General features: G+C 72.9%; 38 protein-coding genes (1 of these 38 only partly in view). 23 read left to right on the forward strand and 15 right to left on the reverse strand.

Annotation, left to right across the window (positions count from 1 at the left end; all coding sequences use genetic code 11):
- From ACQP17_RS28270 to ACQP17_RS28285, 4 genes are all read left to right on the forward strand, one after another.
- A protein-coding gene (locus ACQP17_RS28270) for an FAD binding domain-containing protein (RefSeq protein ID WP_433858791.1) crosses the window boundary here: on the forward strand, positions 1-447 show its end. It extends 549 nt beyond the left edge of the window; the window shows 447 of its 996 coding nt (coding positions 550-996); its start codon lies beyond the left edge, outside the window; it ends in the stop codon at positions 445-447.
- Positions 448-509: 62 nt separating this feature from the next.
- On the forward strand, positions 510-2,648 hold the full coding sequence (locus ACQP17_RS28275; RefSeq protein ID WP_433858792.1) for a xanthine dehydrogenase family protein molybdopterin-binding subunit: 2,139 nt from the start codon (positions 510-512) through the stop codon (positions 2,646-2,648).
- A 155-nt stretch (positions 2,649-2,803) separates the two neighbouring features.
- Positions 2,804-3,343, forward strand: coding sequence for an ATP-binding protein (locus ACQP17_RS28280; protein ID WP_433858793.1), 540 nt, complete (start codon positions 2,804-2,806; stop codon positions 3,341-3,343).
- A 460-nt stretch (positions 3,344-3,803) separates the two neighbouring features.
- Complete coding sequence (locus ACQP17_RS28285; protein WP_433858794.1) at positions 3,804-5,861, forward strand: phosphocholine-specific phospholipase C; 2,058 nt, start codon at positions 3,804-3,806, stop codon at positions 5,859-5,861.
- Positions 5,862-5,969: 108 nt separating this feature from the next.
- On the opposite strand, the gene ACQP17_RS28290 is transcribed toward ACQP17_RS28285, so the two are convergent.
- Positions 5,970-7,688, reverse strand: coding sequence for an IPT/TIG domain-containing protein (locus tag ACQP17_RS28290; RefSeq protein WP_433858795.1), 1,719 nt, complete (start codon positions 7,686-7,688; stop codon positions 5,970-5,972).
- 303 nt (positions 7,689-7,991) lie between these two features.
- On the opposite strand from ACQP17_RS28290, the gene ACQP17_RS28295 reads away from it, so the two are divergent.
- The gene (locus ACQP17_RS28295) at positions 7,992-9,044 is read left to right on the forward strand and encodes an aldo/keto reductase (protein WP_433858796.1); all 1,053 of its coding nucleotides are present in this window, start codon (positions 7,992-7,994) and stop codon (positions 9,042-9,044) included.
- Between the two features lie 96 nt (positions 9,045-9,140).
- Here the strand turns inward: ACQP17_RS28295 and ACQP17_RS28300 are convergent, their stop codons facing one another.
- Together ACQP17_RS28300 and ACQP17_RS28305 are read right to left on the reverse strand one after the other, a co-directional pair.
- On the reverse strand, positions 9,141-10,322 hold the full coding sequence (locus ACQP17_RS28300) for an Ig-like domain-containing protein (RefSeq protein ID WP_433858797.1): 1,182 nt from the start codon (positions 10,320-10,322) through the stop codon (positions 9,141-9,143).
- Positions 10,323-10,593: 271 nt separating this feature from the next.
- Positions 10,594-11,820 carry a DUF6777 domain-containing protein gene (locus tag ACQP17_RS28305; RefSeq protein ID WP_433858798.1) on the reverse strand — a complete coding sequence of 409 codons (1,227 nt, stop codon included), beginning with the start codon at positions 11,818-11,820 and terminating at the stop codon, positions 10,594-10,596.
- 346 nt (positions 11,821-12,166) lie between these two features.
- Here ACQP17_RS28305 and ACQP17_RS28310 point away from each other — a divergent pair, with 346 nt between their 5' ends.
- Positions 12,167-13,492: a streptophobe family protein gene (locus tag ACQP17_RS28310; RefSeq protein WP_433858799.1), complete on the forward strand. Its 1,326-nt coding sequence runs from the start codon at positions 12,167-12,169 to the stop codon at positions 13,490-13,492.
- 4 nt (positions 13,493-13,496) lie between these two features.
- On the opposite strand, the gene ACQP17_RS28315 is transcribed toward ACQP17_RS28310, so the two are convergent.
- Genes ACQP17_RS28315 through ACQP17_RS28325 form a run of 3 tightly spaced genes read right to left on the reverse strand, consistent with a single transcriptional unit; the run spans position 13,497 to position 17,748 of the window.
- On the reverse strand, positions 13,497-14,558 hold the full coding sequence (locus ACQP17_RS28315) for a serine/threonine-protein kinase (RefSeq protein WP_433858800.1): 1,062 nt from the start codon (positions 14,556-14,558) through the stop codon (positions 13,497-13,499).
- Between the two features lie 6 nt (positions 14,559-14,564).
- Positions 14,565-15,389 (reverse strand): hypothetical protein, encoded by an 825-nt coding sequence (locus ACQP17_RS28320; RefSeq protein ID WP_433858801.1) that lies wholly within the window; start codon positions 15,387-15,389, stop codon positions 14,565-14,567.
- Positions 15,390-15,405: 16 nt separating this feature from the next.
- Entirely contained in the window at positions 15,406-17,748 is a 2,343-nt protein-coding gene (locus tag ACQP17_RS28325) for an FHA domain-containing protein (protein ID WP_433858802.1), read from the reverse strand.
- Between the two features lie 387 nt (positions 17,749-18,135).
- On the opposite strand from ACQP17_RS28325, the gene ACQP17_RS28330 reads away from it, so the two are divergent.
- On the forward strand, positions 18,136-19,731 hold the full coding sequence (locus ACQP17_RS28330; protein WP_433858803.1) for a nucleobase:cation symporter-2 family protein: 1,596 nt from the start codon (positions 18,136-18,138) through the stop codon (positions 19,729-19,731).
- 98 nt (positions 19,732-19,829) lie between these two features.
- On the opposite strand, the gene ACQP17_RS28335 is transcribed toward ACQP17_RS28330, so the two are convergent.
- The 3 genes from ACQP17_RS28335 to ACQP17_RS28345 all read right to left on the reverse strand — a co-directional run bounded on the left by ACQP17_RS28335 (position 19,830) and on the right by ACQP17_RS28345 (position 23,854).
- A complete protein-coding gene (locus ACQP17_RS28335; RefSeq protein ID WP_433858804.1) occupies positions 19,830-20,555 on the reverse strand; it encodes a transcriptional regulator in 726 nt (241 codons plus the stop codon).
- Positions 20,556-20,980: 425 nt separating this feature from the next.
- Positions 20,981-21,781, reverse strand: a complete 801-nt coding sequence (locus ACQP17_RS28340) for a maleylpyruvate isomerase family mycothiol-dependent enzyme (protein ID WP_433858805.1) — start codon at positions 21,779-21,781, stop codon at positions 20,981-20,983.
- Positions 21,782-21,883: 102 nt separating this feature from the next.
- Positions 21,884-23,854, reverse strand: coding sequence for an amino acid transporter (locus ACQP17_RS28345; protein ID WP_433858806.1), 1,971 nt, complete (start codon positions 23,852-23,854; stop codon positions 21,884-21,886).
- 291 nt (positions 23,855-24,145) lie between these two features.
- Between ACQP17_RS28345 and ACQP17_RS28350 the strand changes: the two genes are divergently transcribed.
- Positions 24,146-24,595, forward strand: coding sequence for a DUF4118 domain-containing protein (locus ACQP17_RS28350; protein ID WP_433858807.1), 450 nt, complete (start codon positions 24,146-24,148; stop codon positions 24,593-24,595).
- Between the two features lie 37 nt (positions 24,596-24,632).
- On the opposite strand, the gene ACQP17_RS28355 is transcribed toward ACQP17_RS28350, so the two are convergent.
- The gene (locus ACQP17_RS28355) at positions 24,633-27,467 is read right to left on the reverse strand and encodes a SpoIIE family protein phosphatase (RefSeq protein WP_433858808.1); all 2,835 of its coding nucleotides are present in this window, start codon (positions 27,465-27,467) and stop codon (positions 24,633-24,635) included.
- A gap of 383 nt (positions 27,468-27,850) precedes the next feature.
- Here ACQP17_RS28355 and rsgA point away from each other — a divergent pair, with 383 nt between their 5' ends.
- The gene (gene rsgA, locus ACQP17_RS28360; RefSeq protein WP_433858809.1) at positions 27,851-29,014 is read left to right on the forward strand and encodes a ribosome small subunit-dependent GTPase A; all 1,164 of its coding nucleotides are present in this window, start codon (positions 27,851-27,853) and stop codon (positions 29,012-29,014) included.
- 180 nt (positions 29,015-29,194) lie between these two features.
- On the opposite strand, the gene ACQP17_RS28365 is transcribed toward rsgA, so the two are convergent.
- Positions 29,195-29,677 carry a DUF456 domain-containing protein gene (locus ACQP17_RS28365; protein ID WP_433858810.1) on the reverse strand — a complete coding sequence of 161 codons (483 nt, stop codon included), beginning with the start codon at positions 29,675-29,677 and terminating at the stop codon, positions 29,195-29,197.
- 407 nt (positions 29,678-30,084) lie between these two features.
- Between ACQP17_RS28365 and ACQP17_RS28370 the strand changes: the two genes are divergently transcribed.
- Positions 30,085-31,566 carry a protein phosphatase 2C domain-containing protein gene (locus ACQP17_RS28370; RefSeq protein ID WP_433858811.1) on the forward strand — a complete coding sequence of 494 codons (1,482 nt, stop codon included), beginning with the start codon at positions 30,085-30,087 and terminating at the stop codon, positions 31,564-31,566.
- A 127-nt stretch (positions 31,567-31,693) separates the two neighbouring features.
- A complete protein-coding gene (locus ACQP17_RS28375; RefSeq protein ID WP_433858812.1) occupies positions 31,694-33,442 on the forward strand; it encodes a pyruvate dehydrogenase in 1,749 nt (582 codons plus the stop codon).
- A 521-nt stretch (positions 33,443-33,963) separates the two neighbouring features.
- Here the strand turns inward: ACQP17_RS28375 and ACQP17_RS28380 are convergent.
- Positions 33,964-37,188 carry an alpha-mannosidase gene (locus ACQP17_RS28380; RefSeq protein ID WP_433858813.1) on the reverse strand — a complete coding sequence of 1,075 codons (3,225 nt, stop codon included), beginning with the start codon at positions 37,186-37,188 and terminating at the stop codon, positions 33,964-33,966.
- A gap of 361 nt (positions 37,189-37,549) precedes the next feature.
- Between ACQP17_RS28380 and ACQP17_RS28385 the strand changes: the two genes are divergently transcribed.
- Positions 37,550-37,930 carry an ATP-binding protein gene (locus ACQP17_RS28385; protein WP_433860027.1) on the forward strand — a complete coding sequence of 127 codons (381 nt, stop codon included), beginning with the start codon at positions 37,550-37,552 and terminating at the stop codon, positions 37,928-37,930.
- A gap of 53 nt (positions 37,931-37,983) precedes the next feature.
- Here ACQP17_RS28385 and ACQP17_RS28390 read toward each other — a convergent pair whose 3' ends face one another.
- Both ACQP17_RS28390 and ACQP17_RS28395 read right to left on the reverse strand, forming a co-directional pair.
- Positions 37,984-39,057 carry a DUF2637 domain-containing protein gene (locus ACQP17_RS28390; RefSeq protein ID WP_433858814.1) on the reverse strand — a complete coding sequence of 358 codons (1,074 nt, stop codon included), beginning with the start codon at positions 39,055-39,057 and terminating at the stop codon, positions 37,984-37,986.
- 303 nt (positions 39,058-39,360) lie between these two features.
- A complete protein-coding gene (locus tag ACQP17_RS28395) occupies positions 39,361-42,141 on the reverse strand; it encodes an AAA family ATPase (RefSeq protein ID WP_433858815.1) in 2,781 nt (926 codons plus the stop codon).
- A 979-nt stretch (positions 42,142-43,120) separates the two neighbouring features.
- Here ACQP17_RS28395 and ACQP17_RS28400 point away from each other — a divergent pair.
- Positions 43,121-44,089 carry a GlxA family transcriptional regulator gene (locus ACQP17_RS28400; RefSeq protein WP_433858816.1) on the forward strand — a complete coding sequence of 323 codons (969 nt, stop codon included), beginning with the start codon at positions 43,121-43,123 and terminating at the stop codon, positions 44,087-44,089.
- A gap of 512 nt (positions 44,090-44,601) precedes the next feature.
- Entirely contained in the window at positions 44,602-47,517 is a 2,916-nt protein-coding gene (locus ACQP17_RS28405; RefSeq protein WP_433858817.1) for a BTAD domain-containing putative transcriptional regulator, read from the forward strand.
- A 22-nt stretch (positions 47,518-47,539) separates the two neighbouring features.
- Here the strand turns inward: ACQP17_RS28405 and ACQP17_RS28410 are convergent, their stop codons facing one another.
- Entirely contained in the window at positions 47,540-47,686 is a 147-nt protein-coding gene (locus ACQP17_RS28410; protein WP_433858818.1) for a hypothetical protein, read from the reverse strand.
- Positions 47,687-48,106: 420 nt separating this feature from the next.
- Here ACQP17_RS28410 and ACQP17_RS28415 point away from each other — a divergent pair, with 420 nt between their 5' ends.
- From ACQP17_RS28415 to ACQP17_RS28455, 9 genes are all read left to right on the forward strand, one after another.
- Positions 48,107-48,889, forward strand: a complete 783-nt coding sequence (locus tag ACQP17_RS28415) for a class I SAM-dependent methyltransferase (RefSeq protein ID WP_433858819.1) — start codon at positions 48,107-48,109, stop codon at positions 48,887-48,889.
- 13 nt (positions 48,890-48,902) lie between these two features.
- Entirely contained in the window at positions 48,903-49,616 is a 714-nt protein-coding gene (locus ACQP17_RS28420) for a 7-carboxy-7-deazaguanine synthase QueE (RefSeq protein WP_433858820.1), read from the forward strand.
- A gap of 31 nt (positions 49,617-49,647) precedes the next feature.
- Positions 49,648-50,010 carry a 6-pyruvoyl trahydropterin synthase family protein gene (locus tag ACQP17_RS28425; protein ID WP_433858821.1) on the forward strand — a complete coding sequence of 121 codons (363 nt, stop codon included), beginning with the start codon at positions 49,648-49,650 and terminating at the stop codon, positions 50,008-50,010.
- A 36-nt stretch (positions 50,011-50,046) separates the two neighbouring features.
- Entirely contained in the window at positions 50,047-50,637 is a 591-nt protein-coding gene (gene folE / locus ACQP17_RS28430) for a GTP cyclohydrolase I (RefSeq protein WP_433858822.1), read from the forward strand.
- Positions 50,638-50,979: 342 nt separating this feature from the next.
- A complete protein-coding gene (locus ACQP17_RS28435; RefSeq protein WP_433858823.1) occupies positions 50,980-51,960 on the forward strand; it encodes an aspartyl/asparaginyl beta-hydroxylase domain-containing protein in 981 nt (326 codons plus the stop codon).
- Positions 51,961-52,065: 105 nt separating this feature from the next.
- Positions 52,066-52,755 carry a 7-cyano-7-deazaguanine synthase gene (locus ACQP17_RS28440; protein WP_433858824.1) on the forward strand — a complete coding sequence of 230 codons (690 nt, stop codon included), beginning with the start codon at positions 52,066-52,068 and terminating at the stop codon, positions 52,753-52,755.
- The gene (locus ACQP17_RS28445) at positions 52,752-53,777 is read left to right on the forward strand and encodes an isopenicillin N synthase family dioxygenase (RefSeq protein ID WP_433858825.1); all 1,026 of its coding nucleotides are present in this window, start codon (positions 52,752-52,754) and stop codon (positions 53,775-53,777) included. Before ACQP17_RS28440 ends, ACQP17_RS28445 begins: the two co-directional genes overlap by 4 nt.
- A gap of 111 nt (positions 53,778-53,888) precedes the next feature.
- A complete protein-coding gene (locus ACQP17_RS28450; RefSeq protein WP_433858826.1) occupies positions 53,889-55,721 on the forward strand; it encodes a BTAD domain-containing putative transcriptional regulator in 1,833 nt (610 codons plus the stop codon).
- A 226-nt stretch (positions 55,722-55,947) separates the two neighbouring features.
- Complete coding sequence (locus ACQP17_RS28455) at positions 55,948-57,216, forward strand: ATP-grasp domain-containing protein (protein WP_433858827.1); 1,269 nt, start codon at positions 55,948-55,950, stop codon at positions 57,214-57,216.
- The last annotated feature ends 455 nt before the right edge of the window (positions 57,217-57,671 follow it).

The raw sequence follows: 57,671 nt of genomic DNA on the forward strand, positions 1-57,671 counted from the left end.
GAGCGCACGGTGGCGCTCACCGACTTCCACCGGCTGCCCGGCGACCGGCCGGAGCAGGACACCGTCATCCGCCCCGGCGAACTCCTCACCGCCGTCCGGCTCCCGCCCGCCGCCCCCGGCGCCCGCTCGCGCTACCGCAAGGTCCGCGACCGCGCCTCCTTCGCGTTCGCCCTGGTGTCCGTGGCCGCGGTGCTGGAGGTGCGCGACGGCGTCGTGGGGCGGGCGGCGGTGGCGTTCGGCGGGCTCGCACACCGGCCCTGGCGCGCCCGCGCGGCCGAGGAGGTGCTGCACGGCGCACCCGCCACCGAGGACACCTTCGCCCGCGCCGCCGACGCCGAACTCGCCGCCGCCCGCCCGCTGCGCGACAACGCCTTCAAGGTCGAACTCGCCCGCAACCTGGCCGTCAGCGTGCTCAGCGGCCTGGCGGACCCGGCCGGCGACCGCTGACCCCACGACGGGCCGAGCCCCCGCCGCCCCGACCCACCGTCCCCGATCCAAGGACGCGAGCCATGAGCCCCGACCCGTTCCCGCTCGGACCACCCCCCTACCCCCTGGGCGCCCCGCTCGTCCGCCGCGAGGGCCGGGAGAAGGTCACCGGCACCGCCCGCTACGCGGCCGAACACACCCCGCCGGACTGCGCCTACGCCTGGCCGGTGGCCGCCACCGTCGCCCGGGGCCGGGTGACGTCCGTGGACGCGACCGGGGCGCTCGCGCTGCCGGGGGTGTGCGCGGTGCTCACCCACGAGAACGCACCCCGCCTCGCGGCCGTCGACGACCCGACGCTGGCGCTGCTCCAGGACGACCGGGTGCCGCACCGCGGCTGGTACGTCGCGCTCGTCGTCGCCGACAGCCTCGAAACCGCCCGCGCCGCCGCCGCGGCCGTCCGCGTCAGCTACGCGGCCGAGGACGCCGATGTGCTGCTCACGGCCGGCCACCCCCGCCTCTACGCGCCGGAGACGGTCAACGGCGGCTACCCCGGCACCCGCGAACGCGGCGACTTCGACGCGGCGTTCGCCGCCGCACCGGTCACCCTCGACGCCACCTACACCGTGCCCCCGCTGCACAACCACCCCATGGAGCCGCATGCCGCCACCGCCCACTGGAGCGGCGGCCGGCTGACCGTCCACGACTCCAGCCAGGGCTCCAGCAAGGTCTGCGAGGACCTCGCCGCGCTGTTCTCGCTGGACCCGGGCGACGTCACCGTCGTCTCGGAACACGTCGGCGGCGGCTTCGGCTCCAAGGGCACGCCCCGCCCCCAGGTGGTCCTGGCCGCGATGGCCACCCGGCACACCGGACGCCCGGTCAAACTCGCCCTGCCGCGCCGGGAGATGCCCGCGGCCGTCGGCCACCGCGCGCCCACCGTCCAGCGGGTGCGGCTCGGCGCCGGCGACGACGGGGTGCTCACCGCCCTCGCGCACGAGATCGCCACCCACACCTCCACCGTCAACGAGTTCGTCGAGCAGGCCGCGGTCCCGGCGCGCATGATGTACACCTCGCCGAACAGCCGGACCGTGCACCGCGTCGTCCCGCTCGACGTCCCCACCCCCTCCTGGATGCGCGCACCGGGCGAGGCCCCCGGGATGTTCGCCCTGGAGTCCGCCGTCGACGAACTCGCCGTGCTGCTGGACATCGACCCCGTCGAACTGCGGATGCGCAACGAGCCGGACACCGAGCCGGACAGCGACCGCGCCTTCAGCAGCCGGCACCTCCTCGGCTGTCTGCACGAGGGCGCCGAACGCTTCGGCTGGCAGCCCAGGGACCCCCGCCCGGGCGTCCGGCGCGAGGGCGATCTGCTGCTCGGCACCGGCGTCGCGGCCGCCACCTACCCCGTCTACGTCGCCCCCTCCAGCGCCGAGGCGCAGGCCACCGCCGACGGCGGCTTCCGGATCCGGGTCAACGCCACGGACATCGGCACCGGCGCCCGCACCGTCCTCGCACAGATCGCCGCCGCCGCGCTGACCGTGCCGCAGGAGCGGGTCCGCATCGAGATCGGCAGCAGCGACCTGCCGCCCGCGATGCTGGCCGGCGGCTCCATGGGCACCGCCTCGTGGGGCTGGGCCGTCCACAAGGCCTGCATGGCGCTGCGGGAGCAACTGCGCGACCACGACGGACCGTTGCCCGCCGAGGGGCTGACCGCCGCCGCGGACACCCGGCAGGAGACCGCCGAACGCTCCCCCTACGCCCGGCACGCCTTCGGGGCCACCTTCGCCGAGGTGCAGGCCGACACCGTCTCCGGCGAGGTCCGGGTGCGCCGGATGCTGGGCGTCTACGCGGCCGGCCGGATCCTCAACTCCCGTACGGCGCGCTCCCAGTTCATCGGCGGGATGACCATGGGGCTGGGGATGGCGCTCATGGAGGGCAGCCGGCTCGACCCCGCCTTCGGCGACTTCGCCGAGCGCGATCTGGCCTCCTACCACGTGCCGGCCTGCGCCGACGTCCCGCGGATCGAGGCGCACTGGCTCGACGAGGAGGACCCCCACCTCAACCCCATGGGCAGCAAGGGCATCGGCGAGATCGGCATCGTCGGCACCGCGGCGGCGGTCGCCAACGCCTTCCGGCACGCCACCGGCATCCGGCTGCGGGATCTGCCGCTGACCGTGGACAAGGTCCTGCCCCGGTTGCGGGCCGCCCGGGAACGTGCTCGGTGAACGGGGCGGTGTGCGGCCCGGGATCTGTTGCGGAACCCGCCCCGCCGGGTCACCATGACAAATGACCCATACGTGATTATTGCTCACTCTTCGTGTTCGGGGTTCGTTGGTCCAACGAGGTGAAGGGCGTGAGCCTCGCGGTGAGGAGCCACGACATGACACATCCCGGCGACCGGCACTACACGGTCGAACTGCATGCTTCGGCGGAGCGTGTGCCGCAGATCCGGCGGATTCTCGCCGCGCATCTGCGCTACTGGGATCTTGAGCTGCATATCCCGCCCGTGTGCCGGGGAGTGGCGGAACTCCTGACCAACGTCCATCGCCATATCGGGCCGGACGCCCGCTGCGTCGTCGAACTCCGCTGGTCCGGCCGGCACCTCACGACCTCCGTCGCCGACGACGGACCCCGGCTGCCGAAGCTGCTCAGCGCGGCCGGCGGCGGACTCTCCACGGTCGCGGCACTGAGCGACAGTTGGGGCACCTGCGGCACCCCGGACGGCAAGGTCATCTGGTTCACCCGCCGTGTCGAGGCGGCCGGCAAGTCCCGGCTGACGGCCCGCACCCCGCTGCGCAGCGTGCCCGACCGCAAGGGCCGCCCCGAGACGGTGCCCACCGTCCCCGCCGAGCCGCTCGCCGAGCCCGCGCCCGGGGCGATCGCCGCCGCCCCGGAGCCGGCATCGGTCGCCGTCGCCTGACACCCCGACGCCCCGCCCGGGGCACGCCCCCCAAGACCGGCGGCCCGCCTCCTCCCGTCCGTGCGTGCGGGAGGAGGCGGGCCGTCCTCATCCCGCACACGGCGCCTGCCCGGTGAGCACCCCGGGCCGCGCCGGGTCCCCGTGACGACCGCCGGGGGCCGGACTCCGCCAGGAGCGGCGGTGCCGACCCGCAGACCGCCGAGCGCCTCCTCGCTCTCCCGCTGACCGCCGCCGCCCCCTCCCTGCCCGTGGCCGGTTCGTGCCGCCTCCCCGCCCGGCCGGTCGGCGTGTTCGTCATGCGTACCGCGATATGTCACACCGGTGACACCCCCCCTTCCCCGATGCTCGTTCCTCTTGGAACACTCTGCTCACGTCGTATGTCCCACCGATCCCTTCCGACCGCACGGCACCACCCCCCACCACCGCGCACCACCGCACTCACCACGAGGTTCCCCATCTCATGTCTGAACTGAATCGGCGGCGATTCCTCCAGATCGCCGGCGCGACCGCGGGCGTCTCGGCCCTGTCGAGCAGCATCGCCCGTGCCGCGGCCATCCCCGCCGCGCGCCGCTCCGGATCCCTGCAGGACGTCGAGCACATCGTCGTTCTGATGCAGGAGAACCGGTCCTTCGACCACTACTTCGGCTCGCTCAAGGGCGTCCGCGGCTTCGGCGACCCCCGGCCGCTGCAGCTGGAGAACGGCAAGTCCGTCTGGCACCAGTCCGACGGTTCCAAGGACGTCCTGCCCTACCACCCGGACGCCGACAACCTCGGCATGCAGTTCATCGAGGGGCTCAACCACGACTGGGCGGGCGGCCACAAGGCCTGGAACAACGGCAAGTACGACAGCTGGGTACCCGCCAAGGGCACCGGCACCATGGCGCACCTGACCCGCAAGGACATCCCGTTCCACTACGCGCTCGCGGACGCCTTCACCATCTGCGACTCGTACCACTGCTCGATCATCGGGGCCACCGACCCTAACCGCTATTACATGTTCTCCGGCCATGTCGGCAACGACGGCTCGGGCGGCGGCCCGGTCCTGGGCAACGAGGAGGCGGGGTACGGCTGGACCACGTACCCGGAGCGCCTGGAGAAGGCCGGGATCTCCTGGAAGGTCTACCAGGACATCGGTGACGGCCTGGACGCCGACGGCAAGTGGGGCTGGATCGAGGACGCCTACCGCGGCACCTACGGTGACAACTCCCTGCTCTTCTTCAACCAGTACCGCAACGCCAAGCCCGGCGACCCGCTCTACGACAAGGCCCGCACCGGCACCAACGTCAAGCAGGGCGACGGCTACTTCGACCACCTCAAGGCCGATGTGAAGGCCGGCAAGCTGCCCCAGATCTCCTGGATCGCCGCCCCCGAGGCCTTCTCCGAGCACCCCAACTGGCCCGCCAACTACGGTGCCTGGTACGTCTCCCAGGTGCTGGACGCGCTCACCTCCAACCCCGAGGTGTGGAGCAAGACCGCGCTGTTCATCACCTACGACGAGAACGACGGCTACTTCGACCACGTCCTGCCGCCGTTCCCGCCGGCCTCCGACGACCAGGGCCGCTCCACCGTGGACAGCTCGCTCGACTCCTTCGGCGGCAACGCGACCTACTCCGCCGGCCCCTACGGGCTCGGCCAGCGCGTCCCGATGCTCGTCGTCTCGCCCTGGAGCACCGGCGGCTACGTCTGCTCCGAGGTCTTGGACCACACCTCCATCATCCGGTTCATGGAGCGCCGCTTCGGAGTCCACGAGCCCAACATCTCGCCCTGGCGCCGTGCCATCAGCGGCGACCTGACCTCCGCCTTCGACTTCGGCCTGGAGAACGCCAAGCCGGCCGCGCTCCCGGACACCGACGGCTTCCGGCCGCCGGACAAGGACCGGCACGACAGCTATGTGCCGAAGCCGCCCGCCAACCCCGTCCTGCCCAAGCAGGAGCCGGGCTCCCGGCGGTCCCGCCCGCTGCCGTACGCGCCGCTGGTCGACGGCTCCGCCACGCCCTCCACCGGGCGCTTCACCCTCGCCTTCAAGAGCGGTGACAAGGCCGGCGCCTGCTTCACGGTCACCGCGGGCAACCGCACCGACGGTCCCTGGACGTACACCACGGAGGCCGGCAAGCAGATCGCCGACACCTGGAACACCGCGTACTCCAAGGGCACGTACGACCTGTCGGTGCACGGCCCGAACGGCTTCCTGCGCACCTTCCGGGGCGACGGCAAGAAGACCGGCCCCGAGGTGACCGCCCGCCACGACGCGACCGCGGGCCGGCTCGTCCTGAGCTTCACCAACCACGGCCGGACCGACTGCCACCTCACCGTCACGAACGCCTACGGCGGGGCGAGCGAGACCTACCCCGTCCGCGCGGGGGCCACCGTCAAGAAGCCGCTCGACCTGCGTGCCAGCAAGCGCTGGTACGACCTGTCGGTCACCTCCGACACGGACAAGACCTTCCTGCGCCGGTTCGCCGGCCATGTGGAGAACGGTCAGCCGGGCGTGAGCGACCCGGCGATCATCACCGGCTGAGCCGAGCGGGCCGCCCGGCCCGCCGCCGCAGCCGGGCAACGGGGCATCCGCCGTGGACGGAGGGTGCCCCGTTGCCATTGCCGTTTCCGTTTCCGCTCCCCGTCCGGGTCAGGTGTAGGTGTAGGGCCGGGGAGCGATGGCGCTGCCGCCGGCGGAGGTGACGGTCACCGGTACCGCTCCCGGAGCGTGCGCCGGGGCGACGGCCTGGAGCAGGGAGTCCGTCACGGCGGTGAAGGCAGCCGGGGTGGCGTCGAAGAGCACCTCGGTCGTCCGTGCCAGCCCGGAGCCGAGGAGGGCGACGACCGTGCCGCCGGCCCGGGATCCGGCCGTCGGGGTGAGGGCGTTGAGCGCGGGCGGGCCGACGTAGGTGTAGGTGCCGCCCTCGGCGACCCCGCCGATCGTGGTGACCGTGACCGGCACCCCGCCGGCCGGCCCGGGCGGGGCGGTCATGGTGAGCACGCTGTCGGAGAGGACCACCGGCGTGACCGCGGCGCCGCCGAAGCCGACCGTGCACGCGGTGGCCAGGGACGTGCCGGTCAGTGTCACGGTGGTACCGCCCGCGACGGGCCCCGAGGCGGGGGAGAGCCCGCTCACGCGGGGCGGCGGGAGGTAGTAGAAGGGCATCGGGGCGCTGGTGCCGCCCGGCGTGGTCACGGTGACGTCCACGACGCCGTGCCCCGCCGGGGTGACCAGGGTGATCTCGTGGTCGCTGACGACGACCACCTCGGTGGCGGGCCGGGGGCCGAAGTGCACGGCGGTGGCCCCGGTCAGATGGGTGCCGAGGAGGGTGACGCGGGTCCCGCCGCCGGTCGGCCCCTGGTAGGGGTGCAGGCCGGTCAGTCCGGCGAGGACGGTGACCGTGCTGTCGCCGTTGTTGGCCACGTAGACGCTCTGCTGGTCCGGGGTGATCGCCACCCCGTACGGCACGTTCAGCCCGGCGTGGTCGGCGATCACGCGGTAGCTGCCGGTGTCGACGACCCGCACCGTGCTGTCGCCGTTGCAGGAGACGTAGGCGAGCAGCCCGTCCCCGGTCAGCGCCACCGCGAACGGCAGCCAGAAACCCGGGATCGAGGCGAGGACCGTGCCGGTCGCGGTGTCCAGCACGTCGACGGTGTTGCCGCCGTAGTTCGGGACGAACAGCCGCCGCCCGTCCGGGGTGACGGCCGACGACCGGGGGAACCGGAACCCGGTCAGTTCGCGGACGACGGTGCCGGCGGCGGTGTCGATCACACTGATCGTGTTCGCGGCCTCCTCGCCCACGTAGGCCCGGTCGCCGTCCGGTGTGATCAGGATGGTGCGCGGCCCGATGCCGACCGGGATCTCGGCGGTGACCGTGTTGCCGGCGGTGTCGATGACCCGGACGGCGTTGCGCGACTGGCAGGCCACGAACAGCCGCGCGCCGTCGGGGGTGACGGCCAGTTCCACGGGGTTGCCCATGTCCTCCACCGTGCCGATGACGGCGTTGGCCGCCGTGTCGATCGTGCTGACGGTGCCGGCGCCGAGACTGGCCACGTAGAGCCGCCGCCCGTCCGGGGAGACCGCGGCGCCCCAGGGCCCGGGGGCCACCGGGATGGTGGCGGTCACGGCCTTGGTGACCGTGCTGAGCACCGAGACGGCGCTCGACCCGTAGTCGGTGACGTAGGCCCGGCCGCCGTCCGGGCTGATCACCACGGACACCGGGCCGTTCCCCACCGGCACGGTGACCACCGGCGGCGGTGCGGCGGACCTCGGGACCCCGGCGGGCGCCGGGGCACGCAGCCTCGGCGGCGGCGCGTGACCGGCGGCGAGGGGCGGCGGGGGTCCGGTTCCCGGCTGCAGTGCAGGCATCTGCTCTTCCTTCCCGACGACGGGTGCCGGGGTGTCCCGTGCTCCCGGAGGAAGGCCCGTACCGCGCTTGCCCGGATCCTCCGTCGCAGAGGGAGGGCAACCCGCCGGCTCGAACCCGACCAGTAACCCAACGCGCTTCGCCGCCGCACAACAGCCGCCGGCCGAATTCACCCGGACGGAGCAGACGGACCGTCGAGTCCGGCGCCCCGGGGCCGCCGGACGGCCGCGCCTTGCGCTGGAGTGCGCTCCAGCTCCTAGCGTGGGCGCACCACCGACCAACTGTCGCTGAACGAAGGGGACATCGTGCGCTACACACTGTTCGGCAGGACCGGCCTGCGGGTGAGCGAGCTGAGCCTGGGGACCATGACGTTCGGCGCCGGGGGCTGGGGCACCGACAAGGACACCAGCGGCCGGATCCTGGACGCCTACGCGGACGCGGGCGGCAACTTCATCGACACCGCCAACGTCTACGCCGACGGCGCCTCCGAACGGATCCTGGGGGAACTGCTCGACGGCCGCCGGGACAGCTTCGTGCTGGCCAGCAAGTACACCTGCGCGACCCGCAAGGGCGACGTGAACTCCGCGGGCAACCACCGCAAGAGCCTGGTCCGTTCGGTGGAGGCGAGCCTGGAGCGGCTGCGCACCGACCACCTCGACGTGCTGTGGGTGCACGCCCGGGACCAGTTCACGCCCGTGGACGAGGTCATGCGGGCGCTCGATGACATGGTGCGGTCGGGCAAGGTGCTCCACCTCGGCGTCTCCGACTGGGCGGCCTGGGAGATCGCGCAGGCCAACACCCTCGCCGAGCTGCGCGGCTGGACCGCGTTCGCCGGCTCGCAGCTGCGCTACAACCTGCTGGAGCGGACGCCGGAGCGCGAACTGCTGCCGCAGGCCCACGCCTTCGATCTGGCCGTCCTGGCCTGGGCGCCGCTCGCGGCCGGCAAGCTCACCGGCAAGTACCGCCGCGGGGAGCAGGGCCGCCTGGCCGGTTCGGCGCAGGACACGGCCGACCGGCGGACGGAGGAGACCGTCACCGCGGTACTTCAGATCGCCGAGCAGGGCGGCTGGAGTCCGGCGCAGGTGGCGCTGGCGTGGCTGCGCGGCCGGCCCGGCAGCGTCATCCCGATCATCGCCGCCACCAGGGAGAGCCAGCTGTGCGACAACCTCGCCGCGGCCGGGGTCACCCTCGACGCCGACGCGCTGGCGCGGCTGGAGGAGACCAGCGCGGTCCCCCTCGGCTTCCCGCACGACTTCCTGCGCGAGCCGCAGATCGTCGAGAACGTCTACGGCGACCGCTGGCAGCGGATCGACGACCGCCGCCCCACCCTCCGCCGCACGACCGGCGGAATCGGCTGATCGCCCCCGGGCGGGAGTGGTGCGAAGACGCGGACGCCGCCGCCCGGAGAACCGGGCGGCGGCGTCCGCGGTCCGCGCCGTGCGCAGCCGCCGGGGTCAGCCGTGCAGCGCGCTGCGCTGCTGCCACTGCTGCCAGCTCTCCTGCCAGACCTCCAGGCCGTTGCCGACATCGGTCTTCTCGGTGTTGCTGGTGCCCTTGACCTCGACCGTGGAGCCGATCGGCAGGAAGTCGTAGATCTTCTTGGCGTCCGAGGTGGTCATGCCGAAGCAGCCGTGGCTGTTGTTCTCCACGCCGAGCGACTTGTTCCACGGGGCGGAGTGCAGGAAGGTCCCGGACGCGGTGAGGTGGGTGACCCACTTGGAGTCCAGCATCCACTTGTCGCCGTAGCCGATGGTGGCCGAGTCCATCGTCTCGGCCGCGTTCTTGCTGCGGACGGTGTGCACCCCGCCGCGGGTCGGGGCCTGGGGGGAGCCCGCGGAGCCGCGGATGGTGCCGACGCTCTTGCCGTTCTCGTACATCGTCAGGGTGTGGGACGGGACGTCGATGACGGCCTTGTGGTCGGCGCCGATGCGGAAGCCGAAGTTGTAGTCCCGGGCGAACCAGCCGCCGTCCGCACCGGAGTCGATCCCGGACAGCGCGCCCTTCACGGAGACCTTGGTGCCGGTCGGCCAGTAGTCCTTGGGACGCCAGTCGATCCGGTCCTTGCCGGAGTAGTCCTTGACCCAGCCCCAGGCACCCTCGACCTTCGGCTGGGTGGTGACCGTCAGCGCCTTCTCGATCTCGGCGCGCCGGTCCTTGGCTATGGGGTGGTCGAAGAGGATCGACACCGGCATCCCGGTGCCCACGGTCTGGCCGCCGCCCGGGGTGTTGGTGAGCTTGTTGACCTTGTCGGGCTGCTCGGTGGTGAATTCCGAGGTGGCCGCGGCTTCCTTGCCCTCGGTCGACTTCGTCTTGGTGCGCACGGTGTAGGTGGTCTTCGGCGCCACCTTGCCGTCCGAGGTCCATGACGTGCCGTCACCGGCGAGGCGGCCGCCGACCGTGCCGCCCTTGTCGGTCTTGACCTCGACCGAGGTGAGCTTCCCGCCGTCGGCCCGCACGGATATGCGTGAGCCGAGCTTGGCCGCCTTGGTGCCGGCGGCCGGGGTGACGGTCACCTTGGCGGCCGGCTCGTCGGCCTTCGTCGTGCCCGAACCCGGCCCGCATGCGGTCAACAGGGCGGCGCCCGCGGCCAGGGCGGGTATCAACCGGGCGAAGTGGCGGCGTGGTCCGGCGTGCACGGGGGTCCCTCCAGAGCAGACAGCTGACAGTGGCGGAGCCCGGCCCTGCGCGGGGTCACCGCCCGGGGCTGTCAAAAGGACCCGCCGCCTATCCAGAGGGTGTGTCCACCGAGGTGGTTGTCCGGTGCACCGGATCATTAGGACACAGTTCGATATCGGGGGATCGGGGAAGACGCCGGTGGCCGGCCACGGGGAGTGGCCGGCCACCGGCACGCGGCGGACGCGGCCGCCCGCGGAAGGTCGCGGGCGGCCGCGTCAGCCGTCGTCAGGGTCAACTCGACGGGGGTGTCCCGCCGCCGCTCCCGCCGCCGGGCGACCCGCCACCGCCCGTGGTCCCCCCGCCGGTCGTGCTGCCGCCGGTCGTCTCTCCGCCGGTCGTGCCGCCACCGTTCGTCTCTCCGCCGGTCGTGCCGCCGTCCGGGCTGCCGCCGCCGGTCGAGGCGGACTCGCCGCCGGTGGTGCTGCCGCCCCCGGTGCTCCCCGGCGGCTGTCCCGGCGAGGCCGAGCCGCCCCCGGGGGAGCCGGTGGTGCCGGAGGACGTCTCACCGGACGACGGTGACTGGTTCGGCGGCGGCTGGGAGTTGGAGGGGCCGCTGGGGGTCTGGGACGGCGGGGAGGTCGGGCTGTCGGTGGTGCCGGTGGTGCCCTGGGGGCGCTTGAACCAGGTGCCCGTCTGCGGGTTGCGCAGCGTGAAGTCCTTGATCTTGGACTTGGCGGGCGTGACCACGACCACGTTCGAGGACCGGTATCCGGGCCACGTCGTGCCGACCGTCTTCACGTCCCCCTTGAGGGCCGTCGGCTTCGTCAGCGGGTTCCCGCACTTGCAGCGCACCCGCGGTACCCCGTACGCGTCGACCATGACCGCGGTGCCGGCCTGCAGCACCGACTGGAACTCGGTGGTCTTGCCGTCCCGGTAGCCGTGGTTGGTGACCCGGGTGTCATAGCTCAGCTGCACGGGGGTCAGCGACCGCAGATAGCGCGGGACATCGCCCGGGGCCACGCCCACGACGCCGGCGAACGCCTTGTTCTTGGCGGGGGCGCCGGTGAGGTAGGTGATCTGCTTCTCGACGTCGCAGGCCGAGCTGTTCCGGGTGCCGCCGTAGAGGCCGGGTGTCGCCCCCGAGAATTCGCTGTTCGAGCCCTGGGACTGCTTGGGCGTGGCGGACGGGGACGGGGACGAGTCGTTCGCCGAGGACTTGGTCACCGGGTCGCGGCCGGTCGAGGCGGCCGGTTCGGCGAAGACCTCGCTGGTGCCGGAGCCGCTCGGCCGGGTGAGCACCAGCGTGATGATCACGGCCGCGACCACGGCGGCCGCGATGATCGCGACCCGCGGGGCGGACCGCCACCAGGGCTTGCCCTCCTCCCCGCCGCCGTCCCCGCCGCCTCCGCCCCCGCCGTGTCCGCCGGGGCCGTCCGGGCCGCTCGGTCCGCCGGGGCGGGTGGCGGTGGCCGGGGTCGTGGGCTCCTCCGGCTGCCGCGGTTCCGGCTGCGGGGTCACCTGTGTCGGCTCGTGCGAGGGGCCGGAGAGCGGGCCCGACGGCGGTCCTGTCGGGTGGCTGTCAGGCGGGGGAGGAGTCACGGGTGCCCTTCCGACGCGTGTGGGCCATCCGGCTATGCGAATTTTGCCCGTGTTTGTCGATGTCAAGGACATTGTGTGCCCGGGTTCGGTACGGTCCGCAAGCGGGGCAGTACACAGGGTGCTTACCGTGGGGGCAGCCGTCCGTGCGGGCGGGGCACCGGGCCGCGGGCTCCCGGCGGAGCGTCACGGGTCCCCCGTGCCACCGCGGCCGCGGCGCTCACCAGGCGGATCGCCGGCAGGCGGTCCCGTACCGGCAGGAGAGAGCGTGAGCCAGCTGCGAGGTCCCACGTCGGACGGCCCGCCGCCCGGCCCGGTACCCGTCCACGGCGCGCCTCCCGCCCTCCGGGCCTGGGCGCACGCGCTGGGGACGGCCGTGGCCGGCTTCCTGACCATGCTCGTGGTCGCCACGCTCGGCCTGTGGGCGGCCGGCGCCGCCGACCTTCCCGGCGGGGCGTTCCCCTCCGTGATCGCCGCGACCGTGGTGATCGCCGCCGGCGGCTCGGTCGGCCTGTCGGGCAACGCCGGATCCCTCGCCCGGGCGCACGCGAACCTCGACGCCGTACCGCTGTCGGTCACCCTCGCCGGGGCGCTGGTGACCGCCGCCGTCTTCCTGCTGCCGTTGCGCCACCGGGCGGTGGCCGGCACTGCGGAGCTGCTCGCCACGATCGCCCGGACCGCGGTGTGCTGGCTGGTGATCCTGCTGCTGTTCGCGCTCGCGGCCTCGCACGACTTCCGGATCACGGTCGGCAACGGCATCGCCGATCAGCTCGGCGCCGATCTGGGCGCCACCCCCGTCGTCGGCTTCCGCGCCGATCTGCCCGCGACGCTCGGCGTGGGGCTGCTGTGGGTGCTGGCGCTGCTGGTGTTGACGTTCCTGATCTCGCGCCGGGCCCCGCTCTCCGCGCAGCTGCTGCACTTCCAGGACTCCGTCCGCCCGCCCGCGTTCGCGATGCTGCTGACCCTGCTCGCCTACGCCGTGATCGGACTGGTCGTCGGCATCGTCGAGCTGTTCACCCGGGGCGACCCGGCCCAGACCTTCGCGGTGATCTTCCTCGGGCTGCCCAATCTGATGTGGATGGCGCTGGGCATCGGCACCGGCGGCGGCTGGGTGGGGCATGTCGACAAGGCCGTCGGGCTGCCCGTGCCGACCGCGCTCGACCAGGTGCTGCGCACCCGCGGGCAGCGGACCCTGGACCTCGGCGCGCTCGCCGCGCACGACGGCCGGGCCTGGCTGCTGGTGGCGGTGGCGGCCGTGGTGCTGCTCGGCGCCGCCTTCGTCTCGGCGGTCCGCTCCCCGGCCCGGCGGCCGGCCTGGCGGCACGCCGTCGAGCTGGCCGTGGCGCTGGCACTCACCCTGCTCACCGTCGGCCTGCTCACCCGCATCTCCGCCCGCTTCGGGCTCTCCCTGATCGGCGTCGGCGACCTCGGCGGCGGCCTGGGCAACGCGGTCACCCTGGATCCGCAACTCCTGCGGCTGGTGGGAGTGGGCCTGCTGTGGGGGCTGGTCACCGGCTTCCTCGGCAGCCTGCTGGCGCGGCGCGTACGGCACCCGGGCGAGGTGACGGGCCCGCAGCCGCCGCGCGAGCCCTGACCGCTCAGGCCGCCGGCGGGGACTCCGCACGGCCCGGGAACACCGGGGTGGCCCAGCGCGGGGGCGGCGGAGGCGCCGGGCTGCGCCGGCCGCCCGGGTCGGCCCCGGCGTCCACCTGCGTCGGCGGATGCGCGTGGGCCGCGCCCGCCGCCGGCCCGGGCCCGGCGGTCCGGCCGGCGGCCCGCAGCGCCGCCACGAAGCCCCGGCAGGTCTCGTAGCGGTCATCGGGCGCCTTGGCCAGGGACTGGGCGAACACCGTGTCGACGGACTCCGGCAGATCCGGCCGCTGCCGCGTCAGCGCCGGCGGCGGATCGTACTGGTGGGCCCACAGCAGCGCCATGTCGTCGTCGCGCCGGAACGGCGGCGCCCCCGTCAGCATCTCGAACAGCACGCAGGCCAGGCTGTAGACATCGCAGCGGCCGTCCACCGGGCGGCCGGAGATCTGCTCCGGCGCCACGTAGTCCAGGGTGCCGACGAACTGGCCGACGCTGGTGAACCCGGTCAGCGACAGGGACTTCTTCGTCAGCCCGAAGTCGGTGAGGTAGGCGTGCTCGGGGCGGTCGCTGTCGGTGCCCTCGGCGATCAGGATGTTGCCCGGCTTGACGTCGCGGTGCACCAGGTCGTGCGCATGGGCGGCGTCCAGCGCCGAGGCCACCTGCAGACCGATCCGGCAGGCCGTCTCCAGCGGCAGCGGGCCGTCGCGGTCCAGCAGCGCCCGCAGGTCCCGCCCCTCGACGTAGCGCATCGCGATGTAGAGCACGCCCTCGGTCTCCCCGGCCTCGAAGACCGGGACGATGTGCGGGTGGTCGATCGCCGCTGCGACCCGCGACTCATGGGCGAAGCGCTGCCGGAAGGTGTCGTTCCGGGCGAGTTCGGGCGCCAGCAGCTTGACCGCCACGGTGCGGCCCAGCCGCAGGTCCTCCGCCCGGTAGACCACGGCCATCCCGCCCCGGCCGATCTCGTCCCTGAGCAGGTACCCGGCGAGCTGCCGCCCGCGCAGCGCGGGCGAGTCGGGGGCCGTGGCGCGCTCCGGTCCCCGGTCGGCCGACTCCCGTCCGTCGCTCACCGCGGGTCACCCGCGTCCGGCGGCCGGCGGCGGGCTCCCGGGGTCCATCGCCCGGGTCCGTTCGGGGTCCGGCGGCGGCTGGCCGTCCGGCGGCGACGGCGGATCCGGCTCGGGGGGCGCGACCTGCGTCGGGGCGGGTCCGGGGCCGGCCGGCGCGGCGGTTCCGGGGTCTTCCGGCGCGGGCGTGGCGGGCCCGGACACGGTGCCGGCCGGCGGCCCGTCCGCCGCCGGCTCCGCCGGGGCGTTCCGCGCGCCCGTCGCGGCCTCCGGCCCGTCCGCCGCCGCGTCCGGCCCGTCCCGCGCCCCGGAGCCCGGCTCCGACGGCGACTGCCGCCCCGGCCGTGAGGAGGGCTTCGACGCCACCGCGTACGTCTGCAACGACACCCCGTCGCAGTAGCACCAGCGCTCGTGCCGGGCGTCGTACAGCCAGACCGCGTCGCCGTCCACGACCACGCCCAGCCGGTTGCCCCGGGTGCGCCGGGCGAAGGACTCGCCGTCCAGCTGCCCGGCGGCCAGCTCCTCCACCAGGTGCCGGTAGCGGGTCAGTTCGCCCTCGACGGCGCCCAGCAGCGGCCGCGGGTCCGCGGTCCGGGCGGCGGGCTGTGCGGCGGCCGGCGGCTCGCGCGGGACGGACAGCAGCAGCCGGCCGTCCACCCAGGTCGACCAGCCGTTGGAGCACAGCGCCAGCGCCCAGTCGCCCCGTCGGTCGATGACCTGGACGGGGAGCAGCGGGTCGAGCGGCGAGGCCGGGCGGGTGGTGTCCGGGGCCGACCAGGTCGCCATCCCCTCCGGTGGGACGACATGGCTGGGGAGGAAATCGGGCGAGGTCATCGGCGGCTCCCGGGCACTACTCGCGCATGATCTCGGGCTCGTGCCGCCGCAGCAGCCGGAGCACCACGAAGCCGAGGATCAGCGAGAGCACGACCATCATGCCCATGTTCAACAGCCAGATCCCCACGGCGTGCTGGAACAGTGGGTCGGCGGTCCCCTGCGGTACGAGACGGTGCAGATCGATGGTGCCCGCCATGGCGCCGAGCGCCCACCGGGACGGCACCAGCCAGGCCAGCTGCTCCAGCACCGGCACGCCGGTCAGCTTCAGCAGCGCACCGCAGAACACGACCTGGATGATCGCGAGGAGGACCAGCAGCGGCATGGTGACCTCTTCCTTGCGCACCAGGGCGGACACGAAGAGGCCGAGCATCATGGCGGTGAAGGCCAACAGGGCCACCGCCAGGGTGATTTCGAGCAGTGGCGGCAGCAACACGCCCTTGCCGCCGGGTGCGTGCAGCTGGACGCCGAACAGCGCCACCAGGGTCAGTACCACGGCCTGCACGACCGTGATCACTCCCAGTACCAGCACCTTGGACATCAGATACGCCGAGCGGGACAGGCCGACGGCTCTCTCCCGCTGGTAGATCGTCCGCTCCTTGACCAGCTCCCGTACCGCGTTGGCGGCGCCGGTCAGCACCGCGCCGACGCACAGGATCAGCAGCGCGTTGATCGCGGCGGATCCCTTGGCGAGCGAGGACCCGGCCAGGGCGTGCGCCATCGCCCCCATGACGAACGGCAGCGCCACCATGATGACCAGGAAGGTCCGGTCGGCGGTCAGCGCCGCCGCATAGCGCCGCACCAGCGTGTTCAGCTGCTTGCCCCAGCTCTGCGCCGTGGGCGCGGCCACCTTGCCGCGCGGCGCCTCGGGGGCGCGCGGCGGCTGGTGGGACTCCATGGCGATGTGGCGGCGGTGCTCCGGCGAGGCGCGGAACTCGCCCGCCCAGTCCCGGTCCTTGTCGTTCTCGAAGGCCTCGAACGCCTCCGGCCACTGCGCGTACCCGAAGTAGGGCAGCGCCTCCTCCGGCGGCCCGTAGTAGGCGATCGTGCCGCCCGGCGCCAGGATGAGCAGCCGGTCACAGACGTCGAGGCTCAGCACGCTGTGGGTGACGACGATGACCGTGCGGCCGTCGTCCGCCAGGCCGCGCAGCATGTGCATGACGGAGCGGTCCATGCCGGGGTCGAGCCCGGAGGTCGGTTCGTCGAGGAAGAGCAGCGAGGGCTTCGTCAGCAGTTCCAGCGCCACGCTCACCCGCTTGCGCTGGCCGCCCGAGAGGCTGTGGATCGGCTGGTTCACCCGCTGGTCGAGGCCCAGTTCACGGATCACCTCGTCGACCCGCGCCTGCCGCTCGGCCTTCGCGGTGTCCTCGGGGAAGCGCAGCTCGGCGGCGTAGCCCAGCGCCCGGCGCACGGTCAGCTGCAGATGCAGGATGTCGTCCTGCGGGACCAGTCCGATGCGCTGCCGCAGCTCGGCGTAGTCGCGGTAGAGGTCACGGCCGTCGTAGAGCACCGTGCCCTCGTCCGCGGGGCGCAGTCCGGTCAGCGCGTTGAGCAGCGTCGACTTGCCCGCGCCGCTCGGTCCGACCACGGCGAGCAGCGACTTCTCGCCCACCGGGAAGGACACCTGGTCCAGCAGTGTCTTGCGGCCCTTGTCGACGCGGACGGCCAGGTCCTGGACGTCCAGCGACACCTCACCGGTGTCGATGAACTCCTGGAGCTCGTCGCCCACCAGCGCGAACGCGGCGTGCCCGATGCCGACGATGTCGCCGGGGATCATCGGGGCGCGGTCCACCGGCTGGCCGTTGAGGTAGGTGCCGTTGTGGCTGTCCAGGTCGACGATCTCGAAGCCGTCCGGGCCCGCGCGCAGCTCCGCGTGCCGGCGGGAGACCGTGAGGTCGTCGACGACCAGGTCGCTGTCGGGGGCGCGGCCGATCCGGGTGGTGCGGGCGGCCGGCAGCGGCAGCACCGCGCTGGGGCGGCGGAAGGTGCTGGTGCCCGCGGGGTGGGAGACGGCGGAGGGCCGCTCGACCGGGGCCGGCCGGGGTACCACGGAGAGCACCGCGCACGGCCCGTCCGCGGGGTTGCCGAACCGGATCACGCTGCCCGGTCCGACACCGGTCTCCTGCACCCGCCGCCCGTCGGCGTACGTGCCGTTGGTGCTGCCCTCGTCCTCCACGGTCCAGTGCCCGGCCGTGGCGCGGAGCACCGCGTGATGCCAGGAGACCCGGGCGTCGCTCAGTACGACCTCGCCCTCGGGGTCCCGTCCGACGTGGTAGACGCGGCGGGGATCCATCACCTGGGTGCTGCCGCCGGACTCGACCACGAGTTCCGGCGCGGTGGACGAATCCTGCCGCTCGGCCATGGCAGCAATTTTACGGCGGAGGACCGTGCTCCGCCTGTTCGCGAGGCTCCGCCGCGGCCCGCAAAGACCCTGCCCAAAGCGGCATTTCGCGGCATGGTCGCGTTTATCCGAGCGAATACGACCGGTTACTCGCGAGAAAGGGCACAGGTCAACTAGGGTGAGCGCTCCGATTGCCCGCACCCGCAAATTCCATGGAAATACCGGAATTTGTTGCGTCGATCGAAGGAAGTCCTGTCGAACCGGGACGACAAGTACAGCGCAGGGCTGCGTGGCGCCGGCAACACCGCAGAGCGTCGGCTTTGTAGGACCCGGCCGGCCCGTCCGCCCCGTGTGGTACGGCGGCGCCGGTCCCTTCTTATTCACCTACCTCCCGAAGGCAAGGCAGAGATGGCACGAGTCGCCCGACAAGACCCCGAGCAGTTCTCCCGTGAAGGCACCCACCCGGTCGACGAGGTGCTCCCGGCGGGAAAGCTCACGCTCTACGGATTCCAGCACGTTCTGGCCTTTTACGCGGGCGCGGTGATCGTCCCGATCGTCGTCGGGAACGCCTTGGGCCTCTCGCACGAAGAGCTGGTCTATCTGATCAATGCGGACCTGCTGACCTGCGGTATCGCCACGATCATCCAGGCCCTGGGCGTCTGGAAGATCGGCGCCAGGCTGCCGCTGGTCCAGGGCGTCACCTTCACCGCCGTCTCGCCGATGATCGCGATCGGCCTGGGCGCCGGCGGCGGCACCGCGGGGCTGCTCGTCGTCTACGGCGCGGTGATCACGGCGGGCATAGCGACCTTCCTCTTCGCGCCGTTCTTCAGCAAGCTGGTGAAGTTCTTCCCGCCGGTCGTCATCGGCACGATCCTCACCATCATCGGCCTCACCCTGATCCCGCAGGGCCTCCAGGACGCGGCCGGCGGGGCGAAGCTGATCGGACACCCCGGGTACGGCGACCTCAAGAACCTCGGATACGCGCTGGGCACCCTGCTGTTCATCCTGGCCGTGGTCCGCCTGGGCAAGCCCTACCTGAGCAGCCTCGCCGTCCTGCTCGGCCTGGTCGCCGGCACGGGCGTCGCCTGGTGCCTGGGTGACGCGGACTTCGGCGCGGTGAAGAACGCCGACTGGTTCGGCGTCAGCACGCCGTTCCACTACGGCATGCCGAAGTTCGAACTCTTCCCGATCATCGCCATGGTCGTCGTCATGCTGATCACCATGGTGGAGACCACCGGAGACGTCTACGCCATCGGGGAGATCACCCGTAAGCGGGTCGACAACGCCACCGTCGCCAGCGCCCTGCGCGCGGACGGTGTCGCCACCGTGCTCGGCGGCGTGCTCAACTCCTTTCCGTACGTGGCATTCGCCGAGAACATCGGCCTGGTGCGGATGTCGAAGGTGATGAGCCGGTTCGTGGTGGTCGCGGCCGGCTGCTTCATGATCGTGATGGGTCTGCTGCCCAAGGCGGGCAGTGTGGTGGCCGCGATTCCGCATCCGGTGCTCGGCGGCGCCGCGATCGCGATGTTCGGCATGGTCGCCACGGTCGGTGTCCAGATCCTGGGCAAGGTGGATCTGCGGGAGGAGCGCAACGCGCTGATCCTGGCCGTCAGTTTCGCCGCCGCGCTGCTGCCCAACGCGGTCGAGCCGTTCTTCCAGCGGATGCCGGAGGACCTCCGTGCGGTCCTCGACAGCGGGATCACCCTGGGCAGCCTGACGGCCGTACTCCTGAACCTCTTCTTCAACGTCTTCACCCGCCGCCGGACGATGGAGATCGACTGGGACGAGATCGAGGCCGACGAGCCGGACGAGGCCCCCGGGCCCATGGACGCCCACGCGCCCGCCGCCCCGTACACCCCGGCCGCCCCGTACGGCACCCCGGGCCGGCACACCGCCGGGCCCGGCGTCCCCGGCCCGCACGCCCGGCATGACGTCCCCGGCCCGCACGCCCCGCAGCATCCGCAGCAGCCGCAGGGCCCCCAGTGGGGGCCGTCCGGGCACTGAGTCCGCCAACGGCGTCGGGCGGGGCGGGACTTGTCACCCAGGTCCCGCCCCGCCCGTTCCCGTTCGCGTCCGCCGCTGCGTGCCCCCGCCGCGGCCCGTCAGTGCGTGGGCACGGTGTGGAACGGCGGTGCCTCGCCGGCGTCCCCGATCAGCTCCCAGAAGTGGTCGACCAGCCGGCGCAGATACGCCGAACGCTCGGCGGCGACCTGCTTGAGGCGGGAGTCGTCGTTCCGCGCCATCACGTGCCCCATGTAGCGCTCGGAGAACTCCGCGAACTCCGCGTGCATCGTGCGCAGCGCGTCGCTCACCCGGGTCTTGTTCAGCGTGGTGATCGTGGCGACCGGGCCGACATGCGACTTCCAGCGCCCGTCGACGGCCGTCCGCAGATGCCCGGCCAGCTCCTCGTTGCGCCCCATCACGCCGATCAGCTTGCGCAGCGACAGCCCGAGCGCGTCCACCAGCGCCTTGGTCTGCCGGTAGTCGCCCGTCCACTGCTGCGCGGCCTCGGCCGCCCGGTAGTGGGCCGGATCCATGCCGATCACCTGCGACAGCCGCTCCACGCTCAGCTGGCGGGCCATCCGGTGCTCGGCCAGGGTCCGCGGCTCGACACCCATCAGCACCGTCGGCGGGCACCACAGGACGTCGGCCAGGGCGAACAGCTGCGGCTCGGTCGGGAACTGGGCGCCGTACTCCCACGCCTCGACCAGCTCGGGGCGCACCGGCGCTCCGCACGCCGTCATGGCCTGGGCCACCTGAGCCGTGCTCAGGCCCACCCGGGCCCGCGCGGATCTGGCCTCGGCGGGGGAGAAGGGAGTGCTGTACACGTGCGGGACACCTCGCTGCACCCGGCGGACGAAGGGCGCTTGGGGGGATTGAAGCTGGAGGAACATCCAGGCGCGGGCAGATTAACAGATGGTCCATACGTACGAATCTTCAGTGCGCCCTTCGGATTGAAGGCGTGCGGGGCCCTGGAGACCGAGGTGCGGGGGATGTGCGCTATCTGTCCGATGTCACGCCTCAACTCGCTTACCGGGTATAGCCGATGGCTCGTCATTTACCGGGCGGTAGCGATTCTTGGGACCGGGTGGTCGACAGGGCGTGACGGGAGTGTGATGCGGGCGCCCCCGGCCCCGGGGCGCCGCCGCTCAACGGGCGGGCCGCGCCGGCCGTCTGCGGGTGGGGCGGGGTGGGGGAAGACATGACGCGGCGCCGCCCCCGGCGATGACCGGGGGCGGCGCCGCGGCCGGGTTCAGAAGGCGGAGTGCGCGAACCAGCGCGCCGGCAGCTCCGCGTCGCCGGAGACGGCGACGGTGTCCGCCTCGCGGCCGAGGCGGCCGTACAGCAGGAGCAGCAGGTCCGTGGCGGGCGCCTCGACACCGGCGTCGGCGGGGCCGGCTGCGGCCTGCGGGATGAGACCAAAACCGTCGGGCGCCAGCCGGACCAGCCAGTCGCCGGCGGTGTCGGTGCACCGGAAGCGGAGCGTCTCGCCGTTGCCGCGCAGCTGCGCCACCCCGGGGGCGAAGGAGGCCGCGTGCGGCAGATTGACCAGGAACTCTTCCACGCCGTCGGCCGCGAGCACGGGGTCGACCACCGGGCGCAGACCGAGGGCCTGTTCGGCGTCGGTGCGGTGCACCAGCGTCTCGAACAGCATCCGCCGCATCCAGAAGCGGGCGTGCTGGTCGACGCCCCAGGCCCACATCGCGGCGTCCGGGTCGATCCCGTCGAAGGCGTCGGCCGCCTCCGCCGCGCTCGCCGCCAGCCAGTCCGCCCAGCCGCGGGCGTCCGTGCCGTCCTCGGGGAGTCGCCAGTTCACCTCGCGGCTGCGCGGCGGCTCCTGGACGCGCCGGCGCAGCAGGCCCGAGAACATCCGCTGCACGTTCCCGGTGTGCCCGATCAGGTTCACCAGCGTCCAGCCGGGGCAGCCCGGCACCGGGAGCGTCAGGTCGGCGCCGTCCAGTGCCGCCACGAACCGCGCCGTCTCCGTCGCGACGGCGGCGCGGTGCGCGGCAGGGGTGACGGCCGTCCGGCCCGGGGTGTCCGAGGTGTTCATGGGTGCCGCTCTTCCGTTCCGTGCGGCCCGGCGACCTCACCGGCCGGGCCTGTGCGCGCAGCCTGTCACAACCGGCCGAGGGGGCCGGGCGGCCGTCCGGGGTCAGCCGACGTGGACCCGCGGGCGCCGGGCCGGGTCGGGCTCGGCGCGCCGCAGGACTTCCCGGGTGACCGGGGCGACCTCGCCGTCACCGAAGACCAGGAAGCGCAGCAGATGGCTGAACGGATGGCCCTCGGTCCAGTTGAAGTAGGCGTGCGGGACCTGGCCGGAGTGCGCCCGCAGCTGCATCAGGACGGCGGCGATGGTGTTGGCCACGCCGGCGCCCTCGACGCGCAGGATCTGCGCCCCGTAGCGCTCCTCGCCCCGCACGTGCAGATCGGTGGTGAAGTCCGAGGAGTCGCGGACGGTGACCTCCAGGAACAGCACCGGCCGGCCGTCGGGGATATGGGTCTCCTCGCGCTGGCTGTACTCCTTCTCGCGGTACTCCGCCGCGTCCCGCTCGTCGGGCTCATTGGCGATGACCCGCAGCGGCCCGGCGGCCATCGCGGCGCCGATCAGCCGCTCGGCCGTCTCGTCGAAGTCGACGTGCACGGCGCGCAGTTCGAAGGCGCGGTGGACACGTGAGGCGAACGAGGTCAGCAGGATGCCGAGGATGAACAGCAGCGCGATCTTCAGGCCGTCGGGCCGCTCGATGACGTTGGTGACCAGGGTGTAGCCGAAGACCAGGGCGATCGCGCCGAAGCCGAGGGTGGCCGCGGGCAGGCGGCGGTGGCGCGCGGCGACGGTGGAGGCGAAGGACGCCGACAGCATCAGCACCAGCACGCCGGTGGCGTAGGCGCCGCTCTGCGCGTCGACGTCGGCGTCGAAGAAGAAGGTGATGCCGAAGGCCGTCGCCAGGAAGATCAGCACCAGCGGGCGCACCGCGCGGGCCCACTCCGGTGCCATGCCGTAGCGCGGCAGATAGCGCGGTACGAGGTTGAGCAGTCCGGCCATCGCGGAGGCGCCGGCGAACCAGAGGATGGCGATGGTGGAGAGGTCGTAGACGGTGCCGAAGGCCTCGCCGAGGTTGTGGTGCGCCAGGTAGGCCAGCGCGCGCCCGTTGGCCGAGCCGCCGGGCGCGAACTCCCGCTGCGGGATGAGCAGCGTGGTCGCCAGGCTCGACAGCAGCAGGAAGCCGCTCATGACCAGCGCCGCGGTGGTCAGCAGCCGGCGGGTGCCGCGGATCCGGCCGGCCGGGCGCGCGGGGGTGTCGGCGGCGTCGCCCTGGATCTGCGGCATGACGGCGACACCGGTCTCGAAGCCGGACATGCCCAGCGCCAGCTTGGGGAAGACCAGCAGCGCCACCCCGACGATCGCCACCGGCGAGGAGTGCGCGGCGGTCATGGCGCCCCACCAGTTGTCGATCACCACGGGGTGCGAGAGCACCTGCCAGGCGGAGGTGGCCAGGACGACGACGTTCAGCGCCAGATAGGTCCCGACCAGGCCGACGGCTATGCCGATCGCCTCACGGAAGCCCTTGAGGAACACCGCGCCCAGGGCGGCCAGCAGCGCCAGGGTGATCCACAGGTTCTCGCCGTGCAGCAGCGGAGGGGCGAACGGGTTCTCCACGACGTGCGCCGAGGCGTCCGCGGCCGACAGCGTCATCGTGATGATGAAGTCGGTGGCGGCGAACCCCAGCAGCACCAGCACCAGCAGCTTGCCCGCCCACCACGGCAGCAGCCGCTCCAGCATGGCGATCGAACCCTCTCCGTTCGGGCTCTCCTTGGCGACCCTGCGGTACACCGGCAGCGCGCCGAACAGGGTCAGCGCGATCAGGACGAGGGTGGCGAACGGCGAGAGCAGCCCGGCCGCCAGCGCGGCGATGCCCGGCTGGTAGCCCAGCGTCGAGAAGTAGTCGACACCCGTCAGGCACATGACCCGCCACCACGAGTGCCCCTTGTGCTCGTCCGGCGGGGTGCCGTGCGGGCCGGGGTGGCGGGCGGCCTGGCTGCTCAGTCCGTCCAGGAGCCAGGCGCGCCACCGCCGGGCGGGGGTGGCGGGAGGCGTGGGGTCCGCCTGGACAGTGGTGGTCATCTGCGTACGTCCTGCCGGTCATCGGTCATCGGTTCGGGCAACGAGCAGCGAGTATGCATCACCGTCCGGGGCGTGCCGCGGGCCGCCCCGCACCGGACGGCATCGGCCACGCCCCGCCCGGCGCCGGCGGCGCGTCAGCGGGGCGTCAGGAAGCGTCCGCCACCCGTACGCACGGCGTTAAGGACCGGTCGCCGGAGCCCGCGCGCGACGCACGCTGGCGGCAAGGGCCCACCGCGGAGCCGACGGAACCGCCCCGGTCCGCCGCGGGGGCCGCAGCAGGAGGTGTTCGCCGTGGCCGTTCTCCACCGGCCGGTGCCCGCGCACCGCCCCCGCTTCCACCCGCCGCTGCCGCGGGCGACGGCGTCCCGCACCCGCCCGGCCCGCCGGATGCCGCCCCGCGGCACCCTCGCCCGCGATCTCGCCCTGCCGCTCGGCGCGGTGGGCGCGGCGCTGCTGGTGACCGCCCTCACGCTGACCGGGCCCGGCGCCCGCGCCCCGCTCGCGGCGGCCGTCTTCGCCCTGCTGACGGTGGCCGTCGCCGCGCTCGCCCGGCCGGTCGTGGTCCCCGGCGTGGCGCTGGTGTCGTGGCTGTTCTACGACGGCTTCGTGCTGAACGGGCACGCCGAGCTGGCCTTCGGGGCGCCGGACCGGACGGGTCTGGTGGTGCTCGGCTGCGCCGCCGCCGCGGGCGCGTGCGGCGCCGCGGCCCTGCGCGCCCTCCGGCGCCGCACGGCCGGGTGACCGGCGGTCGCGCGGACGCGGTGTCCGCCCGGGGACGTCACAGCTCGGGCACGTCGCCCCACTGGTCGAGGATGTCGTCGGCCGACTCCGGGCCGGTGGCCGGCCGGCCACCGTCGAGGGACTGCTCGGTCCAGATGACCTTGCCGCCGGGGGTGTAGCGGGTGCCCCAGCGCTGGGCGAACTGGGCGACGAGGAACAGCCCCCGGCCGCCCTCGTCCGTGGTGGCGGCCCGGCGCAGATGCGGCGAGGCACTGGTGCCGTCGGAGACCTCGCAGATCAGGCTGCGGTCGAGCAGCAGACGGACCCGGATCGGCTGGGCGCCGTAACGGATCGCGTTGGTGAGCAGCTCGCTGAGGATCAGCTCGGTGGTGAAACGGATCGCGGTCAGGCCCCAGGACTCCAGCATCTCCAGACAGGCCGACCGCACGGGCGCGACCGCGGCCGGGTCGGAGGGCACCTCCCAGTCGGCGACGCTGCCGGGGCCCAGCAGCCGGGTACGGGCCACCAGCAGCGCGATGTCGTCGCTGGGGTGGTCGGGCAGCATCGCGTCGAGGACCCCCGTACAGGTCTCCTCCGGAGTGCGCTCCGCCCCGGCCGCCAGGGCCGTACGCAGCAGCTCCAGTCCGGCGCCGATGGCGCGGTCCCGGTTCTCGACCAGCCCGTTGGTGTACAGCACCAGCCGGGAGCCCTCACGCAGGATCAGCTCCGCGGTCTCCACCGGCACGCTGCCGCCCAGGCCCAGCGGCGGGGAGACCGGCACCTCGGGGAAGGTGACGGCGCCGTCCGGGCCGATCACGGCGGGTGCGGGGTGGCCGGCCGTGGCCAGCGTGGTCCGGCCGCCCACCGGGTCGTAGATGGCGTACAGACAGGTCGCGCCGGTGATGCCGGGGCGCTCCGCCCCGTCCGGCCCGCCGTCGGAGTCCGCGGGCACACCGCCCGGCCACACCCCCTCGTCGCCCGCGCCGGCCGCCCGCGCCTCGTCGGTGTCGATATGGCTGACCAGTTCGTCCAGATGACTCAGCAGCTCGTCGGGCGGCAGGTCGAGGGCCGAGAAGTTGTGGACCGCGGTACGCAGCCGGCCCATGGTGGCGGCGGCGTGCAGCCCGTGCCCGACGACATCGCCGACCACCAGCGCCACCCGGGCGCCGGGCAGCGGGATGACGTCGAACCAGTCGCCGCCGACCCCGGCGTGCGCCGGCAGATAGCGGTGGGCCACCTCCAGGGCGGACTGCTCGGGCAGGGTCTGCGGCAGCAGGCTGCGCTGGAGGGTGACGGCCGTGGTGTGCTCGCGGGTGTAGCGGCGGGCGTTGTCGATGGCGACCGCGGCCCGCGCGGTCAGCTCCTCGGCGAACGCCATGTCCTCCGCCTCGAAGCGGCCGGAGAGGTCGGACCGCCAGAAGTTGGCCACCCCGAGGATCACCCCGCGCGCCTGCAGCGGCACGGCGATCAGCGACCGGATCCCCTGCTCCAGCACCCGCCGGGCGCCCGCCACGTCCTGCCGCCGCCACTCGTACGTCGTGCGCAGATCGCGCAGCAGGACCGGCCGCCCGCTCGTCAGCACCTCGGCCATCGGGGCGCCGGGCACCGCCGAAATGGCGTCGCCCACCCGGTAGATCGCCGACTCCTCGGGGACGCCGCAGACCGCCATCCGCCGCAGCGCGGGATCCGCCCCGGCCGCCGGTTCGTCGCCGTGCAGCACGGGCTCCAGCAGTTCGACGGTGACCACGTCGGCGAACCGGGGGACCGCGACGGCCGCCAGCTCCTCGGCGGTGCGCCCCACGTCCAGCGTGGTGCCGATCCGCAGCCCCGCGTCGTAGATCAGCTTCAGCCGCTCCTGGGCCACCCCCGCCCGGCCGGCCAGGGCCCGCAGCTCGGTGCTGTCCCGCAGCGTCACCACGGTCCCGGCCGGGCCGCTGCGGGGCGCGGCGGGACGGACGTTCACCGCCAGCAGCCGGTCGCCGGCCAGATGCACCTCGTCGCTGGCGCTCCGGCCGGAGACCAGCAGGGCGGTCAGCCGCGCCGACAGCTCCAGGTCGGCGACCGGGCGCCGCTCCGCGTCCGCGGGCAGCTCCAGCAGCCGCCGCGCCTCGTCGTTGGCCAGCAGCAGCACCCCGTCATGACTGATGATCAGTACGCCCTCGCGGACGGCGTGCAGCACCGCGTCGTGGTGGTCGTACATCTCCCGCATCTCGGCCGGGTGCAGCCCGTGCGTCTGCCGCCGCAGCCGCTGGCTCACCCATGCCGCCCCGCCGGTGACCAGCACTAGCGCCCCCGCGGCGGAGCCGAGCAGCAGCGGCAGCTGGTGCGCCGTCCACTCGTCCTCCTGGTGCACGCGGATCCCGACGGAGACCAGCCCGGCGACCGGACCGCCCGGCGCGCGGACCGGCACCGTGGTGCTCACCGCGGTCCCGAGGGCCGTGCTGAACGTCGCGGTGTGCGTCCGGCCGTCGGGCGGCGGCCGGACGGGGACGTGCTTGCCGATCAGGCGGGGATCGGGGTGCGTCCAGCGGAGGCCGTCGGGCCGCAGCGCGATGATGAAGTCCACGCCGGAGGCCTTGCGGGCCGCCTCCGCAGCGGGCTGCAGGGCCGCCGTCGGGTCGGCGGACCGCATGGCGGCGAGGGTTCCCGGCGCCCGGGCGAAGGTCTCCGCGCCGACGATCGAACGCTGCCGCGCCTCCTGCGCGCCCGCGCGCTCCGACTGGAGGAAGAGGGCCACCAGCGCCGCGATGACCAGCAGCACGGTGAGCGCGAGCTGCAGCAGGAACACCTGGCCCGCGACGCTGTGGGTGGTCAGCAGGGCACGGACGTGTCCTCCCCGGGAGCGTGACGACCCCGGGGACTCGTCACCTTCTCGCCGGAAGATTTCCCTCATGACCCATATTTAGCATTGTGTACAGCTATGGGGTGTTCGGCTCTCTCGACGCCGGACCGCGGCGAACCGCCACGCAGGAGCCGCCGCACGAGGGTGCGTCATCCCTCGTGTGGTGCCGGTCCGCCCCGTGCGGAAAAAACCGGTGGCGCCCCCGGCGGCCACCGCGCTAGCGTCTGCGGCGTTCGGGACGGCGGTCGGGAGCCGCTGTCGCAAGCCGTGCGAGCAACCGGGAGGTGAGGACATTGACGACTGCCGCTGCGGTGGGCACTGCCCGCATTCAGGAGTTCCTCAACCTCACCCCGTGGTCTCCGGCTGACTCGATGTCTGCTCTTCTCCGCGCCTGACGCGCGGCGCCGGGACCCACCCTCCGAAGGGTCATCCCGTTGTTCTCTCCCGCTCTCTCCACCGCGCACCCGCTGACCGCCTACGGCTGGGACCCGGGCTTCGCGGAGCGTTTCACCCCCTTTGCCGAGCAGGGGCTGTGCCCCGGCCGGATCGTCCGCGTGGACCGCGGGCGGGTGGACGCCGTCGTACCGGACGGTGACGGCGTCCGGACCGTACTCGCCGACACCGCGCCGGTGGCGACCGGCGACCCGATGCGCGTGCCGTGCACGGGGGACTGGGCCGCGCTGGACCTCGGGCCCGGCAAGGCCCATGTCGACGGCGTCGTACGGGCGTTGCTGCCGCGTCGTACGGCATTCGTGCGGTCCACGTCCTCGAAGCGGGCCGAGGGTCAGGTGCTGGCCACCAACCTCGACCACGTCGTCATCTGCGTGTCCCTCGCGGAACCGCTGGACCTCGGGCGGATCGAGCGGTTCCTGGCGCTGGCGATGTCCGGCGCGGCCGACGAGGAGCCGTTGGCCGCCCCCTCCCCGGCGGGCGGTGCGCGGCCCGTGGTCGTACTGACCAAGGCGGACCTGGCCGGGACGCCGGAGGGCGTCGCGCATCTCGTCACGGATACCGAATCCGTGGCCCCCGGCGTGCCGGTGCTGGCGGTCAGCGCGACGACCGGCGACGGGCTCGACGTGCTCCGCGCCGTGCTCGCCGGCGGCACCTCCGTCCTGCTGGGCCGGTCCGGCGCGGGCAAGTCCACCCTGGTCAACGCCCTGGTCGGGGAGGAGGTGCAGCGGGTGCAGGAGATCCGCGACCGCGACGGCAAGGGGCGGCACACCACGACCACCCGCGATCTGCGGCCGCTGCCCGGCGGCGGGGTCCTCATCGACACCCCCGGGCTGCGCGGCGTCGGGATGTGGGACGCGGAGACCGGTCTTGCCCGGACCTTCGCGGACGTGGAGGAGCTGGCCGCGCAGTGCCGCTTCCACGACTGCGCGCACCGCTGTGAACCGGGCTGCGCCGTGCAAGAGGCCGTCGAGAGCGGCGAGTTGTCCGTCCGGCGGCTGGAGAGCTACGGCAAGCTGCAGCGCGAGAACCAGCACATCGTGGCGAAGACCGACGCCCGGCTGCGCGCCGAGATCCGCCGCGAATGGCGGCAGAAGCAGGCGCTGGGCCGCCACATGGCGGAACGGAAGCGGGGGCCGCGGGGCTGAGACGGCGGGCGGGGGAAGGGCCAGGCCCTTCCCCCGCCCGGTGGCCTTCCGCCGGGGGTGCTGCCGTCGGGTGAACAGCCCGGGGGCGGCGGCCGGGGCACCCGGGGCGATGACGCACCCGGCGCGAGGGCGCCGCCCGCCGTACGCCGCAGTCGTGCGGCGCGCCCCCCCGGGGACGCCTCAGCCGGCCGCCACCACGCCGATCCAGGCGCCGGCCACCAGCAGGCACGCGAACAGCTCGATCAGCACGCTCAGGCCGGTGGCGCGCATGGCCGTACGGGTCGAGGCCCAGGCCTGGCCATGGCCGCCCAGCCGGACCCGTTCCAGCAGGTAGAGGCCGCCGACGGCGCCCAGCGGGCAGCCGAGGACCGGGACCAGGAAGAACCCCACGATGCCGGCCACCCCGGCCAGGAACAGGGTCCGGTACGGCGCGCCCGCGGCCCGCGGAGCCCGGGGCGGCAGCAGCCACTTGACCACCTGGTTGACGAGCAGCAGGGCGGTGGCGCCGATGAGCACCGCCCAGGCCGGGCCGGACTTCTCGGACAGCGCCCACCACATCGCACCCGCCCAGACGATCAGCGGCCCGGGGATGCCGGGCACCAGCACCCCGAGCAGCCCGAGCAGCATGACCAGGCCGACCGCCACCAGCTGCCACACGTTCATGCGCCGGCCCCGCCCCGCCCGCCGTCACGGGACACGGCACGCCGCCCGGCCCGCTCGCCGCCCGCGCTCACCCGCCGGCCTCACTCCCGGCGGGCGCGGGCCCCGTGACGGCCCGTCCGCTGCACGCTCTCATGGGCCCAGCGTGCCGGACCCGGCCCGGAAGCGCTTGCCGGCGCCTCCCCCTTCCGGGTGGCCGGCCGGGGCCCTTCCGGGTGGCCGACCGGGGCCGCGCGCCCGCGTCGTCCGTCACGTGCCGCGCGCCCGCCGGACGTCGCCGGCCCGCGGCGTGGCACCGCCGGATCCCCCCCCGGCTGACCCGATCAAGCCCGCGCCGCCCCGTGCCCCCCACGGGGGAACGCTCTTTCGCGCCCTGTCTGGGCCGTGGCCGTCCGGGGACAATACGGTCCATGAAGCAGCAGGGGACCGGGCGCGGCCACGAGGACGACTGGTGGCGGCGGTTGTACGGCGACGGCGGCGGCAGCGGAGGCGGGGGCGCGGCGGGTGACACCGGGGCGTCCGACGCCCCGGACACCCTCGACGACCGGGTCGCGTCGGCGTTACGGGCGCTGGCGGCGCCGGGCCGGACGGACCGGGCACCCCGGCAGCGGCCCGGAAGGGCGGAGCCCCCGGCGCAACCGCCGCGGAGAAGGGATACGGTGCCGCCCCAGGAGCCGTCCCCGTGGGCGGAGCAGACCGGCCAAGAGCCGCCGGGCCGGGCGGAACCGTCCACCGGGGACACGCCGGGACGGTCGGAACCGGCGGTCGGCGACACGCCGGGCCGGGCGGCGCCGGCTCCCCGGGACACGCCGGAGCGGCCCGATCCGGCCGCCGGGAAGCCACCCGGCCGGTCCGCGTCACCACCCCCGCCCGCCTTCCCCACCCCACCGGCCCCGATCCCGCTCCAGGCCACCGGCCCCGGCTCGCGCCCGGCGGCCCCGCGCCGGCCCGTTCCGCCCCCGCGCGGGGCACCCGCCGACCCGCCGCCCTCCTCGCCGCCCCCGTACGACCCCGAGCCCGGCCCCCTCCCCGCCGCCGACCCCGCCGCCCTCGACGAACTGGTGCCCGACACCGCGCTGGACGGCTCCCGTTACGGCGCGCTGACCCTGCGCGCCGCCTCCCGCCGCGGCGATCTGGCCCGCCACCGCGGCGACGCCCGCCGCGACGCGCTGCTCACCGTCCGCTTCGGGTCCGGCCGGCACGCGCTGCTGCTGGTCGCCGTCGCCACCGGTCCGCCGTCCGGCGAGGGCGCCGCGCGCGCCGCCCGTGACGCCTGCGCCTGGATCGGTCGCGCGGTCGGCCGCAGCTGCACCCGACTGGCCGAGGACATCCGCACCGACCAGCGCGACGCCCTCCGCTCCGGCCTGCAGCGGCTCACCGACCGCAGCTACGGCACGCTGCGCGCCCAGGCACAGGAGCGGGGCCTGCCGCCGGAGCGGTACACCGCCGCGCTGCGCTGCCTGCTGCTGCCCGCCGACCCGGAGTGCCGCACCCGGGTGTTCTTCGGGGTCGGCCCGGGCGGCCTGCTCCGGCTGCGGGACGGCGCCTGGCAGGACCTGGAGCCCACCGCGCCGGACCCTCTGCCGCGGCACGCCCCGGCGGACCCCGGCGACCCGACTCCGCCCACCCCCGGCGGGAGTGCGGACGGCACCCGGGCACCGGCCGAGCCCTTCCTCTTCCGGACCGCCTTCGCCCGTCCGGGGGACATGCTGCTGCTGTGCAGCGCCGGACTCGCGGAACCGCTCCAGCAGGACCGCGTGTTCGCCGCCCGGCTCGCCGCCGAGTGGTCCGCCCCCGGGCCGCCGGGACTCACGGACTTCCTCGCCGCCGCCCAACTGCGGGTCGAGGGCCACCCGAAGGACCGTACGGCCGTCGCGGTGTGGGAGTCGTAGCAGGGGGCAGACGGGCTATCCGGCACGGACCGGAGGCCGGCTCCCAGCGGAGGCGCCCCGGGACGGCACATGGGTTCATGGGAAGCGGACCCAGCAGCCACCCACCCGTCGAAGGAGCGGCAGCGACATGGCGAAGCAGACCGTGGCCGAGCAGTTCGTGGACATCCTGGCGCGGGCGGGGGTGCAGCGGCTCTACGGCGTCGTCGGCGACAGCCTGAACCCGGTGGTGGACGCCATCCGCCGCAACTCCGCGATCGACTGGATCCAGGTCCGCCACGAGGAGGTCGCGGCCTTCGCGGCCGGGGCGGAAGCGCAGCTCACAGGCTCCCTCGCGGCCTGCGCCGGCTCCTGCGGCCCCGGCAATCTGCACCTCATCAACGGCCTCTACGACGCCCACCGCTCGATGGCCCCGGTCCTCGCGCTGGCCTCTCACATCCCCTCCAGCGAGATCGGCACCACCTTCTTCCAGGAGACCCACCCCGACCGCCTGTTCACCGAGTGCAGCCACTACAGCGAGCTGATCTCCCATACGCGGCAGATGCCCCGGGTGCTGCAGACCGCGATCCAGCACGCCATCGGGCAGCGCGGCGTGTCGGTGGTCTCCCTCCCCGGCGACATCGCCGCCGAACCGGCCCCCGAGCGGGCCGTCGAACACGCCCTGGTCACCTCCCGCCCGACCGTGCGCCCCGGGGACGCCGAGATCGACACCCTCGCCCGCATGATCGACGAGGCCCGGAGGGTCACCCTGTTCTGCGGCAGCGGCACCGCGGGCGCCCACGCCGAGGTCATGCAGTTCGCCGAACGCGTGAAGTCCCCCATCGGTCATGCACTGCGCGGCAAGGAATGGATCCAGTACGACAACCCCTACGACGTGGGCATGAGCGGGCTGCTCGGCTACGGCGCGGCCTACGAGGCCACCCACGAGTGCGACCTGTTGATCCTGCTCGGCACGGACTTCCCCTACAACGCCTTCCTGCCCGACGAGGACGACGTCAAGATCGTGCAGGTCGACGTCCGGCCCGAACACCTGGGCCGCCGCTCCAAGCTCGACCTGGCCGTCTGGGGCGATGTCCGCGAGACGCTGCGCTGTCTGACTCCCAAGGTCCGCCCCAAGACGGACCGCACGTTCCTCGACCGGATGCTCAAGAAGCACGCCGACGCGCTGGAAGGCGTGGTCAAGGCCTACACCCGCAAGGTCGAGAAGCACACCCCCATCCACCCGGAGTACGTCGCTTCCATCCTGGACGAGGAGGCCGCCGACGACGCGGTCTTCACCGTCGACACCGGCATGTGCAACGTCTGGGCCGCCCGCTATCTCAGCCCCAACGGCCGCCGCCGGGTGATCGGTTCGTTCAGCCACGGCTCGATGGCCAACGCACTGCCGCAGGCGATCGGCGCCCAGTTCATCGACCGCGGCCGGCAGGTCGTCTCCATGTCGGGCGACGGCGGTTTCTCCATGCTGATGGGCGACTTCCTCACCCTTGTCCAGTACGACCTGCCGGTGAAGGTCGTGCTGTTCAACAACTCCGCGCTGGGCATGGTGGAGCTGGAGATGCTGGTCTCCGGCCTCCCCTCCTACGGCACCACCAACCACAACCCGGACTTCGCGGCCATCGCCCGCGCGGCCGGCGCCCACGGCATCCGGGTGGAGAAGCCCAAGCAGGTACGCGGCGCACTGCGCGAGGCCTTCCGCCACAAGGGCCCGGCCCTGGTCGACATCGTCACCGACCCCAACGCCCTGTCCATCCCCCCGAAGATCAGCGCCGAGATGGTCTCCGGCTTCGCCCTCTCCGCCGGCAAGATCGTCCTCGACGGCGGCGTCGGCCGCATGCTCCAGATGGCCCGCTCCAACCTGCGCAACATTCCGCGGGGTTAGTCACCGGGGTACTCGCCGCCGGTTACAGCTCCACCGGCCGACCGCTCTCCCACAGCGCGGTCACATGACTCGCGAAGCGGTCGTGGAGTCCGTCCTCCGGGGAGCAGCTCGTCACCGTGGCCGCGCAGTGTCAGCACTCCCCGTCGGACACCGGCCCCATCAAGCCCATGCCGACACCCCGCCCTCCGAGCCGGGACAAGCCGTAGCCGACAGCCCGCGCCGGCATCTGCGACACTCGGGGCGTCGACAGGAGGGTCCATGACTGAGTGGACCAACCCCCGTTACGCCGCACTGGTGAAGGCGTGGCGCGACGCTCAGGACGAAGAGTCGCAGGAGCGTGCAGGCTCCAAAGTCCGAGGCTTCGTTCTCCCTGACGTCGTCGACGAGCCCGGGAGCTAGACCGGCGGCATCAGCCCCGTTCGCGGCCCGCGGACGGGGCTTCTGCACGCTTGTGGGTCCGAGACCGCCCTGCCGGAAACCCTGTAACGCCGCTCCGACCCGGAGGAAGCTACCGGGCGCGCTCACCCCGCCGGCGGATGCTGCGGGCGCAGTCGCAGCGTCAGGATCTGGAACGGGCGGAGTTCGAGTGCCAGGTCGGCGGTCGGGCCCTCCTCCTCGCGGTGCAGGGGGCGCTCCAGGAGGTCGGTGACGGTGGCCCGTTCGAGGGGGAAGCCGGGGGAGAGGGTGCCGCTGGCGCGGCCTCCGCGGGACTCGTAGAGGCGCACGATCACATCGCCGCTGCGGTCCTCGGCGAGTTTGACCGACTCCACGGTCAGGGCCGGGTGGTCGATGCGGATCAGCGGGGCGACGGGCGGGGTGGCGGCGGTGCGCAGGGGGAGGTTGAGGGCGAGGCCCTCGGCGACGGCCTCGCCGGTGCCGGCACCCGGCAGCAGGGCGTAGGTGAAGCGGTGGGTGCCCTGGTCGGTCTCGGGGTCGGGGCTGTGCGGGGCGCGCAGCAGGGTCAGCCGCACCGTCGTGCCCAGGCCGTCGGCGTGCGGGGTGCGGGTGACGTCATGGCCGTACGTCGAGTCGTTGAGCAGCGCGACGCCGTAGCCGGGCTCGGCGACCCGCAGCCAGCGGTGCGCGCAGATCTCGAAACGGGCCGCGTCCCAGCTGGTGTTGGTGTGGGTGGGGCGGTGTACGTGGCCGAACTGCACCTCGGCGGTGGATTGTTCGGCGTGGACGTCGAGCGGGAAGGCGGCCTTGAGGACCTTCTCCGACTCGTGCCAGTCGATGGCGGTGTGGATGTCCAGACGGTGCGAGCCGGCCCGCAGCGTCAGCTCCTGCACGATCCGGGACGCGCCGAACGCCCTGGTCACCCGGGCCGTCGCGGACAGCGGCCCGGCCGCGGCGAGTTCGACGGACTCGGCGTCGGTCAGATCGGTGTGCCGGTTGCGGTAGTGCCGGTCGAGGTCCCAGGCGTCGTAGCGGTTGGGGTGGTCGGGGTGCAGCTGGAGCAGGTTGCCACGGGCGCCCGGCGCCAGGACCTCCCGCCCGGCCTGCAGATCGCGCACGGACACCAGCAGCCCGTCGGAGTCGAGCCGCACCCGCAGCAGCCCGTTGTCGAGGGTGAGGCCGCCGTCGGCACCGGTCTCGGCGCGCACGGGTGGGGGCGGCGGGGTGAGGGATTCCGGGCTGGGCCGGGTGGGAGAATTGGTGCCGGGCCGGGTGGGGGAGTTGGTGCCGGGCGGGCGGACGACGGCTGAGCCCAGTGCGGGGACATGGACCGCGACGGCGGACGGCCCGCCCGCGTCCGGGGCCGTTGCAGGCAGTGCGACGATCTCGTGCCGGTCGTAGGGCGAGGCGTTGAACACCGTCGGCGGACCGGCGCTTCCCGCGCCCGCACCGCCCAGCGCGCCGAGCGCCGCCTCGATGATTCCGGTGAGTTCGGCCTCGACCGCCGCGTAGGTCGCGCGGGCCTCGCGATGCACCCAGGCGATGGACGAGCCCGGCAGGATGTCGTGGAACTGGTGCAGCAGGACGGTCTTCCACAGCCGGTCGAGAGCCTCGTACGGGTAGCGGTAGGCGGCTTCCCCGTCCGGCCGCGTGGCGCCCCCGTCCGCCGGTACGGCACCCTCACCCGCCCGCACCGCTGCCGTCGCGGCCCACAACTCGGCCTCGCGCAGCAGGTGTTCGCTGCGCCGGTTGCCCTGCTTGGTCTTCGCCTGTGAGGTGTACGTACCGCGGTGGAACTGGAGGTACAGCTCGCCCGACCAGACCGGCGCCGCCGCCCCGTACTCCTCCTGCGCGGCCTCGAAGAACCGCGCCGGCGGCTCGACCTCCACCCGCGGTGAGCCCTCCAGCGAGCGCAGTCGCCGGGCCCGCTCCAGCATCTCCCGGGTCGGCCCGCCGCCCCCGTCGCCCCAGCCGAACGGCACCAGCGAGCGGGTGGCCCGGCCCTTGTCGGCGAAGTTCCGCTCCGCGTGGGCGAGTTCGGCGGCGTGCAGACGGGAGTTGTAGGTGTCGACCGGCGGGAAGTGCGTGAAGACGCGGGTGCCGTCGATGCCCTCCCACCAGAACGTGTGGTGCGGCATCCGGTCGGTCTGGTTCCACGACAGCTTCTGCGTCAGGAACCACTTCACCCCGGCCAGCCGCGCCAGCTGCGGGAACGCGGCGGTGTAGCCGAACGAGTCCGGCAGCCAGATCTCCTCGGTCTCCACGCCCAGCTCCTGAAGGAAGAACCGCTTGCCGTGCACGAGCTGCCGGGCCAGCGCCTCACCGCCGGGCATGTTGGCGTCGGACTCCACCCACATCGACCCGACCGGCGCCCAGTTGCCCTGCCGCACGGCCTTCTTGATGCGCTCCCAGAGCCGCGGCTGATGCTCCTTGACCCAGGCGTACTGCTGCGCCTGGGAGCAGGCGAACACCAGCTCCGGGTACTCCTCGGCGAGCTGGGTGACGTTGGCGAAGGTGCGGGAGGCCTTGCGCACCGCCTCGCGCAGCGGCCACAGCCAGGCGGAGTCGATGTGCGCGTGGCCGGCGGCCGAGACGCGGTGGGCGCTGGCCGCGGCCGGCCGGCCGAGCACCTCCGTCAGCGCGGCCCGGCCCGCGGCCGCCGTGCCCCCGACGTCGTGCAGGTCCAGCGCGTCCAGCAGGTCCTCCAGGGCCCGCAGGATCTCGTGCCGGCGCGGACGGTCGACGGGCAGCTCGTGCATCAGCTCGGACAGCACCTCGATGTCGAGGACCAGCTGCCAGACGGTCTCGTCGAGCACCGCGAGATCCGCCCCGGCGAAGCGGTACAGCGGCGCACGGGGCGCGGTGCGGACATCGCCGAGGTCGGTGGGGGTGAAGTCCCGCAGCACCGCCGGGTTCGCCGCGGCCTCCAGCAGCAGCCGCACCTCCTCACCACCGCCGACCGGGTTGCCGACGGGAACGTGCCGGTTGTACGGATGGATGCCCTTGAGCGGTACGCCGTCGCCGTCGTGGACCATCCCCTCGGCCTGGAATCCGGGCCCGTCACCGCTGAAGCCCGGATCGATCACGGCCTCCACCCGCCGCCCCGCCCATTCGTCCGGCACCCGGCCCGTCAGCCGGAACCAGCTGGTGGACCACGGCGGTCCCCACGGTTCACCGGCCGTGAACGGTTCGTACGCCGCCGCCAGCGCCTCGCTCACGGGAACGGGCTCACCCGGCGCGTGCCAGACCGAGAGCCGCAGCGGCACCCGCGCCGCGTACTGCGCGGGCCGGATGAACTGCCTCAGCGCCCGTTCCAGGCGCCCCTCCACCAGCAGTCGGTCGTCGTGCACAGCGGCTCCTCACGCTCGGTGTCCCCGTGCGCCGGGGGTGCGCCCCCGGCGGACGGCCGGGAAACGCCCCGGCACGAGCCGGTCCGGCCGGGGTGCCGCGACGGGCTCCCGGTCAGGCATACCCACGCGGAGCCGGGGGGCTCACCCGGCGCGCGGGGCGTGCACCGGTGACCCCGCGGGCGGAAGCATGGCGGCTGATCCGATGGGCATGCTGACCGTGAGGCTGTTCGAGGCAGAGCGCCGAGGTTCGTTGGGGGCGGGGGAGAGCATGCGTCAGCCTGTGCGGCGCGAGGAACGGGACAGAGGAGAGCAGGACGTCGAGGGGAGCCGGGGCGGGGGACATGCCGGGCGGGCGCCGGGCATGCTGGAGCGCAAAGTGCGCCATGCGGACCTGAAGGCGGTCGGCGAGGTCCGCCGGGAGCTGCGCCAGCTGCTGAGCCGTTGGACGGTGCCGGGCGGTGGCGAACTCATGGAGGTCGCCACCCTGCTCACCAGCGAACTGGTCACCAACGCCCTGGTACACGCCGAGGGCGGGGCCGTCGTCACGGCCCGGATCGACGACCGGCTGCGGGTGGAGGTCCGGGACTTCGTCCCCGGCCGCCCCGAGCCCCGCGCACCGACCACCGACGGGACCTCCGGCCGCGGGCTGATGCTGGTGCGTTCCTTAGCCGACGCCTGGGGGATCCGCGCCGAGAGCCTCGGCAAGAGCGTGTGGTTCGAGCTGGGCGGCCGACCGGCCTGACCCGGATCGGACGGTTACGGGCCGGTCGGCCGGTCGGCGCGGTCCGCCACCGGTCAGCCGAATTGGCGTTCGATCTCGGCGAGCTTCTCCTCCAGGGAGTCCAGACGCGGAATCGTCTGGGTGTCGTCCTCGGCGGTGAGATCGACCGTCCGGGCACCGTCAGCGGCTCCGACGCTCCCGGCCTCGGCGCCGGACACGGCCTTCAGCGCCGGACGGGACTGCGCCGACGGCTCCCCGGCGAGCGGCGGCTCGCCGGCTATGGCCGGGTCCGCGCCGGCCACCTCCGCGGTGGCCGAAGCGCCCTGTGTCACCGCCAGCTGCCGGCCACCACGGCCCCAGCTGCGGTGCTGACGGTTGATGGCCTTGATCCTCGCCCGGTCGAGCTTGCCCTGCTCACGCCTGCGCAGACGATTCTGCTCGCTCTGCCGCCGGTCCTCGCGCACCTCTTCGACGGCCTCGTCCAGCGTCCGTACGCCCTCCAGCAGCATCAGCGACCAGGCGGCGAAGGTCTCCCGGGGCGCCCGCAGCCAGCGGACGATCCGGATCTGCGGCAGCGGACGCGGCACCAGGCCCTGCTCGCGCAGCGCCGCCCGGCGGGTCTGCTTCAGCGCCCGGTCGAAGAGGACCGCCGCCGACAGCGACATCCCGGCGAAGAACTGCGGCGCACCGGCGTGGTCCAGACCGCGCGGCGCGTGCACCCAGTTGAACCAGGCGGCGGCACCCGCGAACGTCCACACCAGCATCCGGGAGCCGAGCGCCGCGTCACCGTGGCTGGCCTCCCGCACGGCGAGCACGGAGCAGAACATCGCCGCACCGTCGAGCCCGAACGGCACCAGGTACTCCCAGCCCCCGGAGAGGTTGAGATTCTGCACGCCGAAGCCGACCAGACCGTGGAACGACAGTGCGGCGGCGACCGCCGCACAGCAGAACAGCAGCAGATAGGAGGCCGAGGCGAAGACGGTCTCCTTGCGCCGCCGCCGCTCCTCGCTGCGCTCCCACGAGTCGTCCCCCGCGGACCGCGCGGCCGCCCGCCGTCCCCGTACCACCAGCGTCACGGCCACCGGCACACCGATCAGCAACAGGGTCCCGGGAACCAGCCAATCAAGCGATATATCGGTCATTCTCATTCCGGTGTCCCTTTGCGTCGCGGTCCGCGTTTTCGCGCGCCATCCTGACGGAACCCGCCCCCGTAACCGAGGCATTCGGAATAAGACGACGCCAAGGGGTGCGAGGAGTCACCTCGATGTCGAACTGTCATTCATGGAAGGGGAGTTGTGTTCGAGCGTGATCGCTCCGTCGGGTGACATGGCGGGATCGGGTGCGAGGCGGAGCACGGCTTCATGGCCGCGTACCGTGCCGCGGGGTGGCTCTGGCGCGCGTGACCGTGCGTGCCATGAGTGGCCGACTCCGGGCGTCTTCGGTGGCCCGCCCTATGTGTCCCGGCCGCTGGTCGCAGGCCCGGGCGCCGTGTCGCCCCCGGTCAGGGCCGTGCTCAGGGCACTGCGTCCGTGGATGCCCAACTTGCGGTAGCTGTGTGTCAGGTGGGTCTCCACGGTGCGGCGGGCCAGGTGCAGCAGATCGGCGATCTCCGCGTTGGTGCGTCCTCCCGCGGCCAGTTCGGCGATACGGCGCTCGCTGTCGGTGAGTGAGGCGGCGCCGGTCCGCGTCGCCGGGCGGCGCGCGCCGCCCGCCCGCAGGGCCTCCTCCGCCAGGTCCCGCAGCCTTATCGCGCCCAGGTGTTCGGCGAGCCCGGCCGCCTCGCGCAGGATGTCGCGGGCGCGGGAGGACTCGCCCGAGGCGGTCAGCTGACGGCCCAGGGCCAGCAGTGCCGCCACGCGCTCCGGTCCCGCCGGGCCGCCACGCAGCATCCGTGCCGCCTCCTGAGCCAGGTGCAGGCCCCGGCGCCCGCCGGTCGCGGAGCCGAGGACACGCAGTGCCCGGCCCACCGTGCGGGGCGTGTTCCACACCCGGGCCAGGCGCAGCTCCTCCTCGGCCAGGTCGAGGGCCTCCCGTGGGACGCCCAGAGCCAGATGACACTCGGCGGCGGACGTGCGCCACGGGGTGACGACCGGGCTGAACATCTCCCGGGCCGACTGGCGGCGCCCGCACTCCAGGAAGTCGTGCAGGGCTCCCACCATGTCGCCGCTGGCCGCGCGCAGCTCCCCTCGGGCGTACAGGAACCGGTTCAGCTCCCAGGACTCCGGCGCCGTCCGCAGGTCGAAGGCCGCGGCGAGGCGTTCGGCCTCGGCGATGCGGCCGGTCTCCACGAGGGCCGTCAGCGTGTGGGCGTGGGCGTTGGTCGGGGCCGCGGCGGCGGGCGGCGGGTCGGCCAGCAGGCGCGGGTAGTCGGCCCGTGCCGCGACGATGTCCAGCTGGGTGTTGAGCAGCGCCTCGTGCATGGGGTGCAGGACATCGGGGCGCTGCCCGGCCAGACCGCGCTCCACCAGCCGCTCGGCCTCGTCGAGTTCGTCGGCCCACTGGGCGACCGCGGCGGCCGACCCCAGCAGGTACGGCTCGGACAGCGGGTCGGCCGGTTCCGCCAGCAGGCCGCGCAGGCGCAGGGTCGCCTCCTTCGCCGAGCTGAGACCCGCCGTGACGGCGTATTTCACCAGGAACGCGTGGCCGGCCGTGCTGATCGACTCCGGCGCGCGCTCGGCCCCCTCGGCCAGCAGCTTGTACGCCTCGTGCCGCACCAGGGCTTCCTTGTCGGACAGTTGCAAGAACGCCTGCCGCAGGATGCGTACCAGGTCGGGACGGTCGTCGAGCCCGTCGTACAGTGAGCGCAGCACCTCGACGCCCGCGCGGGTCCGGCCGCGGCCGGTCAGTGCCGTCCCCAGGGCGACCGCGGCGCGCACCCGTTCCTGCGGCGGCCCCGGCAGCCGCAGCGCCTCGGTGAGCGTCAGGATCGCGGCCGAGGAACCGGGCACCGCGTACTCCAGCGAGCCCAGTTCGGTCAGCAGGCGTTGTCTGCCCTCGTCGGAGAGCGGCTGGTCCAGCGCGCGGCGCAGGAAGGCCACCGCGTCCTCGATCTGCCCCGCACGCAGCGCCAGTGAAGCGGCGTCCTGGAGCACCGGCAGCGCCCAGGGCGCGTCCACCACGTCGGTGAGCAGCAGTTGACGGGCGACGATCTCGCTGGAGACACCGCGCTGCAGCATCATCTCGGCGGTCGTCCGGTGCACGACGCGCCGCCGGGCCGCGGGCACGCCGGTGAGCATCCCGTCCCGCAGCAGGGGATGGGCGTAGCGGGTGCGACCCGGGCCGTCGGGGCGCAGCAGTCCGAAGCCGGTCATCGCGGTGATCCAGCCCGCGACCCGGGCCGGGTCGGCGCCGGAGAGCTGGGCGAGGAGCGCGGGGAGGTGCAGGGCGGGGAACTCCGCGCCGGGGGTGGGGCCGTGGCACCAGCCCTCGTCCAGGATCGCCAGCGTCCGCGCCACCTCCGCGGTACCCGGGCCGGCGCAGTCCAGCCACCACTGCACGGCCGCCGGAAAAGCTCCCGGATACAGCGCGGCCGAGGTGTCCGGCACGACCGGGTGGCTGCCGTCGGAGAGGTCGTCCAGCAGGGCGCGCAGCAGCAGGGGGTTGCCCGCGCCGGCCCGTACGCAGTCCTTGACCCAGGACTCGTCGGCGTCCGGGAAGGCCGAACGGACCGCCGTCCCGGCGGCGTTGTCGGACAGCGGGTTCAGGGTGTAGCTCGTGACCAGGGCGGGGGAGAGGCTGTGGGCGAGTCCCTGTGCGGGCGGGTCGACGTCGTACTGGCTGCGCTCGGTGGCCGCCAGGACGATCGGCAGCCGGTCCATGAGCCGGGCGGTCTCCACCAGCCAGCGGCGGGAGGCGGGGTCGGCCAGGTGCACATCGTCCACGGTGATCAGCAGCGGTGCCTGCTCGGCGTACCCGCGCAGTACCCGCCGCAGCCGGCGGCCGGTGGCCCGTTCCTCGCCGTCCCCCGCCGGATCGGCGAACTCGGCCAGGTGGCAGAACAGTTGCTGGACCGTGGCGAAGGGGATCGCGGAGTCGCCGGCGGAGCAGCGCGCGCGCAGCACCCGCATGCCGTGGGCGGCGGCGTCCTCGGCGGCGGTCTCCAGGACCGTGGTGCGGCCCGTGCCGGTGGCACCGCGCAGCAGGACCAGACGGCCGGTGCCCGCACGCGCGCGCTCGATCGTGGTGGCCAGCAGCCGTGCCGCCTCGCGTAGTGCACATGCCGGTCGGGACATCCCTGCCTCCTTGTGTCGACGTGAGTGCCCTCACTCACCAGGACGGAGTGCGCCGGATATTGGTGGCGTGACCCACCGTGAGAAGTACCACCATCGTCGCGCATCGGCGCGACGGAACGGGAATGTCGCGCCCGCGCTCACCTTCCCACTCTCGTGGTGCGGGCCGGCCGATCTCGTGGTCCGTGTTGTGGTGGTCCACGATTGCGCTGGTCACGAGCGTCCCACGAGGGTGAGAGTGAACAGCTCCCACTCGCCTCTGACTTCACGGAGGCGGCGGGGGCCGTGGAAAGGGGCCCTTGTGCTCAACTCGATCCGGATGACATCCGCCGGCAGGGCGGACGGCACAGCCATTCCGTCGGCTCGGAATTCCGTGGCGGTGCACACCCATGTGGTAACAGAGCGTCAGCAGGCGCGACGCTTAGGTCCGGCATGCCTCACGGTGGCGTGGTTGCGGCGCCAAGAGGACGAACACCCGCGCGAATCGGCTGTGTTGGCCGCACCGGTTTCCGGCGGACGTCTCCCCGCCACCGCACCCCGCGGCTCGCAGGCCGCCCCGGGCCTCTTGCCCCTGGCGGGAAGCCAAGCAGCGGCCGCGCACGGCCCCGCGGGGAACGGTCCCACCGAGCCGGCGCACCGGCTCCTCGGCCGGACCGAAGCCGGGAGGGAACCGGAAGTTCCGCCTCACGCGGTGCGCGACGACCTCCACCGGACGGCGACGGTCCGGGTACGACGGCCACGCGCCCGCCCCGGCAAGTCCCTCCCGCCGGGCGCCTTCCCGGCCGGCGGGAGGGACTTGCCGCGGCGATGTGCCACCAGCCGCCCGCTCCCTTCACGTTCCCGTGCCTGCCGCCACGTGCCGCACCCGTTCCGTCGCCCGCAGCCGTACCCGCCGGAAGCGGAACCCGGCACCACGCTCATGGCGGAGATCGTCATGTTTGTGTCCTTGCCGCCAAATGACGCGGCGGGCCATGATGCCCGGGTGACACAACGGCGCGTCGTTTTCCTCGTCTATCCGCAGTTTCAGGTGCTGGACCTGACGGGACCGCATGAGGTTTTCGCGCAGACCGAACGGTGGGTTCCCGAGGGGGAGGGCTACGCCCTCGAGATCGTCGCGGGCCGGGCCGGAGCGGTGCGGGCCTGCAACGGTATCGAGGTAGCGGCCGGCAGCGGCGTCCGGCAGTGTGAAGGACCCCTGGACACGCTGGTGGTCGTCGGCGGACCGGGCGACCGGGAGGCGGTGGACGATGAAGAGCTGATCGGCTGGCTCAAGGGGGCGGCCGGCCGGGCCCGGCGGGTGGCCTCCGTGTGTACGGGCGCCTTCCTGCTCGCGCGGGCCGGGCTGCTCGACGGACGGCGCGCGGTGACGCACTGGGCGGCCTGCGAGCGGCTGGCCCAGGGGCATCCGTCCGTGACGGTCAGTCCGGACCAGATCTTCGTGCACGACGAGGACGTGTGGACCTCCGCCGGCATCACCGCGGGCATGGACCTGGCCCTCGCCATGGTCGAGGAGGACCACGGGCCCGAGATCTCCCGGGCCGTCGCGCGGATGCTGGTGATGTTCGTCCAGCGGCCGGGCGGTCAGGCGCAGTTCAGTACTCAGCTCGCCGCGCAGCGGCCCACGCGAAAGCCGCTGCGGGACGTTCAGGCCTGGGTCACCGACCACCTCGCCGACGATCTGACCGTCCGGGTGCTCGCCGAACGAGCCGGTATGAGCGAGCGCAACTTCACCCGGGTGTTCCGCGCCGAGACCGGCCTCACCCCGGCCGCCTACGTGGAGACCGTCCGCGTCGAGGCCGCGCGGTCCCTGCTGGAGACGACGGACACCACCATCGACGCGATCGCCCGGGCCTGTGGCTTCGGCTTCGCCGAGACGCTGCACCGCCGCTTCAAGCGCACCCTGGGCGTCACCCCGGGCCAATACCGCCACCACTTCTCCCGGGCGGGTTGACGGAGCCGGCCGGTCCCGTCCTTCGCGGTGAGCGGCCCGATTGCCACCGGTACGCCGCTTGGACGCCTACGGGCGCCGCGGGTGGTGGAACACCGTCAGCCCTCCGCTGAGCCGGCCGCCGACCCGGTCGTGGGACCGCGCGTCAACGGCGGGACCCACCACGAACAGCACAGGGAACGCACCGCCGGGCGAGCGACGCGGTACACCACGACCTCGGTCTCCCGAAGGGCGCACACCGCACCCTTCCCTTCCTCCTTACTCATGTCCCGGTACACCGCTGATCGGAGCATTCTCGATGAACGACACCCTGCCGGCGGGGTTCTCCCCGCCACGCAACACCACGGCGGGTGGGAATCCGTGGCACGGCACATCGACGCCGGCCGCATCCGGGCCCCTGACGGTGCTCGGCGACGCGGTCAAGGGTGACGGCTTATTAGGCAGGTCGATATGAGCCGTCCCCCTTTGCAAGCCGGACCACATCGCCTGGCTGATACCGAAGAAGCAGGTTATGCATGGCAGTCTCCGCAGGTTATGAAGACAGTGGCGTAACAGCAGCTCCCTTCCGGGTGCTCGGACCGCTGGAGGTGAGCGGCGAGCTGGGCGCCGTATCCGTGGCACCAGGGCGACAAGAGGTCGTCCTCGGGGCGTTGGTGCTCGAACTGAACCGGGTGGTGGCGACGACCCGTCTGGTGGACGTCATCTGGGCTCACCATCCACCGAAGACCGCACGCGCCCAGGTACAGATCTGCGTCTCCCGGCTCCGCAAGGCACTGTCGGACGGGGGAGTCGACGCCATCATCGAGACCCGCGCCGGTGGTTACGTCCTGCGGGCGTCGGAGGACGCGACCGATGTCGGCACCTTCCGCCGCCTGGTGGCGGAAGCGCACGCGCTGGCCCGGGACGGCCTGAAGATGCCCGCCGTGGACACACTGCGCACGGCGACAGGCCTGTGGCGCGGGCGGTGTCTGGCCGGTGTCCCCAGCGAGGTCCTCGCCAATACCGCGGCGCAGTGGGACGAGAGCCGCCTGGAGGCGGTCGAGACCTGCATGCGGCTGCTGCTGGAGCTGGGTCGTCACGAACACCTGGTCGGCGAGCTGATGCAGCTCGTCGCCGACCATCCGCTGCGTGAGCGGCTGCGGGGGCAGCTCATGGTGGCGCTGTACCGTTCGGGCCGGCAGGCGGAGGCGCTGGACACCTACCACCAGGGCCGCGCGATGCTCACCGAGGAACTGGGACTGGACCCGGGAAGGGAACTGCGCGACCTGGCGCAGGCCATCCTGACCGACGACGCCGTCCTGACACCGGCCGAACCGGCCGCACCGCACCCTCCCGTGGCTCCGCCGCCCTCCGAGGCGGCGCAGGAGCGCGGTGCCGACCCCGACCCGGTCGTCACCCCGAGGCAACTTCCCGCCGACACAGGCGACCTCGTGGCCGACGACCTGCTCGTGTCGGCGGTCTGCGACGCCGTCACCGGGGGACGGGAAAAGGGCCGGCTGAACGTGGTCCTGGTGCTGGGCAGGCCAGGTGTCGGCAAGAGCACCCTGGCCAGGCACGTGGCGCACCGACTCGCCGCAGACAACTACCCGGACGGACAGCTCTACTGCGACCTGCGGGGCCCGGCCGGTCAACCGGTCGACCCCGCCCAGGCGTTGGGGCGGTTCCTGCGGGCGCTGGGTGTACCGGGCCAGGCCATCCCCGATGCGCTCGACGAGCGTGCGGAGATGTACCGCAGTCTGCTGGCCGGCCGCCGGATCCTGGTGTTGCTGGACGACGCGGTGAGCGAGTCGCAGGTGATGCCGCTGCTGCCCGGAACCGGCAGCAGCGGTGTGCTGGTCACCAGCCGCGGCCAGCTCACGGCGCTGCCGGGCACCCGCCGGTTCGACCTGGAGCCGCTGGGCCCGGAGCAGGCCGCCCAGCTCCTGGGGCGGATCATCGGAGAGCACCGGGTGGAGGGCGAGCGGGAGGCGGCGCGGGCCGTCATACGCCTGGTGGGCGGGCTGCCGCTCGCGCTGCGCATCATCGGCGCACGCCTGGCCGCGCGCCCGCACTGGTCGCTGACCTCCATGTGGCACCGGCTGGAGAACGAGCAACGCCGGCTGGACGAGCTGGCGCACGGCGAGCTGTCGATCCGGGCGAGTCTTTCGCTCAGCTACGACGGCCTGTCGGCGGCCGACCGCCGCCTGCTGTGCCTGCTCAGCCTGGCCGAGGGGACGGAGATTCCGTGCTGGCTGGGTGCCGCCCTCCTCGACGACCGCACGCCACACCCCGCCGACCTGTTGGAGCCGCTCATCGACATGCGGCTCCTCGACATCACCGCCACCGACCGGGCCGGGGAGTTCCGGTGCGGGCTGTCGCAGGTCGTACGGATGGTCGCGCACGAACGGCTGCCCGAGGAGATTCCCGAGGCGGAACGTGCCGCAGCGGTGCGGCGCATGGTCGGTGGCTGGATGGCGCTCGCCGAGGGGGCGCACCGGGCGATCCACGGTGGGGCGTACACCATCGTGGCGGGCCGGGGCGAGCGCTGGCATCCGCCGGCGGACATCGTCCAGCGGTGTCTTCGCGACCCGCTCGGGTGGCTGGAGAGCGAGCAGGCCAACCTGTTGAACGCGGTCGAGCTGGCGGCCCGGTCCGGGCTGGACGAGCTGTGCTGGGAGCTGGCCACGACGCTGGTCACGCTCTTCGAGGCCCGTGGCTATCCCGAGCTGTGGGAGCGCACCCATCAGGTGGCGCTGACCGCGGTGCAGCAGGCCGGCAACGAACGGGGCCGGGCGGCGGTGCTCGGCTCGTTGGGGACCCTGCACCTCTACCGGGGCGAGTACGAGGCGGCGGGCCCCTACCTCAGCACCGCTCTGGAGATCTTCGAGCGGCTCGGGGAGCCGAGCGGCCAGGCGCTGTGTCTGCGTGACCTCGCGCGTATCGAGCGCCACCACGGTGACGACGACCGGGCGCTGGCCCGCTACGAGAGCGCCGAGCGTCACTTCGCACGGGCGCAGGACGTCATCGGCCGGGCCTACGTGCTGGGCGAGATGGCGCAGATCACGATGCGGCGGGCGGATTTCGCGCGGACCCGTTCGTATCTCGACGAGGCGCTCGGGATCTGCCGGTCGGCCGGCTTCGACCGGGGCCAGGCCCTCACCCTGCGGCGGCTGGGCCAGATGCTGATGTACCAGCAGCGGTACGAGGCCGCGGAACAGACCCTGTTGGAGGTCCTCGCCATGGTCGGGGCGAGCGGAGACCTGGTCGGAGAGGGGTATGTGCTGCACGACCTCGGCCGGGTCAACGCACACCTGCACCGGGTGGAACGGGCCGTCCAGTTCTACTCGCGCTCGGCCAGGATCCGGGAGCGGATCCTGGACCACAGCGGGGCCGCCGCCGTACGCACTGACATCGTTGCCATCCTGGGCAGGGCGATGACGCCGGTCGGCTGACGCCTCAGGACAGGCCGCTCCGTCAGGTCCACGGTGTGTTGCCGGCCGGTGATTCGCCGGCCGGCAACCCGGCGACCGGGCCGCGCTCCACGGCGTGCCGAGGGCCCGCCGCGCCCAGGACCGGCACGACGCCGGTCCCCGCGGCGGAAAGCACTGTCTTGATGGCCATCTCGGTTCCCCTCCCGAGCAACCCGTTTCGCGATCCGTCCCGGCGTTGCTGAAACCAAGTGTGGGCCGGGCGTCCATCCCCGCCGCATGCTCGCGCTATCACCGTTCTATCCCGTCCCTTTCCCGCCGTGGATGCGCCGTGATGCCGGGCCGATAGGGCGGCACCGGAGATTGGGTCCTGCAGACCTCGGCGCCCCTTCAGGGGACGGCCTCAAGGAGTGGTCCGAATGACCGTAGTGACCCGGGACGCGGTGACGCCGACGGCGTCCGGCGTCCCGGAAACCGCATCGCAGCGCGGCACAAAGCCTTCCGCGACGGCAGCGGTAGACCGTGTCAGGGATTTCCCACGGAAGAGAAAGGAACCGGTGTGTACGCACCAGGGCCTCTCCTCGACCGTGGTTCAGGGGAAGGTGCACGGCCGATGACGATGGACGCGGAGTTCTACTCCCGGGTCGCCGAGCGATTCGGTGGCTATCGGAGCGATGCGCGGAGCACCGACGTATTCCCCGACGGCCGCCCGGACGACGTCTTCGACGAACTGGCGAAGGCCCTGGGAACGCCGGATGCCCGGCTGCTGGATGTCGGCTGCGCCGACGGGCGGAGCCTGCTGCGCATCGCTCCCGCGTACGGCGACGTGACCGGGATGGATCTGTCGACGTCGATGCTGGAATGCGCCGCGCGGTACCGAGCGGAGGCAGGACTCTCGCACGTCACGTTCGAGCTGTGCGACGCCACCCGCACGGGGCTGCCCGACGGCTACGCCGATGTGGTCACCTCCCGCCGCGGTCCGCTGGTCCCCGCCGAATTCGAGCGGGTGCTGCGCCCCGGTGGGGTCGTGATGTACATGGGGATCGGGGAGCAGGACGCACGCGAGCTGAAGGAGACGTTCGGCCGCGGCCAGGACTTCGACAGCTGGAACGGCCGGCCCTTGGCGGAGGGAATCGCTCAGGAACTGACCGACGCGGGCTTCGTCGTGACGAAGAATCAGTCGTTCCGTTTCGAGGAGTTCTACCACTCGCCGGACGACCTGGACACGTTCCTGCACCAGGTGCCGATCATCGACACCTACGACTCGGCGGCGGACAAGGAAGCCTTCGACCGCTATGTCGCCGCGGTGTCCGTCGATCAGGGAGTCCGGCTGAGTCGGCACTGGTTCCTCGTGCAGGCGCAGAAGCCGGCGGCCGTCGAGCCGTCGCACTCATAGGAAACGGTGCGCCATGGAGCAGGATCTCGTAGTAAACGAAATCTTCGGTCCGACCGTCCAGGGCGAGGGCCGGTCCCTGGGGCGCAGGTGCGCGTTCCTGCGACTCGGCGGGTGCAACCTGTCGTGCTCGTGGTGCGATACGCCCTACACCTGGGACTGGACCGGAGCCGCGGACAGCGGGATCGCCCACGATCCGCGCAAGGAGCTGCACCGCCGGCCGGTCGAAGAAGTGGCCGCGGAATTGCTCGGCTTCGGCACCGATCTGATCGTGATCTCCGGCGGTGAGCCCCTGGGCCAGCAGGAGCGGTTGATTCCGCTGGTGGCGGCGCTGACCGAACGCGGGGTGGAGATCGAGATCGAGACCAACGGGACGCACGCCGCGCACCCCGAACTCGTTGCCGCCGGAGTCAGGTTCAACGTCTCGCCGAAGCTGTCGCACTCGGGCGACCCCCGGCATCGCAGGATTGTCCCAGCCGCACTCACCAGCCTTTCGGCGCTGCCGGAAAGCACGTTCAAGTTCGTCTGCCAGAACACCCGCGATCTCGACGAAGTGGCCGAGCTGGTCGCCGCCTTCGACCTGTCCTCGGTATGGATCATGCCGATCGGGCGGAGCGCCGACGATGTCACCAAGCACATGAGCGAGTTGGCCGACGCGGTGGTGGAGCGCGGCTGGAACCTGACGACCAGATTGCACACCTTGGTGTGGGACGACAAACGCGGCGTGTGAGCAACGGCACGCGCGAAGGGAAATCGGATCGATGACATTTCGCATCACGAAGAAATTTGAATTCTCGGCCAGTCATCGGCTTGCCGGCCTCGCTCCCGACCACCAGTGTGCCCGCATGCACGGGCACAACTACGTGATCGAGCTGGAGCTTGCGGCCGATGACGCGGATCTGTTGCCCGTGGGCTTCGTTCGAGACTACGGGGAACTGTCCGCATTCAAGTCCTGGCTGGACGATCACCTTGACCATCGGCATCTGAACGATGTGATGGACGGAAATCCGACGGCCGAGAACATGGCGGCCTGGATCTACAAGACATGGTTGACGAAGTTTCCCGAGTTGACCTGTGTACGCATCTCAGAAACTCCCAAGACGTGGGCCGAGTACCGGCCGTGAGGCCGAACACTCCGAAGCCCGACGAAAGGTGACCGCATGTCGGTGACAAAGCTGGAACTCGACAGCGACCCGTCCGCCGCGAGGACGACCGACGACCCCCTGGTCGGACTCGCCCGCCAACTCCTGGAGGAGATCGGCGAGGACCCGAACCGCGAAGGACTGCGCGACACCCCTGCGCGCTTCGCCCGCTGGTGGCGAGAGTTCATCAACTACGACCCGGGTTCGCTGGGCACGCTCTTCGAGTCCATCGGCACGAGCCAGCTCGTCGTCGTCTCGGACATTCAGGTCTGGTCGCTGTGCGAGCACCACCTCCTGCCGTTCAACTGCTCCGTGACGATCGCGTACCGCCCGACGGGCCAGCTGCTCGGGCTGTCGAAGTTCGCCCGGGTCGCCCAGCAGTACGCGCACCGGCTGCAGGTCCAGGAGCGTCTCGTGGACCAGATCGCGCTGGAGATCAGCACCCTGAGCGGCACCCCGGACGTCGCGGTCATAGCGAAGGGCGAGCACCTTTGCATGTCGATGCGCGGCATCAAGGCGGCCGCGCAGATGACCTCGACCGCCTATCGCGGGGAGTTCAGCACGGACCCCGGGCTCCGGGGCGAGCTGTTCGACCTGCTCCGGGCCTGACGAGCCGTCCGGCTCCGCACGTGACGGCGGTGAGCGCTCCCTCGGGCGCTGCCCGGCCGGTGGCCCCACCGGCATGACAGGCCCGCTCCGGCGGACCGGGCGACCGTCGTCCTCACCGGCGTCGCGACGATCGCCCGGCCCGCCCTTTCGGCCGGCCGGTGCCGTGGGCCCGGCCCACCGGAAGGCGATCGGCCGGTGGCCGGCCCCTCGGCCGTGCGGGATCCGCACGGCCGAGGGGCGGCGCACTCCCGGCCGCCGCGGCTGCCGGGGCCCGCGCACCAACCGAGGCCGTTCCTCCCGACCCACCAGCGAATCCGGTCCGGTCGACATGAAAGGACAACGATGAACGTCAACGATTCCTCGACGCCTGCGGGAGCGGTGCGGCTGCTCCCCGAGCTGGACGCCGACCGGCTGCTGGCCGACCTCATGACGGCGCGCGACCACCTGTGGGACGAGCAGAGCTCGTACACGAACGGGCGGGTCTCCAGATGGGCCGAGCAGGACTGGCGCTGCCTGTCGGTGCGCAGCCCCGGCGGTGACAAGACACGCACCGACCCGGGTGGCCCCGGCTCCGCGGAGTTCGCCGACACCGAGTGGCTGGACCACATGCCGTACGTGCGCGAGGTCCTGCGCTCGATACCCGGACCCCTCTACGCGGTCCGGTTCATGGATCTCGGCCCCGACGTCGTGGGATACCGCCACAACGATGCCAAGTTCGCCCCCGACTGGGGGGTGGCCCGGCTGCACATCCCGGTCACCACCCATGAGGAAGCCACGCTGGACCTGGACGGCGTGCTCCATCGCTGGCAGCCCGGTGAGTTCTGGTTCGGCGACTTCAGCCGCATGCACCAGATCCAGAACCTCGGCCCCGAGCACCGGGTGCACCTCGTCGTGGACGTGCTCGTCACACCGGAACTCGCCCGGCTGTTCCCGGCCGACTGGGCCGACTACTTCAACGGCCCGGAGGTGCTCTACAACCGTCCGACCGTGGAGCTGACCGACCGGGAGCGGGAAGCCGCGCGGTGTGCGTTCGACGCGCCGGCGCACCTGCTGGAGATCGAGGAGTTCGGGTCGCTCACCGGCCCGCAGCCCCAGGCCAACTTCAGCATCGTCGACACCGGCACGGGCCTTGCCGTTCGCTCCCCCCAGGACCACCTCTTCCCGCTGGCGGCCCTCGGCCGAAACGAGTACCGCCTGGTCGGATGGAGCGAGGAGCGGACCCTCACCACGAGGCTGGACGGTCCGCGGCCGGAGGTCGAACTGATCTACCGCAAGGGCCAACGGACCGAGCGGCTGAGCGTCCCGGCCACGCCCGCGGCGTGACGGACGCCGGGCACGCCCGCCGCCGCTCCGGCGCACGGCACCCCGCCGCACCGATCCCGAAGCGCTGAAACTCCACATCCCTCTACGTCAGCCGGAAGTCGACGCATGCCGAAAACTGTCGCAATCGTGTCCGGTGGCCTGGACTCGGTCACCATGGCCTACCACCTCCAGGCGCAAGGACACACACTCCACCTGCTGTCCGTGAACTACGGTCAGCGCCATCTCGTCGAGCACGAGTTCGCCGCGAAGACGGCTCGCTCGCTCGGGGTGCCGCACGATGTCGTCGACCTCAGCCCCGTCGGCGCGCTGCTGAGCGGCTCCTCGCTCACCGACCCGACCGTCGACGTGCCGGACCACCGGAGCGGGTCGACCGGCGGGAGCCCGAACGTCGTACCCAACCGCAACGCCCTTCTGCTGTCCGTCGCCTTCGCGGTCGCCGTCGCCCAGAAGGCGGAAGCGGTCGCCGTCGGCGTGGTCGACGACGCGCAGGCCGCGCCCGACAGCAATGCCGCGTTCATCGATTCCTTCCTCGCCATGGAGCGGATCGCGACCCGCGGATACGCGCACCCCGACCTGACGCTGACCGCGCCGCTGGTCAGGCTGCGCAAGAGCGACGTGGTGGCGCTCGGTGAGGAACTCGGCGTCCCCTGGACCGATACCTGGAGCTGCTTTCGCGGCGACGCGCTGCAGTGCGGACGGTGCGCCGCCTGCCGGGAGCGGCAGGACGCCTTCCGGGACGCCGGCGTGCCCGATCCGACGCCCTACCAGACCAGCGATTCGAAGGAGCTGTCATGACCGACACCTTCCCCGTGCTCGACATCCGTGACGCCGCCGGTTCGGAGGAGGACCGGGCAGCGTTCCTGACCCGGCTGCGCAGGGCCGTGCACGAGATCGGCTTCTTCCAGCTCGTCGGCCACGGCATCGAGGACGCCGACGAGATGCTCGACCTCACCCGCCGGTTCTTCGCCCTGCCCGAGGCCGACCGGCTCGCGCTGAACATCCTCGACTCGCCGCTGTTCCGCGGCTACTCCGAACTCGGCCGCGAACACACCAAGGGCATCCCCGACCAGCGCCGGCAGCTGGACATCGGGCCGGAGCAGCCCGCGACGCCGGCCGCGCCCGGCGATCCCGCCTACCGCTGCCTGATCGGCCGGAACCAGTGGCCCGAGGCGATGCCCGAGCTGCGCCCGGCCATCGAGTCGTGGATCACCCGGCTGACCGACCTGTCGCACCGACTGCTGCGGCTCCTGCTCGAATCGCTCGACGCCCCCGCCGGGTTCCTGGACGAGGTGGTCGATCCGGACCCGCAGATTCACCTCAAGCTCCTGCACTACCCCGGCCCCACGCAGCCGAGCGAGGACGACGGCTCCGGTCAGGGGACCGGCATCCACAACGACCTCGGGCTCCTCACGCTGCTCGTCCAGGACGACAACGGCGGCCTCCAGGTCGCGGTCGAGGAGGACACGTTCGCCGACGTGCCGGTGATCCCGGGAGCGTTCGTGGTCAACCTGGGAGAGCTGCTGGAGGTGGCGACCAGGGGCTATGTGCGTGCCACCCAGCACCGGGTGGTCCGGCCCGCCCCGGGCGTCAACCGCTACTCCATCCCCTTCTTCTACAACCCCCGGCTGGACGCCACGATGCAGCCGCTGCCCAGCCCCTATGTCGAGGGCGCCGGCGGAGTCATCGACGTCGCCGGCAACCCGCTGTTCGCGCTCTACGGCGACAACGTCATGAAGGGGCTGATCCGCTCCTTCCCCGACATCGTGGCCCGCCACCACCCGGACCTGGCCGCGGCAGCCGGGCCCAGGAGTTCCTGACCCCGGGCGGCCGAGCACATCCTCACCGCCCGGCCCGAGCGGTCGGGCCCGGCGGTGGCGTCGCCGGCCGGTCCGACGGGGACCGAACGAACATGAGACAGGGCGAATTTCATGAGAATCAACCTTCTCGGGCCGCTCCAGGCCTACGGGGACGATGACGGTGTCGACATGGCGCCGGCCGCCCAGAAAGTACGTCAGACACTGGCAATGCTCGTGCTGAACGCGGGCCGGGTGGTGCCCTTCGAGCAACTCATGGACGAGCTGTGGAACGACAACCCGCCGGCCAGCGCGCACACCGCACTGCAGACGTACGTCTACCAGCTCAGGAAGCGGTTCTCGCTCGGCAATCCCAGGAGCGGCGGCGCGGTACGGGCGGCCGGGCCGCTGCTGGGCACCGTCGACGGCGGCTACCAGCTGTCGCTGCCCGCCGACCACGTGGACGTCTTCCGCTGCGAGCCGCTGCTGGCCCGGGCCCGGGCGGAGTTCCGCGACGAGGACTTCGCCCGCGCCCGTGACACGGCCGCCGCGGCGCTGCGGCTGTGGCGGGACGACGCCCTGGTGGACGTGCGCAAGGGCCCCACGCTGAGGGCCGAGGCGATCCGCCTGAAGGAACTGCGTACCGGCGCACACCACCTGCGGATCGAATCGGACCTGCACCTCGGCCGGCACCACGAGGTGCTCGGCGAACTCACCTCGATGGCCGGGCGGGAACCGACGGACGAGCGGGCCCAGGGCAACCTGATGACGGCGCTCTACCGCATGGACCGGCGGGCGGAAGCACTCCAGGTCTACCGCCGGGCACGCGAGCGGATCGCCACCGAGCTGGGCCTCGACCCCTCGCCCCGGCTGGAGGCCCTGCACACGGCCGTGCTCGCGTCGGACGAGGCGCTGCTGCGTCCCGCCGGGCGGCTCACGGCCGTGACCGCCGCCACCCGGGCGCCCTGCCATCTGCCCGCTCCGCGCGAGCGTCTGACCGGACGCGCCGGCCAGCTGGCGCGCGTCACCGCGGCCCTGGCCGGGCGGGGGCGGGAGGACCGGCCGCTCGTGATCGTGGGGGGCGCCCCCGGCACCGGGAAGAGCGAGCTGTGCCTGCACGCCGCGCATCAGGTGAGCGGTCACTACCCGGACGGACGGCTCTACGCGCGGCTCCGCGACGGCGCCGGCCGGCGGGTGCCGGCCGCCGAGATCCTCCGCTCGTTCCTGCGGGGACTGGGCGCGGCGGAGGAGCAGTTGCGCCTGGGCGCGACCGACCTGAGCCTGCTGTTCCGCACCTGGACCGCCGACCTCCGCGTCCTGGTGGTGCTCGACGACGTGTGCGACGTGGGGGACCTGACGCCGCTGCTGCCGTCCGGCGCCGGCTGCGGAGTGGTGATCGGCAGCCGCCGGCGGCTGTTCGTGTCCTCCTCGGCGGTCCATGTCGAGCTGGCCGGACTGCCCTTCGCCGACTGTCTGCACCTGCTGGCATCCTCCGTGCCGAGCCACTGGACCACCATGGACCCGGAGGGGTTGCGACGGCTGGCCCGGCTGTGCCGGGGGCTGCCGGGCGTGCTCTTCGCGGTCGCCGCGCAGTTGCGCCGCCGCCCGCACTGGACGGCCCGGCAGGCCACTGCCTGGGTCCTCGCGTCCGGAGGCGCCGAGGGCGACGCGCTGGGCGTGCGGGCCGGCTTCGACCGGACCCTCGCCGCGCTGCCCGCCGACTTACGGTCCCTGGCGTACGCGCTGTTGTCCCCCGGCGTCCCCGACCGGCTCACGCCGGCGCTGGCCGCGGCGACCCTGGGGATCAGCGGCCGCCGGGCGGAGGAACTCCTGGAGGAGCTGGCGGAGAGCTACCTGCTGCGCGCCCGGCACCCGTGCGAGAACGGCCGGTTCTCCTACGAATGGGAGCTCGGGACGCGCCCGTTCGCGGCGCGGCCGCACAGCGCGCCGGCCATGTGCTCCGCCTGACGCTCGCGGCACCGGGAGCGTCTCACCCCAGCGTGAAAATCTTTGTCAGCAGCGTCCGCGAAGGCGGGAAAGAGGCGCGTGACTCCTTCCCCGAACTGCACCGCCGGCCACACCCGGCGGTGCAGTTCGGGGAACGCACACGCCACGTGGAGACGTACGCCACCGGCGCGTTCCACGGCTCCGTCGCCCGGACCCGCCCACGCGGCCGAACCTTGGAGAACCGCACATGTCACCACGCCCGAAGCTCGTCCTCGTCGGTCAGCTGTCCACGTTCCCCTGGGTGTTCGATGCCGCCGAGCGTGCCGGCATCGACGTGATCCTCGTCCCCCGGGGCGATGACACCACGGAGTCCGCCGGGCGGGCCGCCGCGGTGGTCGAACTGCTGCCGCTGGACATCGAAGGTAACCCGGAAGCCGCGCTGGCCGCGCTCGCCGACCGATACCGGCAGGAGCCCTTCGACGGGATCATGGCGGGCAACGAGCAGGCCGTGCCGTTCGCGGCGCGCGCCGCCAAGGAGCTGGGCCTCACCGGCCTGAGCGAGGAGGCGGCGACCGTGGTGCGCGACAAGCGCAGCATGCGCCAGCACCTGCGGGACGCCGGGCTGGGCGCGCCCGGCTTCGTACTCATCGACAATCCCGACGACTGGGCCGACACGCTGGCCCTGCGGTTCCCCGTCGTGGTCAAGCCCGCCAACGGCCACTCCAGCTTCGGTGTGATCCGGGTGGACGACAAGGACGGCATCGAGCAGGCCGTGGCCCGCACCTGCAAGCTCGTCGAAGCACACCTCGGCGCCGATGACGGACTGGCCCCGGAAGCCGGCGTATTGGTCGAGGAGTACCTCGACGGTCCGGAGATCTCCGCCGAATCCCTCATCCACCGGGGGAAGGTACGGGTCTGTGCCATCAGCTGGAAGGGAGAGCTGACGGGGCCCTACTTCCAGGAGACCACCTTGCGGGCCCCCGCCCAACTGCCCGCCGAGATCATCGCCGCGGTCGAGGCGGAGGTGATCGGCGCCCACCACGCCTTCGGTGTCACGGAGGGCACCACGCACACCGAACTGCGGCTGGTCGGCGGGGTGCGCCCGGTGCTGCTGGAGATGGGTGCGCGCATCGGCGGCGGGGGCTACATGGCCCACCTCGCCCACGTCAGCAGCGGGATCGACATGGCCGTCGACGCGCTGCGCATCCACCTCGGCCTGGAGCCGCTGTGCTGGAGCGAGGAGCCGGTGCCGGCCGGTCACGCGGCGGCCTATCAGGTGCCGGTCGGAAGCGGCGGACGGATCAAGCAGATACACGGCCTGGACGCGGTGCGTACCGACCCGCGGGTGGACTACCTGGTGCAGACCATGGGCCCCGGCTCGGTGATGCGTCCCTACCCGGACTTCTCCGGATACCCGGTGATCGTGCTCTCCCGCCACGAGTCGGACGCCGAGGCCGAGGCGTACCGCGCGCACCTCGCCCGGACGCTGTACGTCGAGTACGAGGACCAGGACTGAGCACGCGCCACGGCGCACCACACCGTGGCGGCCCACGCCTCGTGACGTCACCGGACCCCACAACTCAGCCTTTCAACGCAGGCCTGAAAGGCTGTTTCACCCTCCACGGCCGTGGACGGTGAAACAGCCTTTTCCCCTTTCCCCGACAAGCCTGTTCGCCTCGCACTTCAGTCGCGATTGAGCCGCCCCGGCCGCTCCCGTGCCACACTCGGCGCATGCTCCACAGGCACGCCGATACCGAGCGGGAATTCCGGCGTCCCGCCGGTAGGGAAAACGCCCGCCGGGCACTGTGGACCCGGCAACAGGAATTCGGTCGCGCGCGCTTCATCGGCCCGACCGGCAAGCCCCTCCGGGCGGTCGTGACGCACATGACCGCTTCACCGCAGGCGAGTTGAGCGCGCGGCGACCGACACGCCGTGCCACCTTCCGCTGAAATACCGGGCCGTGACGTCATC

The organism is Streptomyces kronopolitis, assembly GCF_050953795.1.
GTDB classification, from domain to species: Bacteria; Actinomycetota; Actinomycetes; order Streptomycetales; family Streptomycetaceae; genus Streptomyces; species Streptomyces kronopolitis_A.

Excerpts from the sequence above, each read along its gene's own strand:
- ACQP17_RS28320 (WP_433858801.1), bottom strand. The coding sequence starts at position 15,389 with ATGACCTCGCCCGATTTCCTCCCCAGCCATGTCGTCCCACCGGAGGGG.
- ACQP17_RS28345 (WP_433858806.1), bottom strand. The coding sequence starts at position 23,854 with ATGACCACCACTGTCCAGGCGGACCCCACGCCTCCCGCCACCCCCGCC.
- ACQP17_RS28415 (WP_433858819.1), top strand. The coding sequence starts at position 48,107 with ATGACGATGGACGCGGAGTTCTACTCCCGGGTCGCCGAGCGATTCGGT.
- folE (WP_433858822.1), top strand. The coding sequence starts at position 50,047 with ATGTCGGTGACAAAGCTGGAACTCGACAGCGACCCGTCCGCCGCGAGG.
- ACQP17_RS28285 (WP_433858794.1), top strand. The coding sequence starts at position 3,804 with ATGTCTGAACTGAATCGGCGGCGATTCCTCCAGATCGCCGGCGCGACC.
- ACQP17_RS28420 (WP_433858820.1), top strand. The coding sequence starts at position 48,903 with ATGGAGCAGGATCTCGTAGTAAACGAAATCTTCGGTCCGACCGTCCAG.
- ACQP17_RS28435 (WP_433858823.1), top strand. The coding sequence starts at position 50,980 with ATGAACGTCAACGATTCCTCGACGCCTGCGGGAGCGGTGCGGCTGCTC.
- ACQP17_RS28280 (WP_433858793.1), top strand. The coding sequence starts at position 2,804 with ATGACACATCCCGGCGACCGGCACTACACGGTCGAACTGCATGCTTCG.
- ACQP17_RS28370 (WP_433858811.1), top strand. The coding sequence starts at position 30,085 with ATGAAGCAGCAGGGGACCGGGCGCGGCCACGAGGACGACTGGTGGCGG.
- ACQP17_RS28390 (WP_433858814.1), bottom strand. The coding sequence starts at position 39,057 with ATGAGAATGACCGATATATCGCTTGATTGGCTGGTTCCCGGGACCCTG.
- ACQP17_RS28445 (WP_433858825.1), top strand. The coding sequence starts at position 52,752 with ATGACCGACACCTTCCCCGTGCTCGACATCCGTGACGCCGCCGGTTCG.
- ACQP17_RS28385 (WP_433860027.1), top strand. The coding sequence starts at position 37,550 with ATGCTGGAGCGCAAAGTGCGCCATGCGGACCTGAAGGCGGTCGGCGAG.
- ACQP17_RS28290 (WP_433858795.1), bottom strand. The coding sequence starts at position 7,688 with ATGCCTGCACTGCAGCCGGGAACCGGACCCCCGCCGCCCCTCGCCGCC.
- ACQP17_RS28330 (WP_433858803.1), top strand. The coding sequence starts at position 18,136 with ATGGCACGAGTCGCCCGACAAGACCCCGAGCAGTTCTCCCGTGAAGGC.
- ACQP17_RS28405 (WP_433858817.1), top strand. The coding sequence starts at position 44,602 with ATGGCAGTCTCCGCAGGTTATGAAGACAGTGGCGTAACAGCAGCTCCC.
- ACQP17_RS28365 (WP_433858810.1), bottom strand. The coding sequence starts at position 29,677 with ATGAACGTGTGGCAGCTGGTGGCGGTCGGCCTGGTCATGCTGCTCGGG.
- ACQP17_RS28375 (WP_433858812.1), top strand. The coding sequence starts at position 31,694 with ATGGCGAAGCAGACCGTGGCCGAGCAGTTCGTGGACATCCTGGCGCGG.
- ACQP17_RS28425 (WP_433858821.1), top strand. The coding sequence starts at position 49,648 with ATGACATTTCGCATCACGAAGAAATTTGAATTCTCGGCCAGTCATCGG.
- ACQP17_RS28275 (WP_433858792.1), top strand. The coding sequence starts at position 510 with ATGAGCCCCGACCCGTTCCCGCTCGGACCACCCCCCTACCCCCTGGGC.
- ACQP17_RS28455 (WP_433858827.1), top strand. The coding sequence starts at position 55,948 with ATGTCACCACGCCCGAAGCTCGTCCTCGTCGGTCAGCTGTCCACGTTC.
- ACQP17_RS28340 (WP_433858805.1), bottom strand. The coding sequence starts at position 21,781 with ATGAACACCTCGGACACCCCGGGCCGGACGGCCGTCACCCCTGCCGCG.
- ACQP17_RS28440 (WP_433858824.1), top strand. The coding sequence starts at position 52,066 with ATGCCGAAAACTGTCGCAATCGTGTCCGGTGGCCTGGACTCGGTCACC.
- ACQP17_RS28450 (WP_433858826.1), top strand. The coding sequence starts at position 53,889 with ATGAGAATCAACCTTCTCGGGCCGCTCCAGGCCTACGGGGACGATGAC.
- ACQP17_RS28325 (WP_433858802.1), bottom strand. The coding sequence starts at position 17,748 with ATGGCCGAGCGGCAGGATTCGTCCACCGCGCCGGAACTCGTGGTCGAG.
- ACQP17_RS28410 (WP_433858818.1), bottom strand. The coding sequence starts at position 47,686 with ATGGCCATCAAGACAGTGCTTTCCGCCGCGGGGACCGGCGTCGTGCCG.
- ACQP17_RS28395 (WP_433858815.1), bottom strand. The coding sequence starts at position 42,141 with ATGTCCCGACCGGCATGTGCACTACGCGAGGCGGCACGGCTGCTGGCC.
- ACQP17_RS28355 (WP_433858808.1), bottom strand. The coding sequence starts at position 27,467 with ATGAGGGAAATCTTCCGGCGAGAAGGTGACGAGTCCCCGGGGTCGTCA.